Genomic DNA, 55,660 nt, shown 5'->3' on the forward strand with positions numbered 1-55,660 from the left:
ACTCGCGGCTTCTTTGATACCCGATGCGACCGCCAGCGGCGTGGCGAGACCGAGGGCGCACGGGCACGAGACGATGAGGACGGTGAGACCGACGAGGAGCGCGGCTGTCGCCGATTCGCCCCGAAAAAGCGTCCAACCGAATGCGACGACGGCGAGGGCGAGTACGGTCGGCACGAAGATGGTCGCCAGTTTGTCCGCGAGGCGCTGGACGCCCGACCGGGCGCTCTGGATGTCCCAGAGCAGTTCGACCAGTCGGTCGAGCGTGCTCGTGGCGTCCTCGCCGACTTCGACGACGAGCGGGCGGTCCGTGACGACGGTCCCGCCGAGCACGTCGTCACCGGGGCGCTTGGTCCGCGGCATCGACTCGCCCGTGACGAGCGCCTCGTCGACTGCGGCGGTTCCCTCGGCAACCGTGCCATCGACCGGGACGCGTTCGCCCGGGCGAACCTCGACTCGGTCGCCGGATTCGAGGGCGTCGAGGTCGACAGTTTCGACACGGCTGCCGTCGCCCCCGCTGTCGCTGTCGGCGATTCGGCGGCGGGCTTCCGAAACGCGTGAGGCCGCGAGGTCCGAGAGCATCCCGGCGGCCGTCCGCTTGATGCGGTCTTCGTAGTAGTTTCCGAGCGTCACGACGAGGATGATGGCGACGGTCACGTCGAAGTAGACGTGAGTCTGTCCGACGAGGACGGCGGCCGTCGAGTAGACGTACGCGCTCGTCGCCGCCAGCGAGACGAGCAGGTCCATGTTCGGTTGCCCGGCGCGGAGGCTGACGAGTGCCCCGCGGAGGATGGGAAAGCCCGTGTAGAACAGGACAATCGAGGTCATGACCCAGATGTTGCCGAGGATATAAATGCCGTCGAAGACGCCGAGTTCGACCACTGGGGGAAACCCCACGTAGGTCGGGTACAGAAAGAGGACGTACCACAGCATCACCATCATCCCGAAGACGCCGCCGCCGATGACGAACCGAGCGACCTGATTGTCGGCCCGCTCTGCGGCCTCGCGTTCGTCCGGGTCGCGGGTGCCGTAGCCGTAACGTGCCAACGTTCCCGAGAGGTCGTCGAGGTCGGCGGCGTCGGGGTCGTAGGTGACGCGAACCATGTCGTTGGCATAGCTCGCTTCCGCGGCGTAGACACCCTCACAGGTTCGCGCCGTCCCGGAGACGAACGCCTCACAGGTCGCACAGTGCATCCCGTCGACCGCCATGTAGGTTCTCTCGGCGTCGTCCGGCACGGTTTCTGCTTCGCCCGCGAGTTTCTGCTCGACCGTCTCGGGGTCGGCGCTCGCCGCGTCGCCGAGCGTCCGGGTAATTTCGAGACAGCCGCGACAGCAGAACTCGCCGTCGATGGACTCGCCCGTAACGGGCGGATTCGGCGTCGGCAACCCACAGAGGTCGCAGCCGTCGGTGTCGGCGTCGCCGGATTCGTCGCCTGCGCCGCGCGGTCGCGTCTTCGTCCCCATGGTCACCCCAGCGGTTGGTAAAAGGGAATGTGAATGTGCGGGACCTCGACCCCGAGGAGCATCAGCCCGTGGGAGAGCGAGATGTACCCGAGGACGAGAAACGCCGCGCCGAGTGCGCGGTGAATCGTGGCCCGCCGTCGCGCCGATACGTGGCCGAGGAGCGTCCCGTAGAGGAACAGCGTCGGAATCGTTCCGAGTCCGAGGAGGCCGAGTAGCGCTGCCGCCCGAACGGGTGCACCCGTAGCGAAGGCGTAGAGATACGCCGGATAGATAATCGGACAGGGAAGTAGGCCGTGTATCGCGCCGAGACCGAGGATGCGCGGGCCGCCGACGAGTCGGTCGACGCGGGCGGTCGCCCATCCACTGATGCGGCCAAAGAGACTCGTGACCGCAGCGGGCGTAAACCGGTCCATCGCGGCCGATTGGCCGACGAGGTAGCCGATTCCGGTGAGGATAATCACGGTTCCGACGAGGAGTCCGGTCGTTGCACGGACGCCGCTTCCGATGGCAGTAACTGAGTCGAACGCCCCGAAGAACACCTTCCCGACGAGTGCGAAGAGACCCCCGATAACTGCGTAACTCAGTGCCCGCCCGACGTTGAATAACGCGTGTTGCCGGACCTGCCGAAGCGTGAGCGACTGCGTCCCTTCTTGTTCGCTCAGTCGGTCCGCGTAGACACTGACGAGCGGGCCGCACATCCCGAGACAGTGCGCTCCGGCGAGGAGACCGACGACGAGAAACGCCGCGGCCTCCGGCGTGGCTGCTTCGAGTACGGGCGGCGTCGCTCCCCCGTCCATCTCAGGCAGTGTGTTCGTGGTCGGCGTCGCGGTCGGCGTCGTGGCCTGCGTCGTGGTCGTGGCCGCCCTCTGTCGGGCTCATGAGGAGGTAGATAACCGTCGAGATGAGAAGGACGTTGACGACCGTAACGACTCCTGCAAGCGGGTTCTTCGTCACACCGAAGATAATCACGGGCAAGAGCGCGAGCAGTGCAACCGTTCCGGCGAGCCGTGGCGTGAGTTCCATATCGGTTGATTCGTGACTACCTTGTTTCCGATTTCGTCGATTCCAACGCAATGGGAATGGTCTGTTGTCTTAATGTCCTATTCATCCTCATGAGCGGGTATGGCCGTTGATTCGACAGCTGAGGGAACCGCCGCAGCCCCGGCATCACGGGCCTCCAGTTCTGGAGATGTGCCGGCAGACGCGGCATCCAAATCCGGTTCTGGGCAGTCGGAACCCCCCGTTGATTCAATCGTCGGAACGGGCGACGATGGCATCGTGCGTGAAATCGAACACGACGACTTCGACCCGGTCGGAACGCTCGTACTCGTTCTCATCTACATGGCCATCCTCCTCGGAATGTGGGTGTTCATGTACTTCGTCGAGTTCCTCGGGCGGGGACTGACGGTGGTGGGCTAACATGGAGATTCACGCCTACGAAAAACTCTGGCTGGCGCTGGCACTCGTTCTCATCGTCGGGTTCATCGGGACGATTACGTACGGGGCCGCAGGCGCGGGTATCGATATGATAGACGATAAGGGGGGAACTGTCGACCCGGCGACGCTCAACGAACACCCGAAGTTCGGTGACCCCGGTATCGAGAAAACCGGCGAGAACCACTACGACGTCTATGTCGTCGCCAGACAGTTCGTCTTCGAACCCGGAACGTCCGAACCCCTCCGCGTTCCCGAGGGGAGCACCGTTACGTTCCACGTGACCGCGGCCGACGTCATCCACGGCTTCGAAGTCGTCGGCACGAACGCGAACACGATGGCGATTCCCGGACAGGTGTCCGAGTTCACGGTCGAATTCGACGAAGCCGGTGAGTACGGACTTCTGTGCAACGAATACTGTGGCTCCGGCCACCACGTCATGGAAGGGAAGATTGTAGTTATGGAACAGAGCGAATTCGACAGTTGGTACGAACAACAGGAACAACAAGAACAACAGACGGAGGGTGAGAACTGATGGCGACCGCACGTAGCGAACACGCGTTCGTCGACAAGTTCCCCGACGAGGCGGGCGTCATCAAGGCGACCTTCCTCGTCGCGTTCGTTGCCCTCGGCATCGGCGCGTTCTTCGGACTCATTCAGGCGCTCCACCGGACCAACGTCGTCCGCGTTATCGACTCCGCGGACTACTACACGATGCTGACGGGCCACGGCGTCCTCTTGGCAATCGTCTTTACCATCTTCTTCCTCTGTGGCGTCTTCCACTGGGCCACCGCGAGGAGTCTCGACCGCCCCGCAGAGAGCAAGTTGTTCTCGTGGGCGTGGGTCGGGCTCATGCTGACGGGGACGATTCTTGCTACCGTTGCTATTCTCGGCGGACTCGTTCCGAGCCTCGGAATGAGCGCGGACGTGCTGTTTACCTTCTACGCGCCGCTGCAGGCACACCCGATATTCTACATCGGACTGGCGATGTTCATCGTCGGAACGTGGCTTGCCGGAGCCGACTGGTTCCTCTCGTACCGGGCGTGGCGGAAAGACAACGCTGACGAACGCATCCCGCTGCAGGCGTTCATGGTCCTTACGACCATGATTATGTGGTACATCTCGACCCTCGGCGTCGCCGTTTCGGTCGTGTTCTTCCTCATCCCGTGGTCGCTCGGACTCATCGAGAGCGTCAACCCGCTTCTCACCCGCACGCTGTTTTGGTACTTCGGCCACCCAATCGTGTACTTCTGGCTGATGCCGGCGTACCTCATGTGGTACACCGTCCTGCCGAAACTCGCCGGTGGACGGCTGTTCAGCGACCCGCTCGCACGCGTCGTATTCGTGTTGTTCCTCCTGCTTTCGACCCCGGTCGGCATCCACCACCAGTACCTCGACCCGGGCATCGCGGAGGGCTTCAAGTTCATCGCGATGACGAACACGATGTTCCTGCTCCTGCCGTCGCTTCTCACGGCGTTCACCGTCGTCGCCAGCGTCGAACACGGTGCGCGCCAGCGCGGTGGCGAGGGCTACCTTCGCTGGCTCGGTGCGCTTCCGTGGCGCGACCCGGCTTTCACCGGCATGGCCCTGGCGGGCGCGATGTTCGCCGCGGGCGGCTTCTCCGGCATGATTAACGCCGGAATGAACATCAACTACCTCATCCACAACACGCTGTGGGTTCCCGGCCACTTCCACCTGACCGTCGGCACCGCTGTCGCGCTGACGATGATGGCCGGGTCGTACTGGCTGGTCCCGCAGGTCACCGGCACGAAACTCTACAGTCGACCCATCGGTCTCCTGCAGGTCATCATGTGGTTCGTCGGGATGGTGTTCATGTCGAACGCGATGCACCGCGCTGGGCTGGCTGGTATCCCGCGTCGCACTGCGGAACCGCAGTACCAGAACTTCGAGTTCCTGACGCCCATCGGGAGCATCTTCGAACTCCGCGTGCAGATTGCCCTCGGCGGCACGCTGTTGTTCCTGTCCGTGGTGCTGTTCCTGTTCAACATCCTCCTGACCTCGCTCGGCGAGGAGTCAGAGCGGCCGGTCGATGCGTACCTCCCAGAACCCCTCTCGGGTCCCGAGGGAAGCCCGCGCATCCTCGACAACCTCGCGATGTGGACCGGTATCGCCGCTCTGCTCGTCGTGCTCGCCTACACGCTTCCGCTGGCTGGCATCATCCAGAACGGCGGCGGCCTGTTCGGTGGTGGACTCCCCGTTCCAGCCACCGTCTCCGCAGGTCTCGACTTCGTGCTGATGACGGTTACGAGCGCGTTTAACACTCTGCTGGGGGTGGTCGCGTGAAGCTAACGAAGGCACGGGCGCTCGTCCTCATCGCCTTCAGCGTGCCAATCGCGATTGAACTGCGCACCGTGGCCGGCTTCTTCAACGTGGAACTGCCGCTCATCGCAGTTGCAGTCATCGAGTTCCTGTTCCTCGCCTTGCTGTTCGTCCTGTACGGACTCTACGGCGAGGGGTCGAACGCGGCGGCGTAACTCCCCTTTCGGTTCCACTGTTTTTTGTCTCGATTCGAGACCGCGCTTTGGCCCACCAGAAACGGCATAAAAACCCAGTATAACAGGGGTGAATCGAGCAGTTTCCCGCGTTCTGGGAAGCAGTCTGCCTCTATATGCGATATGGTTGCGTAGCTACACGTGACCATGACCAGCCTCGACCTGATGAAAGCCGGTATCGGTCTCGCAGTCGTTATTGGAATCGCCCTGACGGTGGTTGCCGGATACGCCCTGTTTACGACCCTCGGCGGTATTTCCGGGATGACCGTCGCCCCCGAACTCTTCGTCTCCATCCTCTTCGGCGGGCTTCTCGTCGCGTCTGCTGCCGCGGTTCGACAGATTGCGCCCAAGCCTCGGACCCGGGTCTGAACGATTACTGGACAATTCGAACCAATTCATTACCGGACGGCCCACATCTCATTCTTCGACGGCGCTCGCTAAGCGCCGACTGCACACCGAAGGGAGCCGATGAAGTCCCCGAGAGGAACCGTATCGACGTAATAACAATACTACTAGAACACCGACACTGCGATATGTACGAGACCATCCTCGTTCCCACCGACGGGAGTAGCCGTTCTCGCGCCGCCGCCAATCACGCAATCGACATCGCCAGCACGTACGGGGCGACGGTTCACGTACTCTCCGTCATCGACTCCAGCGACCTCGGCCTGTGGACCTCGGCCGACGTTCCCATCGAGCAGGTCAAAGAAGACCTTCGAGACGACGCCGAGACGGCAATCGAGGACGTTGTCGCCCTCGCAGATGGGTTGGATGTCCCGTCCGAGGCGGACATCCGAATCGGCGTTCCGTCCCGGGAAATTCTCGATACCGCCGACGAAGTCGGTGCCGACCTCATCGTGATGGCGACGCACGGACGAACCGGTCTCCGACACGCGATTCTCGGGAGCACGACGGAGCGAGTCGTCCGCGTTTCCGACGTTCCCGTGTTAACGGTTCGAGCGTAAGTTTGCCGGGGACTTCGAGAGCGATGTGCGAGCAAACTCAGGCCCTCACCCGGAGTCCGTCGCGGAGTGCACGTCGTCCGTAGGCGAGCAGTCCAACCGCGCCGAGTGCGCAGATGAGAAGCGGAATTACGTCGAGGCCGCCGACCCGCAGCGGGAAAGATGCCAGTTCATTTAACATGTTGTCCCGTCCCGACCCGTTCCCGAGCGCGAGGGGGTCCAATTTATTAACTTCTGTAGTAACTGTCCAGACGACAATGGTCACACTCGACGTACACGAGGACATGCAACGAATCGCCGACAGCGGCGTCGTCGCGGTGATGCGCGGCGCGGACGCAGACACTATCATCGACGTGGCCGACGCGCTAAATGAAGGTGGCGTCACCGCCTACGAGATTACGGCCGACAACCCCGACGCGATGGACCTCATCCGCGAGGTGTCGGCGTCCTTCTCGGACAGCGAGGCTATCGTCGGGGCGGGCACCGTCCTCGATGCGCCGACCGCCAACGCGGCCATCCAGGCCGGTGCCGAGTTCGTCGTCGGCCCGAACTTCGACGAGGGCGTCATCGAGACGTGCAACCGCTACGGCACGCTCGTCGCGCCGGGAATCATGACGCCGACCGAGGCCACCGACGCCTACGCCGCGGGCGCGGACTTCGTGAAGGTCTTCCCCGCGTCCTCTCTCGGACCGGGGCACCTCAAGAGTATGAAAGGCCCACTCCCGCAGATTCCGATGATGCCGACCGGCGGCGTCGGTCTCGACAACGCCGCGGACTACATCGAAGCGGGTGCGGTCGTCGTCGGCGCGGGCGGTGCGCTCATGGACGACGAAGCCATCGCAAACGGCGAGTTCGAAACCATCACCGAGACGGCCCGCGAGTTCTCGCGGATTATCGACGACGCTCGGGACAACTAACGACCGCGGGGCCGACTCCGCTCGTTACCGAATCGACCGCACGCGTTCTTCGAATTTCTCGGGAACCGTCTCCGCGAGCGTCTCAGGGTCCGAATCCCCGTTCGCCGCGACGAGATACGCCGCGCCGTCGTCGTCGCCGTAAGCGTGCTGGAAGTCGTAGACGAACCCCCAGCAGTTGGTGGATTCGGGGACCTCCGGACTCTCGGTGAGGAATTCGACCTGGCGGACGACGGCGTACTCGACCAGTCGGTTGACCGCCTCGCCGGTCGGCGTTTCTTCGTCGAATAGCCCCACCTCGCGCGCTTCTTCGACCAATGGAACGAGTCGTGAGACAGCGGCTTCGACGGACTCCGGCACGTCTTTCACGCCGTCGCCAACCACGGCCTCGTAGGCGGCCGTGACCGCTCCACAGCCCGTGTGACCGAGGACGACAATATCGGACGTTTCGAGCGCCGAGACGGCGTATCCGACGGCGTCGTTGACGACGAGCTTTCCGTCGATTTCGGTCCACGCTTGATTCCCCACGTTCACTGAAGTGAAGAGGTCGCCCGCTTCGTCGGCGTTCCAGACCGCTTCGGCCGGGACGCGCGCATCTGAACAGCTCACCGAGACGGCCGGTGGCGACTGCGAATCTCGGACGCCCTCGAAGTGGTCGTCTGCGAGGCTGTCGACGTGGTGCTCGTTTCCGGACAGGAGTGTCCCCAGTACCGTTCGAGTCATCGGTTTACGATGGGTTCGCGAGTCTATATAATTCCCTGCTCGTTACGATTTTGACCGCAGGGGTGCAGGATGGGGACATTCGGTATCCGCCTTCTTCGCTACTAGTCTGACGGTTACGCCGCCGAATTGCGGGTAGTTCTCGTCTAGCGGCCGTCGCGGTCAGCCGTGTTCTCGTCGGTCTCGACTATCTCTTCGTCATCCTCGGATGACTTCTCGTCGTCGTTGGATTCGCCCTTGTCATCGACTGACGGCTCATCCCCGGTAGCCCCGTCCGCAGCGTCTGTGGTGATGGATTCGCCCCAGATGAAGGGGTCCTCGTCTACCACGTCGTCATCTTCGCTGTCGTCGACTTCGTCATCTTCGCTGTCCTCCACGCTGCCATCGTCGGTACCTTTGCCGTCATCAACGCCGGTACCCTCGTCGCCGCTACCTTCGTCTTCACTCGCTTCACCCCCGCTGTCGCGGTCTGGTTCCGCCTCCTCGACGAACTCGGGCGAGCTTCCACTCACGTCGTTGCCCGCGTCGCCTGCGACAACCTCGCTTTCCTCGCGCTCCGGTTCGGCGACTTCGATACCGAGTGTTTCCTGCCGCGACTGTTGTCGTCCTTCACGACGCGCGGCGAGCGACGCTCGAAGTCGGTCGTTCAGCGCCTCGCGGAGTTCGCTGGCCGCCGTCGCTTCGATATCGACGGCCTTCGCGTCGCCGCCGACGAGCGAGAGGCTTCCGGCGGTGTCTGCCGTCACCGTCGAGACGCGCCAGCGACGCTGGAAGATGGTCCGCGTCTCGATGACCGTCTGCACCCGGTAGTACGGAACGAAGCGAATCTCGCGCTTCCAGAACCCGTTTCGGGTCACGAAGTGGTCGTCTTCGAGCGCGTAGCCGCGGTGCCGCCACTGGTAGAGTCCAGCCACGATAGCGGCGGGGAGAAGCACCAGCGGGAGGTACCACGGAACCTGCTGTGGGAGGAGCGTGTTCGCTCCGTAGAGCGCCAGTGTGACCGCACCGAGCGCGAGCGAGTACCGGGTGGCGTAGCGTCGACGGATGCGAGACGGCGGCCGTTCGAACGTCGGTTCCGAGACGTCTTCGAGTTCTTCGATGAGCGAGTGTACGCGGTCGCGCCGGGCAAGCGGAATCGCGGCCTCGGAGCCACGCCGAGTGGCACCAGAACTGTTTGCACTCTCTGCTCCGGGCGCATAGCCTGCCGTCTCGACCAAAAGCGTTGCGTAGCCGAACTGTCGCTTGAGGGGGTTGTCCTCGATGGTGAGCGTCTGGAGTTTGTCGATGGGTATCGAGCCGTTGTATCGCTGGAGAAGCCCACGCTCGTACTGGAGTTCGTCACCGACCCGGGTGAGTCGGAAGCCGTAGTAGTTCACCACCGCCGAGGCGAACCCGGTTACCCACGAGACGACCGTGACGAGGAGGACTAATCCGACGAGCCCGAGTGTCGCTGCGACGGCACCGCTCGTTGGGATGGGCACATCGACAAGCGAGGTGATGACGGGGAAGATACTCGACCCGAACACGAAGACGATACCCGGCAGTCGCATGTCGAACGAGAGCGCGCCGACGATGGCGAGTTCGCGAGGAGTCAACTCGAACAGTAGTTCTTCCTCCGGTTCGGGAATGTCAGCGGCCGCGTCGCCGCGTTTCAGTCGAGCGACTTCTTTCTGAATGCGGCGGGCCTCCTCGTAGGTGACGAACCTGAGGCTCCCTTCTGTCTCGCCACCACCCGCGGTTTCGAGGTCGACAGCGGCGATACCGAAGAGTCGCTGGGCGACGTTTCGGGAGATATCGACGTTCTGGATGCGTCGGTAGGGAATCTCGCGGTTGCGGCGAGAGAAGACCCCGGACCGGATGTCGAGCGTATCCGGAGTGAGTTCGTACTCGAATCGCTGGTAGTACGCGACTTCGTAGCCGCCGATGGCGAGCACGACGAAGCCGAGAAGTGCGATTGTCCCGAACGCGCCGAGAATGCCACCGAATGCGGCGCCGCCGGAGAAGGCGATGAAGGCGAGCGCGAACACGATGCTGATGCTCCGCTGGGCCGCCCGGTAGGGGACTGTGAGTGGCGAGAGGTGGGTCATACCGCGTCGTCGCCTTCGGCGCGGATTGCGAGGCGTTTCAGTCGGTCCTGAAGGTCTTCCGCGCCGTCCGGCGTCAACCCGGGAATCGCAACGTCGGCCCCACGTGACCCGGCGGTGTAGACGATGGTCGATGCCAACCCGACGAGTCGTTCGATTGGTCTCCGTGTCGAATCGACGTGTTGGACACGGACGAACGGGACGACGGTGTTGACCTTGGTGAGCACGCCGCGCTGGAGATACAGCGAGTCATCGCGGACTTCGTACCCCCACGCGCGGTAGCGAGCAAGCGCGTAGATGATGCCTACGACGAGCACCACCCCGCCGACTGCGACCGGCGCGAGCGTAGGTATCGAGATAGGGGCGAACAGCACGGCAGCACCTGTTGCACCGCCAGCGATGAGTGCGAATACGACCGCTCGGGCAACCCAGAGAAGACGGATACGAGGGTGGAGGCGGTTCACCGGCACCCCTCCGAGAGCGTGAACATACTATACTGCGGCGTTACCGTGAACGGATAAATAACTGTGGCCGGAATCAGGCCGGAACTAGGCCGGAATCAGGTTACGGTGCCGAAGCCAGTTGTCTCTCGACTCGGCGTGTGACGGTGTCCAGTTCCCCACCGACATCCGCGAGCGTCGCCAAGACGGGATACCGAGTCGGCAAATCCTCGTAAAAGAATTCGGTTACGTCGGGAACCCACGAAGAAAGCGCCCGCCGATGGTTCGTTATCGTTTTCTGTCGCTGCTCGACGAGCGTCGAAAGTCGGTCCTGGAAGTCAGATATTTCGCTGTACAGCGTCAGCAACTCGTCGAAGCCACACGTAGAATGCAGCGCATCGTCGAGGTCGGAGAGTCGCCCGACAATCGCGGCAATCTCGTCGCGCATCGACTCGATAGACTCCGATTCTTCGTCGACGACCCGGACGAACTCAGTGCGCTCGTCGACTGCAGCCGCGGCTGCCGAGACAACGGTGTGCCGGAGTGCGGGTGAGAAGACACTCGCAGACTGAAACGCGGTGGCCACGTCGGGGCCGAACTCGGCGGAGACGCTGTCTTCGAACGAGTCGCCGTACTCGACGTCGTAATGCGGCACGGACATCACGGTGCGTTCGTAGGCCCGCCGGACACGAGTGAGTGCACTGTCCGTCGTCTGTCGGTGTCCGATAGCGGGCGGGGTTCTCGGCGTCGGTGCGGTCGCCTTCAGTCCGCTTACGTCTTTTTGGAAGGCACGAAACGCCTCGCGTTCGTCCACGCATCTTCGACGTTCCTCGCGGAGATTCCGTCTGGCGGCGTCGAGTCGGTTGAGACTCACCGCCACCGAACCGCCCCCGGAACGTCCGCGCCGACCGACTGACTGGACAGCGTTCGTTCGTCGACGAGCGGGAACGTCGACAGGACGCTGCGGTCGGCGTGTGCGACGATTCCCTGTCCGTGTGCGCTCCCACTGGAGGCAAGCGTGTAGGCTTCGGCCATTCCCTTTGGGCCGGCAAGGGGGACGAGTCGAATCGTTGTTCCCTTGCGGTCGAGTTCGACCAGCAAGAACGACTGCGGGAACGAACACGTTGCAGGTGCGGTAATCTCGCGGACGCCATCGCGGACCGCAGTTGCGGGCCAGTGGATGTGGCCGGAGAAGACGAGCGGAACCGAGTGACGGGCGAGCACTTCGGTCAGTTCGTCCGCGTTTCGGAGTTGGTAGAAGTCACCGTCGGGGAACTGACCGGTGTGTTGGCGTGGGTGAAACAGGTTGTGGTGGAGGACGACGAGCGGTGTCGTCGCGTCAGCGAGGTGTTCGTCCAACCAGTGGAGATTCGAGTCCGGAATAACTCCTTCGTGAGAGTCAGAGAGGTCGATGTCGGGACCGCCGGTGGCCGAGTCGAGACCGATAACGTCGACACCGCCCACACGGTGGACGAACGGTAGTTCTCCGGTCGCGTATCGGGCGGCGAACTGGCCGGCCGTGGGGGCCTCGTAGTCGTCCCAGTACTTCGGCACGTCGTGGTTTCCAGGGACGGAAACCCACGAGTTCGGGAGGCCGCCGAGGATTTCGTCGACAACGTCGTACTCGCCGGGACGGCCGTCCCGAGTCAGGTCGCCGAGGAGGACCGTCGCGTCCACGTCGAGGTCAGAGATAGTCGACACGGCGGTTCGGAGTCGATTCTCGGTACGGTGGTACACTTTCCACGTTCCGGACCCCGTCGGCGTCACGTGCGGGTCGGCAACGACGGCAATCCGGGTCGGCGTCCGCGAGACGGGCCGTGCGAGACGAGCGAGTACTGGGCCCGGGGAGTTGGGACGAGCGGTCTTCATCGGTCGATTGTCCGCGTGAACGTCCCCAACTCGGTCGTTCTATGGACGCGAATCCGTCCGGTTTCGGGACACAATTCGATTCGAAGCGGCGTCTCGTCGACGCGTGACTCGTCCCCTTGCATACACGTGAACTCACCAGTAGCGGGATGATAAAAATGTCGTACAGAATATATTTTCTGCGTGGTAGCTGTGTGTCGTCTACTGAGCCATCAGTAGTTCAAATGAGGAGGATACTCGGGTTGAGAAGCAGTCCGGCGACGACGAGTAACAGAACGGAGACGACGGCGGCCCCGAGATAGAACGGGGCGGCGTCCTCCGCCGGGGTGCGGACTTTCTTCTCGGCGAGTCCAGCTTTCGCCTTCCCCCGGCCGACTTCGACGAGTCCGGTCAGGACGAACCAGAGCGCGAGCATCGAGAGGACGAGGTGACCGGGTGCCTCTCCGAATAGTCTTCCGAACGTGTATCGCGTGCCCGCGAGATGCCCACCGGTTGCGAACATCAGGAGGGAGGCGAGACGCGACCCCATTGTGAGTCGGGAGATAATAGACTCGAACACGGCGGCGCGAATGTCTCCGGCGCGAGCGGTCGGAAGGACGGCAAGGGCGAAAAAGAGGACGCTTCCCGTCCAGAGTCCGCCGACCAGCATATGGGTCGTTGCGATTACAGTATCGATGAGAGCCATGTCTGCCGGGTTAGTTCACCGACGCTTGAAGGTTTCACCTTCGTGTCGGACGTTCGTCTCCCCGGCCACACCGGGGTTGTGTCCGAAACCGACCATGGGTTCGACGACGCAAACATATTTGTTCGCGGCGTGAGGCCATCGTTCATATGTCAAAGAACGTTCCATTTGAGGCATTAAACGACCTCTCGCTTCCAACGGACGTTACGGTCTCACCGGACGGTGACCGGATTGCGTTCACCGTCGTGGAGTCAGCCCCCGACGAGGACGAACGCCCGACGTCGCTCTACGTGGTTCCCACGGACGGTTCTCGTGAACCGCATCGGCTTACGCGTCTGCCGGGCGCGTCCTCGCCGAAGTGGTCGCCCGACGGGAACCGACTCGCGTTCATCGCCACTCGTGAGAAAGACGTAGAACGCCGAGTCGGGCGGCAAGACGACGAGGACGCGGAAGACGAGGCAGATGCAGACGGGGACGAAACAGTGGATAAAGACCGCGACGACGGTGACGAGTCCGACGAGACGGACGCCGGGTCGAACAACGACGAACCGAAGTCGCAGGTGTGGTGTTTCGACCTCGAACTCGGCGGCGACCCGACGCAGCACACCGACTTCGACGAGGGCGTCTCGGAGTTCGACTGGTCGCCCGACGGCGACCGTCTCGTCGTCTCAGCACGCGACCCGACCGAAGAAGAACAGGAGTATCTCGAACAGCGCAAGGACGGCGGGCCAATCGAAACCGAACGCCTCCAGCACAAGATAAACGGTGTCGGGTGGACCGATACGGTGACGACCTATCTGTTCGTGGTCGACATCGAAACCGGCGAGACGAATCGGTTGGATGAGGCGGCGGCGGCGGGTGCGTTCGCCGACCAGGGCGGTCTCCAGCCCGCGTGGGGGCCGAACGACCGCATCGCGTACGTCACGTCGGACGCCGACAACCCCGACGACACGTTGGTACAGGACGTGTTCGTCACCGACCCCGATGGCTCGAACATCGAGAAGGTGACGACAGGAGACAGCGCGCTTGGGGCACCGAAATGGAGTCCGGACGGGACGCGAATCGCCTTCGTGGGCGACGACCCGGAGAACTTCTACCTTCCTCGGGAGATTTACGTCGCCGACCTCGGTTCCGACGAGATTCGGTCGGTCTCGGCCTCACTTGACCGAACGGTCACGTGGAATTCGCAACCGCAGTGGGCGTCGGACGACGAACTGTACACTCTCATCGCCGACGAGGGGAAGTCCAGAGTCGTCCGCCTCGACCCGTATGCGGACGACCCCGAGCGGGTGTTCGACGTGCAGGGCGACTATCGCGGGTTTCAGCTACTCAGCATCGCCGGCGGTCACGCGGGAGTCCGCGTTTCGGACCCGAACGACGGGTGGGACATCTACGGCCTCTCGCTCGACGATATCGACGCGACCGACGAGACGGAAGCCGAGTCGTTCGTCCGACTCTCCGCGCTGAACACCGAGGTCACGGACGAGTACGAGATGCCGCAGACGAAACGCGTGACCTTCGAGAGCGATGGCTGGGAAGTCGAAGGAATCGTCTACGCGCCCGCCGACTTCGACTTCGACAACCCCGACCCGCTTCCGACCGTCGTTGCCATCCACGGCGGTCCGATGGCCTACGACGAACCGGAGTTCCGATTCGAACACCCCGTCTTCACGTCGCGCGGTTATCTGGTCTTCCGGCCGAACTACCGAGGTGGGACCTCGTACGGACGGGAGTTTGCCGATGAACTCCACGGTCAGTGGGGAACGGTCGAAGTCGACGACATCGTCGCGGGCGTCGAATCGCTCGCCGACCGCGGGTGGACCGACCCCGACCGCGTCTTCGGCTACGGCTTTTCCTACGGCGGAATCGCACAAGGGTTCCTCGTGACACAGACCGACCTCTTGACCGCCGCCGTCCCCGAACACGGCATCTACGACCAGCGGTCGGCGTACGGGACCGACGACAACCGCCTCTGGAAGGAATACGAGCACGGCCGTCCGTGGGAGGACCCGGACAGCCTCGATGCCGCCTCGTCTATCACCGACGCCGACAATATCGACACGCCGCTTCTCGTCATGGCCGGCGGTCAAGACTGGCGGTGTCCGCCAACCCAGTCGGAACAACTCTACGTCGCCGCCAAGGCGCAGGGCGTCGATGCCAAACTCGTGGTCTACCCCGATGAACACCACGCCGTCACGAAACCCGAGCGGGCGACCCATCGCCTCGAGCAGATTCTCGACTGGTACGAGCGCCACGACCCGGCCGTGGAGACCGACGAGTGAACGGTGACAGCCTCACACCCGGCCTCAGCGGAGCATCTTCGGTGACTCCGCCGTAACTTCGAGGTCACCAGCGTAGTGGACGAGCGGGTCGCCATCGGGGTGGTCGAACCCGCAGGCTTCGAACATCGTGTTTTCCCGTATCTCGGCGTCCACGTCCTGTATCGGCCACGGGTCGTGGTCGATGTCGCCGATAACGACGGGCCAGTCGTCAGTGTAGAACCGATAGTTCTCGACGAGGAACTCCGTGAGCGACCCCGGCTCGGCGCTACTCTGCTCGCCGGTTGGACGGTACGTTGCATCGAACTGTGCCCCCGGTGACTCCTGCGTCGGGGGACGATAGCTCTGGAACGTGACCGCTCCATCCTGTTCTGTGACGGATATCGTCGCGTAGTGGTAGGGCAGCCGATAGCCTAATCTCGCCATCGACACGCCGAGACGGTCCGCGGCCTCAAGTGTGAAGAAGTAGACGCCTCTCTCGCCCCCGTCAGAAGGTTCGACGTAGGTTCGGAGATTCACCTCTGGAAACGCCAGACCGATGGGTGACCTTCGCGGACGAATGTCCACCATATCGAACGAGACGACACCCAACCACGCCGTTCCGTCGTAGGTCGCCACGGAGAGTTTGTCCGGGAGATGCGCCTGTACGACCTCCGGGTCTACGGGCCAGTGTGCGAATAGCGTGTGTCGCCAGCGCATCGAGAGGAGGTCCATAGTTGCGCTACGGGGCGCTGATGGGTGTGAATTTCGGCAGTTCCTGCTGTTCTCTGTGGCGTCGGTCAACAGCCCTCCGGATCGCCGAAACGACCATCTTGTTGGCAATCAATCAGTATCGCATGGGTCTCGACAACGCGAGCGGCACCTTCGATATCGGCGGCGAACTGACGGTTCATCGACTCGGGTTTGGCGCGATGCGCATTACTGGAGCGGACATCATCGGCGAACCCGACGACGTGGAGAACGCGAAAAAGGTCCTCCACGAGGCCGTCGTCCACGGCATCAACCTTATCGACACGGCCGACTCCTACGGCCCCGCAGTCTCCGAGCGACTCATCGGCGAAGCGCTCGCACCCTATCCCGACGACCTCGTGATAGCGACGAAAGGCGGGTTCCTTCGCAACACCAGCGGCGACTGGATACCGAGAGCCGACCCAGACTATCTTCGAAACGCGGTTCTCGGCAGCCTCGACCGACTCCGCGTCGACACCATCGACCTCTATCAACTTCACCAGCCGGACCCGAACCCGGACGTTCCCTTCGAAGAGTCCGTCCACGCCCTCGCGGAGTTGCAAGACGAAGGCCAGATTCGACACGTCGGTCTTTCGAACATCACCGTCGGACAACTCGACGAGGCGCGCGACATCGTCGATATCGCAACCGTTCAGAACCGCTACAACGTCGGCGACCGCGAGTCCGAAGCGGTCCTCGACGCCTGTGACGACTACGATATCGGCTTCATTCCGTATTTCCCGCTCGGCGCGGGCGACCTCGGCGACAAGGCGGACGACGTGGCGACGGTTGCGACAAAGCACGAAGCGACGCCGCAGCAAATCGCTATCGCGTGGTTGCTTCATCGGTCCGACGTGATGCTTCCTATCCCCGGCACGTCGAGCGTGGCGCACCTCCGCGAGAACATCGCGGCATCGCACATCGGACTCGACGACGAGGACATGGCTCGACTCGACGAATAACGATGGAATTTACTGTCATGCAGGGCGATATCGCCGCCCAATCGGCCGACGCACTCGTAAACGCCGCGGGGACGAGTCTTCGTATGGGGTCCGGCGTTGCCGGTGCACTCCGTCGAGGCGGCGGCCCGGAACTGAACGAGGCGGCGATGGACGAGGGACCAATCGACCTCGGCGAGGTGGCCGTCACCGATGCCTTCGACCTCGACGCCGGTATCGTGATTCACGCGGCGGCGATGCCGCATTACGGCGATGGACAAGCGACTACCGAGAGTATCCGAGATGCGACGCGAAACGCGCTCGAAGCCGCTGACGACCGCGGCTGTGAGTCGCTCGTCATCCCCGCCTTAGGCTGTGGCGTCGCCGGATTCGACCTCGAAGACGGTGCGCGAATCATCTGCGAGACGATTCGCGAGTTCGGCCCGGATTCGCTTCGTGACGTTCGGTTCATCGCTTACAGCGACGACGAGTTCGGGGTACTCTCGCGTGTTGTAGACGAGACTGGTTGAAGGAAGGAAGAATACGACTGGTGAATTGAGGCGTCGATTTACGTCGCTCGGACACCTCGGTTTCGTATGGTCTCCCCACGGCTCGACGACCCGGTCGACATCGGCGGAGTCACCCTCGGGAACCGGCTCTATCGCGCACCGGTACTCGAATGTGCGGGAACCGGCCCGGATGCACCCGAGCGCCTCGCCGCCGAACTCGAACCCGCTGCGCGGGCTGGGGTGGGACTCATCTGTCAGGGTGCGACAATCGTCCGCGAGACCGGTGGCTGCGCCGCGCCGGGGATGACTCGCGTCGCCGACCCCGACTTCGTCGCGTCGTTGGAGACCGTAACCGACGCCATCCACGACCACGGCGCAGCTATCGCCATTCAGTTGGAACACGGCGGCCTCCGGAGCATGGAGACGTGGCACGCCGAATACCGGCGCGAGCATCCGAACCTTCGGCAACTCGCGGTTTCGCGTCCGCCACGACTCCTCCGCCTCCTCGACCGTCTCGGCTTTCTCGACTACGATGCACACGTCTTGACGACCGAGGAAGTGTACGACCTCGCGGCCGACTTCGGTCGCTCCGCGGCGATGGCGGTCGATGCTGGCTACGACATCGTCCACCTCGCCGGGGCGAACATGGGAATCATCCACCAGTTCCTCTCGCCGTTCTACAACCGCCGGGAAGACGAGTTCGGTGACGGCGTTCGGTTCCTCGAAGTCGTCGCCGACGAGGTTCGAACACGGGCGGGGGACGTGCCGTTGATGACCAAGGTCCCGGCCGAGACGGCTGCACCGCCCGGAATCCGCCGCCATCTGACTGCAGATGCCGCCGTCGATATCTGCCGCCGACTGGACGATGCTGGCTACGATGCGCTCGTCCCGGTTTCCGGGTCGGTGTTCTGGGATGCGAGTATCGTCCGTGGGTCGTTTCCCGCCCGCTCGTGGCACGACGACCGGTTCCGGGAGGGCTACGCCGAGGCGTTCGGCGGTCCGATTCGGGCGCGCCTCGTCGAACTCGGCAATCGAATCGAGGCGGCGTGGTACGACTTCGACCCGGCGTGGAACGCGGCGCTGTGCCGTCGCGTCCGCGACGTCGTTTCGGTCCCGGTCCTCTGCGAGGGCGGGGTTCGCGAGCGCGGAGAGATGGACCGACTGCTCGGCGATGCCTGCGACGCCGCCGGAATGGCACGGCCGTTCTACGCGGAACCGGAACTTCCCGCGCGACTGCTCGGAACCGACACCTCGGAGGAGACGCGAGCAGTTTGCGAGAGTTGCAACAACTGTGCGGTCCCGCAGGTGACCGGCGCGACCGGCGTCTGCCGCACCCCGTCAGTGTTGGCCCGAGCGGGAACCCTCAGAAAGGAGGGAGTATACGTTAGTGACCCCGAAAACGCTGGCGAAAACAACGGTGACCCGGTGGGTTAATAAGGTTCTCGTCGGAGAGTCAGGATAATGGCGCGCGACCGGTCCGCGGTGGAGTCAGCCGAACTAACGGCGGTGCTCGACGCGCTCGACGACGCGGACGCACGAGCCATCATCAGAGGACTCGAAGAACCTATGACGGCCAGTGAAATCTCAGAGACGTGTGACATTCCGCTTTCGACGACGTACCGGAAGTTGGACCTACTGACCGACGCGGCGCTCCTCTCCGAGGGGACGCAAATTCGGGCGGACGGCCATCACGCGACGACCTACGAGGTCGCGTTCGACGAAGTCCGAATCGGTCTCAACGACGACCGAGACTTCGATGTCGCCGTCGGTCGCCCCGAACGGACGCCGGACGAACGAATCGCGGATATCTGGACGCAGGTCCGGAAGGAGACGTAATATGGTACACACTGCATCACCGACAATCGCGACGTTTATTATCATCGTCAAGACGGGGATTCTCGTCCTCGGCGGTCTCATCACCTACTTCAGTTTCAAGGCGTACCGAAACACCGGGTCGCCGGCGCTCCGAGCCTTAGCGCTCGGATTCGGCGTTATTACCACCGGTGCATTGCTTGCCGGTGCATCTGACGTGCTTCTGTCCGTCGACCTCGCGACAGGGGTTCTTATCGACTCGATACTGACGTTCATCGGCTTTGCAGTCATCACCTACTCGCTCTACGTCGAGTAGCCAGTGGCTGTGTCCGCATTGGGCACGAATACAGACCGAGTTGCGTCGCTCGCTCGTGCTAACGTCAGTTGGGAGCGACGACACACCGCTGTTTCACCTGATTCTCTCCGCCATCTGTTCGTCTTTTACCACTCATCCACCGTTTTCGTCAATGCGATTGTGACGCATCTCCGCGATTACTATTGTCTTATTTCTGCAAAACTGTTATTAGCTTCCAGCCGATACCGATAGGTATGTCCGACGATGAACTGAGCGAAATCAGGAAGCAAAAGCGCGAACAGCTCGAATCCAAAATGCGCGGTGATGGCGGCACTACTGCCGGTGAAACCGGCCAAGCACCCAGTGAGACAATCCATGTAAACGGCATGAACGAACTGAATGAGACTGTCTCGACGTACGACGTGGTTCTCGTCGACTTCTACGCGGACTGGTGTGGTCCATGCAAGATGCTCGAACCGACTGTCGAGCAACTCGCAGAGAACACCGACGCGGCGGTTGCGAAAGTCGACATTGACCAAAATCAAGAACTCGCCGCCCAGTATCAGGTTCGCGGCGTTCCGACGCTGATTCTCTTCGCTGGTGGCGACCCCGCCGAGCAAATCGTCGGCGTCCGCGGCTACGACGACCTGAAGGGGCTTATCGACTCGCAGCTCGCGTAGACGGTACTGTTAGCACCTGAAACCCCACCACCCGAGTAGTATTTTCGAAACCGCCTCTCGGTCCGAGGGGCACACCCTGAACCCTTCTTGCCCAGTACTCCCTGAGTCCTCTCGGACCAGCAGTACCCCCTGGTACCCTTCGTCTCAGTCGCATTCCCCGATGCACGACGTTCTCACACGCGGGGTCTGCTTATGATTCTCAAGACCTAATCTTTGCTATGAAATTAATCGCTGAATCTATCGACATCGGAACTCGTTCGCCGACAGTCCTTCTGAACGAGGCTGATGCGGCGGAACTGGGGGTGCATGCACTCGAACGCATCCAACTGCAACGCGACGGTCGGACGACGATTGGAATCGTGGAGTTAACTGACGAACTCATCTCTGAGGGCACGCTCGGCGTCACACGTCGCCTCGGACACATCGACGGGCCAGTCGAGGTGTCGGTCGCACCGCAACCGAACTCGGTGTACTACATCCGCAAGAAACTCGACGACATCGAACTCGAACACCGTGAACTCGAGCGTATCGTCCGGGATATCTACGAGGAGCGACTCGCCGATATCGAACTCGGTGCGTACGTCTCCGCCATCTACACGAACGGGCTTTCGATGGAAGAGACGATGCACCTCACATCGTGTATGGCGAATATCGGTGAGACCATCTCGTGGAACGACTCCATCATCGCCGACAAGCACTCTATCGGCGGTGTTGCGGGGAATCGCGTCACGCCGATACTCGTCTCCATCATCGCCGCTGCGGGTGTGAAGATTCCCAAAACCTCGTCCCGGGCAGTCACCTCGGCATCCGGAACCGCAGATACGATGGAAGTCTTCTGTGACGTGGAGTTCTCCATCGAAGAGATTCGGGAAATCGTCAAAGAGACTGGTGGCTGTCTCGTCTGGGGCGGCGCGGTGAATCTCTCTCCGGTTGACGACCAAATCATCCGGGCTGAGACCCCGCTTTCTCTCGACCCGAAGGGACAACTCATCGCCTCCGTGCTCTCGAAAAAGAAGAGCGCCGGGTCGACCCACGCGGTTATCGATATCCCCTACGGCGAGGGGGCAAAGGTCGAAAGCCTCGCCGAGGCGCGCGAGCTCGCCGAGGACTTCAACCGCGTGAGCGAGCACCTCGGAATGACTATCGAGTGCGCCATTACGAGTGGCTCCGCCCCGGTCGGCAGAGGAATCGGCCCGGTCCTCGAAGCGCGAGAAGTCCTCGCCACGCTCGACGGAGAGGGACCGAACGACTTACGGGTAAAAGCGATTCGGCTCGCAGACCTGTTGTTCGAATCCGTCGGTGTCGACGCTGACGCCACCGAGATACTCGATTCGGGGGCGGCACAGGAGACATTCCGCGAAATACTCGCCGCACAGAACGGTGACCCGGACGTGGCGGTATCAGACCTTTCGCTCGGTCGCCACACCCACATTGTCCGCGCCGACCGAGACGGCGTTGTCACGCACATCAACAATCGGTTGGTCAACGAAGTCGGCAGACGAGCGGGCGCGCCGAAAGACCACGGAGCGGGACTCGAACTCCATCGCTGTGTCGGCGAGGAGACCGAAAGCGGTGAGTCGCTCGTCACCGTCTACGCGGAGTCGTCCGACAAACTCGCCGATGCGGTCGACCTGTTGGAACGCATCGAGATGGTTCGTGTTCGACACCCCGACGAGGCGCTCGTCGATAGAGTGTGATTCGGCGGCGGCTCCATCTCGGTGTCTCCCGTCGCGGCGACCATTTTTGCATCCCACCGACGTAGATTACGATATGGACGAGCGCGTACACGCCGAGGTGCGACGTATCGCGGACGAAATCGGTACGATGGAGATTCGCGGTGCGGCGGCCATCGCGGAGGCGGCAGCCCGCGCCCTTCGGTCACAGGCCACGGACAGCGAGACCACAGACCCCGAGGCGTTCAAATCCGAACTCCGCGCCGCCGCCCGAATGCTCTACGAGACGCGGCCGACCGCTGTGAGCCTGCCGAACGCGCTCCGGTACGTCCTCCGCGGAATGTCGAGTACGACGGTCGAGGGACTGCGTCAGGACGTCGTCCAGTCTGCGGACGATTTCTGCGCCCGACTCGAACGAGCGCAAGCCGACCTCGGACAGGTCGGTGCGAACCGCCTCCGCGACGGCGACACCATCATGACCCACTGCCACTCGACGGACGTCTTCGCGTGCGTCGAGGCGGCGGTCGAACAGGGGAAACACATCGAGGCCATCGTCAAGGAGACGCGACCCCGACTACAGGGACATATCACCGCGGAGGCGCTCCACGAGATGGGCGTACCGGTCACACTCATCGTCGACTCGGCAGCCCGGCGCTACCTCAACGACGTGGACCACGTGTTGGTCGGCGCGGACGCCATCGCGGCCGACGGGAGCGTCATCAACAAAATCGGGACGAGCGGCCTCGCGGTCAACGCCCGCGACCGAGGGGCACCCATCATGGTCGCCGCACAGACGCTGAAACTGCACCCGGGGACGATGACGGGCCACACGGTCGATATCGAGATGCGTGACACTGAGGAGATAATCGACGACGAAACGCTCGCGGAACTCGGCAATCCGACGGTCAAAAATCCCGCCTTCGACGTGACGCCGCCGCGCTACGTCGACGCCATCGTCACCGAGCGTGGGCAGTTCCCACCGGAGAGTATCGTCATCCTGATGCGCGAACTATTCGGTGAAGGGACGACGGAGCCGTGGGCTGAGCCCTGAGTTCACATTCGCAGGTTCACAGGTTTGCAGGATTGCGGGATTGCGGGTTTCAGGATTGCGGTTGCGGATTCGAGATTTGCCTCGGTACGCGCTCGTCAACACGATGCCCCCGGCTTACTGCCCGTCGACGACTGCGGACATCACTTTCATCTCGGCTTTTCGGAGGTGCTCGGCGGCAGTTCCAGTCGAGCAGCCCAACTGCTCTGCCACCGCTGCGACGGACCCGTCTCTCGATTCCCGATAGTAGCCGCACGCGACCGCAGCCTCGACGGCTTCTCGCTGTCGCGGCGACAGCGAGGCGGGCGCGAAGTCCCCCGGACCGGTGTACTCTCGCACCCTTCTGATTTCGATGTCGATGCCTTCCGGGGTCTGGTCAACCGCTGATTGGAGCGCTTCGTCCGTCCCGACAATCGTGACTAAAATCGTTCCATCGCCCTCGAAGATGACCGGTGGGACGACGACCAGTCCGTCCTGCGTGAACGCCGTCGTCTGCTGTACTCCAGCCGCATCGAGCCGTTCTTTGACGACGATAAAAAACGAGTCACCCGGCATCTGCGCCACCTCCGACGACAGAATCGTCGGTATCGACGTGAGCGCTTCCTCGTACGCTTCGATATCGGACCCGACGACCTCGAAAACAATCGTGTTCGTCTCGGTCATCGTCGGATTCCAGTGATGTAATTTGGTCCGCTCGAACGCCTCGTGTTCGACGACGAACTCGTGCATCGGGTGCAGATGGTTCTCGTCCGGGGTGAGACGTAGTCCGACCGATTTCATGTCCCGATGTATCCAGATGGCAGTATAAATATCAGCCGCACCTATGAGGCAGAACTCCGAATCCCGTTTCGGTCGAAGACAGACGCAGTAGCCCACCAATGTCACTCGAATCACCCCAAGTGACGACCGAGGTAGACGCAGACCAACTCACCACCGATGTGCTCCGGCAGGTGTTGGGGGATGCTCTTCTCAATCTCGACCACCACGTTCACGCCCCCGAGGTGACAATCCGGCCCGACGACGTACAGGCGGTCCTTTCGACATTCCGCGACGACCTCGGGTTCGACCACCTCTCGTGTGTGACCGCACAGGAGTACGAAGACCGCTACGAGTCTATCTACCACCTCAAATCCTACGACGACCCGACACGGGAGGTGAGTGTCGTCGTTCCTACACCCCGGTCAGACCCCGTGAGCGAGTCCGCCGAACCGGTGTTTCGGACAGCCGACTGGCACGAACGAGAGGCGTACGACCTCATCGGCATCGAGTACGACGACCATCCCGACCTGCGCCGTATCCTCCTCCCCGAGACGTGGCAGGGCCACCCGCTGAGTCTCGATTACGACCAGACGCGCCCGCAGGTCGTCCGGTACGACGAGCACGCGAATCCGCTCCACGAAGACGGGCGCACCGACACCAACACGATGGTTCTCAACATCGGCCCGCACCACCCCGCGACTCACGGCGTCTTACACCTACAGGCCACTCTCGACGGCGAGAAGGTCGTGGACGTGGACCCCGATATCGGGTACATTCACCGCTGCGAGGAGCAGATGTGCCAGAAGGGAACCTACCGACACCAGATTATGCCGTATCCCGACCGCTGGGACTGGGGCGGCGGCGGACTGCTGAACGAGTGGGCCTATGCCCGAACTGCGGAAGCGCTGGCCGACATTTCCGTTCCGGAGTACGCCCAGATTATCCGTACGATGGCCGCGGAGTTGAGTCGCATCCTCTCGCACATGCTCGCAGTCGCCTCGTACGCTCTCGACGTCACCGGCGAATTCACCGCGACGTTCATGTACGCGATGCGCGACCGTGAACTCGTCCAAAATATCCTCGAAGACCTCACTGGACAGCGATTAATGTTCAATTATTTCCGACTCGGCGGCGTCGTCTGGGACCTTCCCGAACCCCGCGAGGAGTTCTTCGAGAAGACACGCGAATTCCTCGATGGACTCCCCAAAAAACTCGAAGAGTACCACGACCTGCTGACGGCGAACGAGATACTCCAGATTCGGGCGGTCGATACCGGCGTTCTACCGCCCGAGGTCGCAAAGCAGTACGGGGTAACTGGCCCGGTCGCCCGCGGGTCAGGTATCGACTACGACCTCCGCCGCGACGACCCCTACGGCTACTACGACGAACTCGATTGGAACGTCGTCGTCGAGGACGACTGCGACAATTTCTCGCGCCTGCTCGTGCGGATGCGCGAGGTCGAAGAATCGGCCAAGATTATCGACCAGTGTGTCGACCTGCTCGAAGACTGGCCCGAAGACGAGCGAAACCTCCAGTCGAACGTGCCGCGTACGCTCAAGCCAGACGAAGACACCGAAGTCTACCGCGCCGTCGAGGCGGCGAAGGGTGAACTCGGTATCTATATTCGGTCCGACGGCACCGACAAGCCAGCCCGATTCAAGATTCGTGGCCCGTCTTTCTCGAACTTGCAGGTGCTCCCGGAGATAGCCAACGGTGAGTATGTCGCCGACCTCATCGCGTCAATCGGGAGTTTAGATACGATTATGGGCGAGGTCGACCGGTGAAAAACCGGGGCCGAAGCAGTCAGACGACGATTATCTCGGGGTCTCAGTGCCCCACTTGTCCAGGGCAACGGCGAGTTCGGGCGTTTCTTCGGCGGCCTCGGTAATCGACTTACCTTCGACGTAGGCGTCGATTGCCGACCGAAGCGCAATCGCTCCGGAGCGGGTGCCGTCGGGGTGCCCGTGGATACCGCCGCCGAGTTGGATACAGGTGTTCGTGCCCGTTGCATCGAGGAGGTCGGGGAGCAGTCCCGGATGGAGACCGCCGGAGGCGACCGGGAGCACGTCGTTTCGACCGTAGAGGTCGCCTTTCAGCCAGTCGTTGATGCCGACGGTGTCCTCGTTTGCGAGTTTCCCGAGTCCCGCGGTCCCGGTGTGGAGTTGGTCGACCCCACAGAGCCGCGAGATTTGTGCGAGCACCCGCATCGAGACGCCGTGGGTCGGCATTCGGTCGAAGGCGGCGTGCATGGCGCGGTGGGCGTGGATAGCAAGGCCGTGTTTCTCGGTGCGCTCGCGGACGGTCTGGAGACTGGCCCACCCGGCGGTGATGATATCCACCATGACGTACTCGCCGCCCTGTGCAGCCACCTCGTCCACGCGGTCGAGCATCGTCTGGGTATCTGCGGTGACGTTGATGAGGTACGATTTCTTCTCTCCGGTCTCGTCTTCGGCGTCGTCACGGAGCGACAGCGACTCCGTGAGTCGGTCGGCGAAGGGGTTGAAGTCCTGGTCGGTTAGGTTCTCGTCGTCCTTCAGGAGGTCGACGCCACCGACCCATGCGTCGTAGCCGACCTGCGCGTGTTCAGCCGTCGAAAGCCCGACTTTCGGCTTCGGGACCGTCGCCGTGATGGGGCGGTCGCTGACGCCGAAAATCTCCTCGCGGACCGACGAACCGTAGAGCGGTCCGGGGTACGACGAGACGACCGGTTCGGGCCACTCACAGTCCATGAGACGGATACTGTCGACCGCTTTCATGCCCATGATGTTGCCGGCAATACAGGAGAGTACCTGCGGCATGTTCCCGGGTTCGAACAGTCCGGCAGGGTAGGCGACCTGAATGTTACCGCCGTCGATGTCGTCGGACCCCGTCTGGCTGCCAGCCGAGCTTCGCTCGGCGATGGAGAACGTAGTCGCTCCCATATCGGTGAAGTCCGCACCGGGTTGGAGGGCCGCCCACGTCCCGTTGGAGGACTCCGAAGCCACGCGACTCGCGGCCGCCTCCATGGACATACCCGTTGCGGGGTCGATGCGGAACGTGCAGACGAGGTCCTCGTCGGTCGGTTCGTATTCGAGGTCGAGGAAGTCTTCGTACGTGATACCCATAGCCTCGCCTACGCCCCCACAGTGCTTAAAACGGCATCCCGAAGCGGTTTTGAGGGATGCGTTCGAACGCTAAAGGTTCGGCTGTTGGACGCATCTGACTCACAGCACGACGAACGTCGGGAGATACAACCCGAGACAGAGGAGCGCCGCGCGACGGTCGATACCCTCCTGCCAGTAGAGCAACGCTAACACCGCGAGCGACACGACGAGCATGTAGAGTCCCGAGGGCGTCACCGACGCGAGGTCAGTGACGACCACATCCGCAACCAGCGCGCCGATACCGAGCGAAAAGACGGGGTCGGTGATGTTGCTCCCGAGAATCGACCCCACGGAGATTCCTTCGCGGCCCTCCTTGGCGGCGATTCCGGCGACGACGATTTCGGGGGCAGTCGTCCCGAGACCGGTGAGCAAACCGACCGAATACTCGGAGATGCCGACCAACCGGGCGAGTTCGACGCCGTTCGTTACCATCACTTGCCCGCCGACTACGACGAGAAGCAGGCCGAACGCGACACGCGGGAGACCTCGTTCCGGTGTCTTTTCCTCCTCGACGACCTCCTCAGCAATTTCCTCGCCACCCTCGTTCGTGTAGAGCGTGTAGACGAAGTTGACGTACGCGAGCATCATCAGGAAGCCCTCGGAACGCTGGACTACGCCGTCTTCGAGCGTGAGTAGCATGATAATCATCGCGAGCGTCATCGCCCCGCCGTAGACCATCACGTCTCGACGGTCCGCCACGATGGGCGCGATGAGCGCCACGATACCGATAGCGAGCGTAATCTGCGAGGTCTCCGAGCCGATGATGTTGCCGACGACGAGGTCGCCCGCGCCGTAGGAGGCCGCGTAAATGGAGGTCGTCATCTCCGGAATCGACGTGCCGACGGAGATGAGCGTCACGCCGATGAAGAACGGCGAGACGCCGTAGAAACTGGCGACCTCGGCCGCGGCGGTGACCGCCCGGTCGGCACCGAAGACGAGCGCGGCGAGTCCGACGACGAACAGAACTGCCTCTGCGAACATGTCGATGTTCCAATCACTTCGCGTGGTGACGTAAACGGTCGGGTGGCGATGGGTCCCGTCGCCTGCTCAGGGCGACAACAGCGCCCGAACCTCGCGGAACTCTGGGACGTCGGTGTCGAGTGCGGCACAGAGCGCATCCGCTGCGCCCAAGAGCCACTCGGCGCGCTCGACGCGGGATTCGACGTCTCCCGGGCCGATTCGGTAGCGTTCGACGAGGTCCTCGATGTTCGACCCATCGGACCACTCGTGGAGGATACGGGCGGTCTTGACCGCGGTCAACCACTCCTCGAACGGGTCTGCCTCGTGCATTGCGGTAGTGAACTCCGCGCTGTGAGTTCGAGCGTACTGGTACATGTCCGCCCGCTCGCGGTTGCCGAGGTAGGTGTCGTGCATGTCGGGCGTGTTGCAGACGACTTCCAGCGCGGTTCGGGCCGTGACGTTCTCGTCGGCCATCGTCTGGATGGTCCGCACGCCAGCGATGATTCGCGCTCCAGTCGTCGGCGAAACGTACTGCTTGGACGTTTGTGCGCCGAGGGTCGTCGCCGAAAGCGAGTCGCCGTCGACGGCGAGCAGTTCCATCGATTCGAGGTCGGAAACCACGTCGCCGACGAGTTCCGTGAGGTCCACGCCGGGGTTCTGATGAGCGTAGTACGTGGCCGAAAACACGTCGGCGACGCCGTCGAGGCTGTCGGCAAAGCCCGACGCGACGACCGAGAGAACGTGCGTTCGAAGCGCCTCCTCGTCGGCAAACTGGGAGTTGACCGCCTCCGCATCGGCGGTGACGTAGCGGTCGACGAGTTCGTCTTTCGTGTCGTCGTCGCCGACGAGCACCGCTTCGCCGAAGGGGTCGAGGTGCGGCCGTCCGGCGCGGCCGCACATCTGGTGGACGTCGAGCACCGGAATCCACGCCATCGACTCGCCGGTGTAGCGCTTCTGGTCGCGGATAACGACGCGGCGCGCCGGAACGTTCACGCCCGCCGCGAGGGTCGGCGTCGCACAGATAACCGAGAGCTTCCGGTCTCTGAAGGCGTTTTCCACGGTAACTCGGTGTGTGCTTCGCAGACCGGCGTGGTGGAATCCAACACCGGTTCGCGCACACTCGGAGAGTTGCCGTCCAGTTGTGGTGCCGCCCAGTTCGGCGAGTTCGTCACCGAGGTCGGGGGCGGGCGAAAGGTCTTCGTCCGCGAGTCGGTCGGCGAGCGCTTCTGCTTCGCGGCGTGAGCGGACGAACGCGAGACACTGGCCGCCGTTTTCGACCGCATCGGCGACGAGCGAGACGGTCGCTTCGGTCGCCTCGTCGTCGTTCGGGCCGGTCGGTGGAACCGTGACTTCGAGCGCCGAGTCGTCGTCGAACTCGACCGATTCGTCGGCGTAGACGCCGGTTCGAAGTGAGACAGGTCGCCACGTACTTTCGACCAGTTCGGCGTCCAACCACGCGGCGATTGCTTCGGGGTTGTCGACTGTCGCGGAGAGGGCGACGAGCTGGAGGTCGGGAACCCGGCGTTGGAGCGTCGCCAGCGTGACTTCGAGCGTCGGCCCGCGACCGAGCGCGCCGAGGAGGTGCACCTCGTCGACGACGACGCAGGCGAGGTGTTCGACCCACGACGCGCCGTTTCGAATCGCCGAATCGACCTTCTCGCTCGTGGCGACGATGATATCGTGGTCGCCGAGGGCCTCTTCGGCGGAGTCGAAGTCGCCGGTCGAGATGCCGACGCTCACGCCCGGCAGTTCGTCGAACGTCTCGTACTTTTCGCGTGCGAGCGCGCGAAGCGGGACGATGTAAAGCGCCGGTCCGTCGGCGGTGAGCATGGCGAGTTCGGCGATGAACGTCTTGCCACTCGCGGTCGGAATCGCGGCGACGACGCGACCGCCTTCGGCGACACCCGCCTCGACGGCGGCTACCTGCGGCGGATACAACTCCTCGATGCCGTTTGACTCGTAGTGTGTGACGAGGTCCGCCGGAAGCGGGAGGTCGTTCACGCGCATCTGTCACAGACTGGTCGCGGACTCACATAAGTTTCTTCGCCGAAGTGAATTGCCCAGACTGCAGTGATTCGGTCGCCTCTGTCCCGACTCTAAACGAGTTCCACCCAAGCAGAGCGTCACGTAAATGTCGTTGAGGTGAATAGATTGCGCTATGCGCCCTCCACGCTCTCGATTTTCTCGGTTGTCTCGACGCTCGCTTCTCCACACGCTGACGGTCGGCGGGACGGCCGGACTTGCGGGATGTCTCGACTCGCTTCCTCGGCGTGACCCGCCGGCGACGCCCTACCCAGAAGAGGTTCCGCGCTCAGACGGAGCGGGGTACACGCACACGCGACGCTCCGGAAACCGCGTTGCCGACTGGCGTGGTGACATCACAGAGGCAGCAGCGTTCGATGTCAACGTCCCCGGCACACCCGTGTGGGTCGCGGGGACGGCCATCGATTTTGGCCAGAGGGAAGTCCGTTCTCAGTGGGCCGTCGCCCTCGAAGACGGAAGCGTTCGCGGTTATTACGTCACCGACGACGGCGTCGAGTCGGCAGAAATTGGACCCGACCGACTCGACGGTCCGCCGGTCGTCTCGTCGGTGGCACCGCGCCTCCTCACGCACCCCGAATCGTCGCCGTACACCAGTCCGATTCCCTGCCGCAAGCAACTCGTCACTGTCGGCGACGACGGGGTAGTGGTCTTCCAGGAAATCACCGCCGAGTACGACTTAGTGCACCCAGACCACTGGTTGGACAAGCCACGCCGAGTGTTCGACGTGAACGCCCTCCCCGACGCCCGAATCGTCTCGTCCAGACGTACCGTGTGCCTATTTGGTGACGCCACAGACGAGTACGGCCACGGTGCGCTTGGTGACTCGCTGGAAGGCGGTAGTATCGTCGCTATCGACACGGACGACTGGATGGTGTCCCGATTCTCGCCACCCGAGGGGACTGTCTTCGAAGGAACGGCTCCGATAGTCACGTGGCTCGACCGCGACCCAGCACAGCTCGTCGCCACCGCCAGCGACGCCCAAGACGGCGCTCGTGTGGTTGCCATCGATACCGACACAGGAGCGATTCGTTCGGGACCGCCAGTCGGGACCGGGAACCGCTGGCGACACACGCTCGCTGTCGATTCCTTCGGCCCCAACGGAGAAGAAGAGATTGCGGCTGTTCGAACGCCGCACATTGGTGGCGTCGCGGAGTTCTACCGACCAACCGACAATGCCCTCGAACTCGTCGCCACCGATAACGGTGGGTATCAGAGCCACGTTCTCGGAAGTCGGAACCTCGATGGCGGCCTCTCAGGGACGTTTTCGGACGGCAACCAAGCGTTGTTGTTGGTTCCGACACGCGACCGGACGGAACTCGCGTTTCTCAGACGGGTCAGTAGTGGGGTCGAACGGTACGAGACACTCCCCATCGGCGGCAAATTGACGACGAACATCGCGGGGGCGAACGAAGATGCCACAATCGCTGCCGGAAGCGAGGGTCGCGTCCGCTTTTGGGTGGGACAGCGCTAAAAGAAAGAAGACGCCGCGTTAGATGTAGTCGTGCTCGGCGAGGCGCTCGACGGCTTCGCGGAGTCGCTCTTCACTTGCAGCGTAGGAGATGCGGGCGTAGCCCGGGGCGTTGAAGGCGCTACCGGGGACGGTCGCAACCTTCGCGTCCTGAATCGCACCTTCACACCATGCCTGGTCGTCGTCGTCGACGGGGAGCATCATGTAGAACGCGCCTTTCGGAACGGCAACGTCCACGTCGTGTTCGGCGAGGAGGTCCACGAGCATGTCGCGGCGGCCTTCGAACGCCTGACGCATCTCTTCGACCGTGTCGTCGGTACGCTCGGAGAGCGCCTCGACGCCGGCGTGCTGGACGAAGTTGACCGCACAGGAGACCGAGTGCGAGTGCAGCTTGCCAGCCTGCGAGATGAGGTCCGAGGGGGCGTGCAGGTAGCCGAGCCGCCAGCCGGTCATCGAGAAGGCCTTCGAGAAGCCGTTGATGGTGATGGTTCGGTCTTCCATCCCGTCGAGGGAGCCGAGCGAGGTGTGCTCGAAGCCGTCGTAGGTGATGCGCTCGTAAATCTCGTCGGAGATGACGGCGATATCGTGTTCGACCGCGAGGTCGCGGACGCCTTCGAGCGCCGCGTCGGAGAAGACACCGCCGGTCGGGTTCGACGGCGAGTTGACGACGAGCAGTTTGGTCTCGTCGGAGACCGCCTCGGCGAGTTCGTCGAGCGCGGGTTCGAGACGGAAGTCGTGCTGTGCGAGGTCGACGCGGTTCAGGGAACCACCGGCGAGTTTGACCATCGCCTCGTAGGACACCCACGCGGGGTCCAGTAGGACGACTTCGTCGCCGTCGTCGATGACGGTCTGGAACGTCTCGTAGAGCGCCTGCTTGCCGCCGGGCGTGACGATAACCTCGTCGGCCTCGGCGTCGACGCCGTTCCCGCGGAGCTTTGCCGCGATTGCTTCTTTGAGGTCCGGAATCCCGTTCGAGGAGGTGTAGCCCGTATGTCCGGCGTCCATTGCGTCCTTCGCAGCCTGAACGATGTTGTCCGGCGTCGGGAAGTCCGGTGCACCGACCGAGAGGTCGACTACGTCTTCACCCTCTGCTTCCAGTTCACTCGCGAGGTTCGAGATGGCGAGCGTCGCGCTTGGTTCGACCCTGCCAACCCGGTCGCTGAAATCGAAGTTCATGCCAACGCCTCCACCATATCAGTCGCAGCGTAAACCGCTTCCGCACCTTTGCTGATGCGTTCGCGCGCTTCAGCGCCGCTCATTCCGGGTCCGGAGACGCCGAAGGTGACGGGCTTATCGCGGTCTAGCGAGACCTCGGTCAGGGACTTCGCCGCCGCGTCGGCGATAACCTCGTCGTGGTTGGTGTCGCCGGTGACGATTGCGCCGACGACGGCGACGGCGTCGATGTCGTCACGGCGGGCGAGTCGGTCGGCCGCGAGCGGGGAGTCGTACGCGCCGGGGACGTGAATCGTCTCGACGACCTCTGCATCGCGTTCGGCGGCGGCGTCGTGTGCCGCCTCCTTCATCTGTTCTGTGACCGATGAGTTGAATCGGGCCACTACGAGTCCGAGAGAGACCATAGCCGACCCTTCCCGTGCCGGATAAAAGAACTACCGACACCCACCGAAATTACCCTTGTCGCCGACTTGCAAACATAACAGTTGTATTGTCGGCGCGGGGATGGGTGGACATGAGTACAGACAGTGGGACCGAAACGGTGACCCGGTCCCGTGCCCTCCTGGCACTCGTCGGCGCAGTTGTCGTCGCCCTCCTCGTCCGTCTCGTCTCGCTCGGCGGACGAATCTTCCACTGGGACGAGGGGCGCGTCGGCTACTGGATTCTCCGCTATCACGAGACTGGCGAATTTTCGTACCGTCCGATAATTCACGGCCCGTTCCTTCCCGTCGTCAACGATTACATCTTCGCGGTACTCCCGGCGTCGGACTTCAGCGCCCGCCTTCCAGTCGCCATCGTCGGCGGCCTACTCCCGCTTTCAGTGTGGCTCTTCCGCGAGCACCTTCGACGTGACGAGATGGTGGCGCTCGCGGTCTTCTTCGCCGCCAATCCGCTTCTCGTCTACTACTCCCGGTTCATGCGAAACGACGTGCTCGTGGCGACGTTCTCGGTTTTCGCCCTCGGGTTCGCCGTCCGCGCCTACGATACCGGCCGCCTCGCGTATCTCATCCCGGCAGGGGCCTCGTTCGCCACCGGCGCGGCGGCGAAAGAGAACTACGTCGTCTACCTGCTTTGTTTCCTCGGAGCGGCGTTCCTCGTCTTCGACCATCGACTGCTCGCACGCACGTCAGCGGGAGATTCCGCCCGAGACATCCTCTTTTCCGAACTCCCTGCGAGTATCCGTGACCGCCTTCGCGCCCGCGGAGCGGGCAGTCTCGGATACGGCGTAATCCGGTTCGGCGCTGGTGTGCTCGGCGGTTTGCTCGCGTTCTTCCTCGTGTTCGTGTTCTTCTACGCGCCCCGTCCGGACCTCTGGAACGTGTTCGGAAACCAGGCGGCGCTCCCCGGGGTCATCGAAACCGGGACCGTTGGTGTAATCACCGAGATGGTGGATAGTTGGATTGGTGGCGGACACCAGTCGCACGACTATCTCCCGTACCTGAAGGACTTCCTCGAAACGTTCGTCTACGGCGCGCCGGTGCTCATCGTCTTCGCGCTCGTCGGCATCATCGTCGACCGCTACGGTGTCGTCGCGGGCCGAATCCGCTGGCTCGTCGCGTTCGCAACGTACTGGGGTGTAGTGAGCATCTTCGGCTACCCGCTTGCGACCGACATCCAAGCCCCGTGGGTGGTCGTCCACGCGGTCGTTCCGTTGGCGATTCCGGCCGCAGTCGGGGCCGCGTTCGTCTTCCGCTCCGGGACGAAGGCGCTCGAATCGCGCGACACCGTCGGACTCGGCCTCGCCGCCCTCGTCCTTGTCGCTTCCGTCGGCGGCATCGCGGCCGCGAACGTCGATTACTGGAACGCCTCGACCGGCGAAGACCAGGTCGTCCTCCAGTGGGCACAACCCGAAAACGACCTGAAGGGAACGCTCGACGACGTCGACCGCGTCGCCGCGACCAACGAGGGAACCGACGTGCTGCTGTACGGGACGCACCCGCCGAACAACGACGAGACGCACTTCTACGTTGCAAACGAGTCGCACCCGCTACGCGGGCCGTCGTGGCATAGCCGTCTCCCGCTGCCGTGGTACTTCGAGGAGGCCGACGTGGACCGAACGAGCAGCCCGCCGGATGCGGGTGTTTCAAACGCGACTGAGAACGCACCGCCGGTCGTCGTCGCCTACGAGTGGGACCGCGACGAACTCGAATCGGAACTCGACGGCTACGTCGTCCGACAGCACGCATTCAAACTCTGGAACGAGGATGTCGTCGTCTTCATCGACCAGGATGCACTCGACGCGGCGAACTCGACAGAGCGCTGAGTCGTCAACGAGCCTACGTTTGAGGGCGCTGAAGTCGTCGATGATAGCTCTATTTTATCCACGAACGTGAGTATTTGGGCATCCAAGGTGGCAACGTTTATGCACCGACATACTAAACCGGCGATTGTGACCGTCACTGTACCCGGACCCACGCTCGGCGTCGTCGGCGGGGGCCAACTCGGGCGTATGCTCGGTGAGGCCGCCGCGCCGCTCGGCGTCGACATCGTCGTCCTCGACCCGACACCCGACTGCCCGGCCGCAGCGGTTGCCGACCAAATCGTCGGCGACTTCGACGACCCCGAGGCGATGGCGGAACTCGCCGCACGGGCCGATGCACTGACGTTCGAAATCGAACTCGCGGACCCCGACCTCCTCGACGAACTCGCTTCCGAGGAAGAAATCGCGGTCCACCCGTCTCCCGACGCGCTGCGAACTATCGAAGACAAACTCGTCCAGAAAAAGACGTTCGGCGACGCCGGAATCCCGATTCCGCCGTTCCACCGCGTCGACGACGCGGACGACCTTCGCGCCGCCCTCGACGAGTTCGGGTCGGTCATGCTGAAAGCCCGAACCGGCGGTTACGACGGCCGCGGAAACGTTCCGGTCACCGACCTCGAAGACGCGGAAGATGCTATCGAGGCGGTCGGCGGCCCGGCCATGGCGGAGGCCTTCGTCGATTTCGAGCGCGAACTGTCCGTCATCGGCGTTCGCGGCGAAGACGAGATTCGAACCTTCCCTGTCGGCGAGAACGTCCACGAGGAGGAGATTCTCCGGGAGACTATCGTTCCGGCGCGGACGACCGATGAAGTCAGCGAAGAAGCCGACCGGGTTGCTCGTGAGGTGCTCTCGCATCTGCCCGGTCGCGGCGTCTTCGGTATCGAACTCTTCGAGACGGCGGACGGCGACGTGCTCGTGAACGAAGTCGCCCCGCGCCCGCACAACTCGGGTCACTGGACCATCGAGGGCGCGCTTTGCTCGCAGTTCGAACAGCACGTTCGTGCCGTCCTCGGATGGCCACTCGGGGCGACGACCCGCCGCTCGCCCACCGTGATGGCGAACATCCTCGGAACCGTCGACGAGTCGCGTCCGGCCCACCTCGGCGGTCTCGCAGACCCGCTCTGTGAACCCGGCGTCTCGCTGCACTGGTACGGCAAAGACGAGGCCCGACCCCTGCGGAAGATGGGCCATCTCACCGCCGTCGGCAACGATGAGACGGATGTAGAGACGCTTCTCGGACGCGCACGTGAACTCCGAGACGGTCTTCGCTTCGACTGAGCAACCAGCGACCACTCTTCGACTGAGTAACCGGCAACCTAACCACCCTAACCGATACAACCGACTCGAACTGACTCCCTTTCGAGTACCACATCCCACACAAACAGACACCAATGACGACCGAACAGGACCTTATCGACGAACTGCACGCACAGGCCGACGATGACCGCGACCCCGAAACGACGCCCGACGTGGGCATCATCATGGGGTCCGACTCCGACCTCGATGTGATGTCCGGCGCGCACGAGGCACTGGACGCCCTCGGGTTCGGCGAGCAGACGGACTACGAGAACGCTCCCGAAGAGCGCTTTACCTACGAGACGTACGTCGTCTCGGCGCACCGGACGCCGGACCTGCTGTACGCCTACGGCGAGACGGCTGCCGACCGCGGTATCGAAGTCATCATCGCGGGCGCAGGCGGGAAGTCCGCGGACCTTCCGAACATGACGGCATCCATCGCGTACCCGACGCCCGTCGTCGGCGTCCCCGTCCAAGAGAAGTCCGTCGACTCCGTCATCGGGATGCCGACCGGTGCGCCCATCGTCGCCGTCGACGCCGGGAAATCGTTCAACGCGGCCCTTTCGGCTGTACAGATGCTCTCGCGCGGACACTCCGAACTCGAAGCCCGTCTCGTCGAGTATCACGACGACCTCGTCGCCGACGTGGCTGAGACCTCGGCCGCGCTGCACGACCTCGGTGTGACTGGTTTCCGAGAGTCGTCGCGGTAGGCAACTGCGTCTCCATCTGCGGTCGTTTTTTCCGGTGATGAAGAGCCGCTTTCGGCGGTGAAACCCTCCCGGCGCACGGTTCCGGGCGTCTCTCGCGTATTTTCTAAATAGAAGCCTTCTCGCGCCCGAAACACACAAATCAATGTTTATAGGGGAGCGCTTCTAACCGCCGCACGTCAGGGAGACTACGGCATGAGTGATTGGATTGCAATCGGTGCGATGGGGCTTGTCGGTGTCGGCATACCGTTAGCGATGATGATGGTGTCGGCGCTACTGCGCCCAAGCGTACCGGAACAAGGAAAGAGTGCCACCTACGAGAGTGGTGAGGTGCCGACCGGCACGGCACGCGTCCAGTTTAACATTCAGTACTACATGGTCGCGTTGCTGTTCGTCGTGTTCGACATCGAGACTGTCCTCATTTTCCCGTGGACGGTCATTTACCGCTCCGCCCTCGAACAGGGCGCGTCGCTGGCGACGATTCTGACGCCGATGCTGCTGTTTATCGGTGTCCTCGTCATCGGCCTCGTCTGGGCGTGGCGCAACGGCGCCGTCAAGTGGGTCAAAAGCCCGCAGGCGAACCGTCGTAAGACAGAGAGGCAAGCATGAGTAGCGAACAGAAACCATTCGTCACTGACGATACACAGGTACAGACCGAGACCCGCGACGCCCGCATAGCGGGTGCGGACGACCGGTTCAACTCGAAGCTTCGGGAGGCGTTCGGCTCGTCACCGTTCATCCTCACGAAGTTCGACAAGTTCATGAACTGGGTTCGTGGGTCTTCGATGTTCATGCTGCAGTTCGGTATCGCTTGCTGCAGTATCGAGATGATGCACACGTACGCGATTAAGCACGACCTGGACCGCTTTGCGGCCGGTGTGCCGCGTGCCTCGCCGCGACAGGCGGACGTCATCATCGTCCCCGGGACGATTGTCTCGAAGTTCGCCCCGCGTATGAAGCGCGTGTACGACCAGATGCCCGAACCGAAGTTCGTCGTTGGCATGGGGTCGTGCACCATTTCGGGAGGTCCGTTCCAGGAGGGCTACAACGTCATCAAGGGCGCAGAAGAGGTCATTCCGGTGGACATCCACGTCCCCGGTTGCCCGCCGCGTCCGGAGGCGCTTATCTACGGCATTGCGAAGCTCCAAGAGCGCATCGCAAACGGCGAGTCCAGTCCCGTCACGGTCAAGCCGTACGAACTGGAGCAGTTCGGCGACCTCGAACGCGACGAAATCGTCGACAAACTCGCCGCACAGATCGACGAAGACGACCTCGTCATGCGGTACAACTGGGCTGATTCACCATGAGCCTCGAAGAACCACAACCCGAGGACGCCGCAGAACTCGAAGCTGGCGTCAGCCGCGGAGACGAACTCGCCGAACTGCTCGGCGACCTCGTCATCGGCCGCGAAGAACACATGAACGCGCCCGGCCTCGTCATCCGCCCCGACGAGGTTCAGGAAGCGCTGTTCAAGCTTCGCGACGAAGCCGGATTCGACCACCTCTCGTGTGTGACCGCACAGGAGTACGAAGACCGCTACGAGTCCATCTACCATCTGACGAAGTTCGACGACCGGACCGACGAGGTCAGCGTCGTCGTACCGACGTCGAAGGACAACCCGGTCAGCCAGACGGCAGAGCCCGTCTACCGGACGGCAGACTGGCACGAGCGTGAGGCGTACGACCTCGTCGGCATCCAATACGAGGGTCACCCGGATCACCGCCGCATTCTCCTTCCCGAGACGTGGCAGGGTCACCCGCTGGGTCTCGACTACGACCAAGAACGGCCGCAGATTGCGACGCTCCGTGAGCACGCGAATCCGCTCGAAAAGGACCATCGTGCCGAAGAAGGGAACACGATGTACATCAACATCGGTCCCCACCACCCTGCGACTCACGGCGTGCTTCACGTCAAGACCGTTGTCGACGGTGAACAGGTCGTCGACCTCGACCCCGACATCGGTTACCTACACCGCTGTGAGGAGCAGATGTGCCAGCAAGGGACCTACCGGCACCAGATTATGCCGTACCCCGACCGCTGGGACTACATCTCGGCCGGACTCCTGAACGAGTGGGCCTACGCCCGCGCTGCCGAGGACCTCGCGGACATCGAGGTCCCCGAGTACGCACAGATTATCCGGACGCTCGGTGCCGAACTGTGCCGTATCGCATCGCACATGATTGCGCTCGGCACGTTCGCACTGGACGTGTACGGCGACTTCACCGCCATCTTCATGTACGCCATGCGGGACCGCGAGATCGTCCAGAACATTCTGGAAGACCTCACCGGTCAGCGCATGATGTTCAACTACTTCCGACTCGGTGGCGTCGTCTGGGACCTCCCAGAGCCTCGTGAGGAGTTCTTCGAGAAGATTCGTGACTTCCTTGACGGCCTTCCGGAGGCGCTCGAGGAGTACCACGACATGATTACCTCGAACGAGATTCTCCAGGCCCGTACGGTCGGGACGGGAATCCTGCCGCCGGAAGTCGCAAAGAGCTACGGTGCGACCGGACCGGTCGCTCGTGGCTCCGGCATCGACTACGACCTCCGTCGTGACGACTCCTACGGCTACTACGACGAACTCGACTGGGATGTCATCGTCGAAGACGGCTGTGACAACTTCTCGCGCTTGCTCGTGCGGATGCGCGAGGTCGAGGAGTCGGCCAAGATCATCCAGCAGTGTGTCGACCTGCTCGAAGACTGGCCCGAAGACGAGCGGAACATTCAGGCGAACGTTCCGCGCACGCTCAAGCCGGACGAGGACACCGAAATCTATCGCGCCGTCGAAGGCGCAAAGGGCGAACTCGGCATCTACATGCGTGCCGACGGCACCGACAAGCCAGCCCGGTTCAAGATTCGCAGTCCGTGTTTCTCGAACCTCCAGACGCTCCCCGAAATGTCCGAAGGTGAGTTCATCCCGGACATGATTGCCTCGCTCGGCAGCCTCGACATCGTTCTCGGTGAGGTGGACCGCTAATGTACATGCAAGCGACCCTTTCGGAGACTATCAGCGGTCTCCTCGGTCTCGAAGGTGTCCTTGGCGACGTCGTCGGTGGGCTCGTTGGCGCGTTCATTATCGCCAACATCATGCTCATCATGACGGCAATCGCCGGTCCGTGGGCGAAACGGAAGATTACCGCCGCGTTCGGTGACCGTATCGCAGTCAACCGCATCGGGCCGTTCGGGCTGCTCGTCATTATCCCGGACGCCGTGCGTCTCCTGTCGAAGGAACTCATCGTTCCCGAAGGTGTTGACCGCCCCGCATGGGACCTCGCCCCGATGATTATTCCGTTTTCGGCGCTGCTCGGGTTCGCTGTTATCCCGATGGGTAACGGCATCCAACTCGCAGACCCCGAAACCGGTCTCGCGTTCGCCTTCGCTGTCGCGTCCATCGCGTCGCTCGGTCTCGTCATGACGGGCTACGCGTCGAACAACAAATTCTCGCTCATCGGCGCACTCCGCGCCGTTGCAGCAAACATCGCCTACGAAATTCCGCTCGTCATCACGGCCGCGTCCGTCGTGATTTTCACCGGCTCGCTCCAGATGAGCGAAATAGTCGCCGTTCAGGCAGAGCCGCTCATCTCCGTCGCCGGCATCACGATTCCGACGTGGTTCGCGTTCGTGAACCCGTTCGCGTTCGCGCTGTTCATCGTGGCGAACCTCGCAGAAATCGGGCGTAACCCGTTCGACATCCCCGAGGCACCGACCGAGATTGTCGCCGGGTACCAGACGGAGTACTCTTCGGTGTACTTCGTGCTCATCTACCTCGGTGAGTTCATCCACATTTTCCTCGGCGGCGCTATCGCGGCGACGCTGTTCCTCGGTGGTCCGGCAGGGCCGTTCCTGCCCGGATTCGTCTGGTTCGTCATCAAAATCTGGGCGTTCTTCCTGTTCACCCAGTGGGCGCGTTCCGCAGTTCCGCGCCTTCGCGTCGACCAGTTCCTCGAAGTCGGTTGGAAGGGCATGCTCGTACTGTCCTTCGCCAACCTGGTTCTCACGGCCATTATCGTGGGGGTGATTGCATGATTGGAATCCTGAAAGGCATGGCAGTGACGCTGAAACACGCACTCGACGGGCAGACGTTTACGGTCGAGTACCCCGAGACCGCGCCCGAAGTGAGTCCGCGTTTCCGTGGCGTCCACAAGTTCAGCCAAGAGCGGTGTATCTGGTGCCGTCAGTGTGAGAACGTCTGTCCGAACGATACGATTCAGATCGTTCAGGACGACAAGCGCAACGGCGAGCAGTACAACCTGCACATCGGCCAGTGTATCTACTGCCGACTGTGTGAGGAGGTCTGCCCCGTCGACGCTATTCTACTCACGCAGAACTTCGAGTTCACGGCGGACACGAAGAACGACTTCGTCTACAACAAAGAACAGCTCAAGAACGTCCCGTGGTACAAGGATATCGACCCGCTCAACTCCCGCAACCCCGACCGCAACGCGTGGATTGGCGAGGGCGAAGGAGAGGTCGACTATCAATAACATGACCGCGAGTGAATCGTTCGAGTACCGTCAGCCTGCGTCCGGTACCGGGCGCTGAGGACGTTCTCGAAATGTTCAAAGGGATATCTCAAGGAGACACACACAATGGTTTATGAAACCATCGCGTTCGCGCTGTTCGCCCTCATCACCGTGGGTTGCAGCCTGGGCGTCGTCCTCGTGCGGGACATCTGGCATTCCGCACTCCTGCTCGGGGGCGCGCTCTTGAGCGTCGCGGTGCACTACGTGATGTTGCAGGCGGAGTTCGTCGCCGCCATGCAAGTCCTCGTCTACGTCGGCGGGGTGCTGATTCTCATCACGTTCGCCGTGATGCTGACGCGTATCAATCCGGAGGTGAGTAGTACATGACAACGAAACCGCAACTGAAACTCGGTTCGCACCTCGTGCCCGGACTCGCTGCCGCCGCGCTGTTCGTCGTGATGGCAGTCGTGTTCCTCGGTGCGTCGTTCCCGAACCCACAGGGGTTCGCGGAAGGAGCCAACATAACCGCGAGCATCGGCTATTCGATGTTCAACCTCGGGTTCGGGAGCGTCGACGGTGAGAGCATGCTGGTCGCATTCGAAATCATCGACCTCGTTCTCGTCGCAGCGCTCGTCGGTGCCGTCCTCCTCGCACGTCGCGAGGACGAATCCGGCCGGATGCGGACCATCCTGACCGATGGTGGTCGCGAACTCAAGCGAACGCTGTTCGACGACACGGAGGGTGACAACTGATGGTACCCGCACAGTACTACCTCGTGCTGTCGGCCGCCGTGTTCTGCATCGGTATCTTCGGTCTCTTGACCCGTCGGAACGCACTGTTGTTCCTGATGTCGGTCGAACTGATGCTGAACGCCGCGAACATCAACCTCGTCGCATTCTCCTACTACTGGGGGAACGTGACGGGACAGACGTTCGGTCTCTTCGTGCTGGCGCTCGCCGCCGCCGAAGTCGCGGTCGGTATCGGTATCATCCTCACACTGTACCGCAACTTCGACGACGTGGACGTGATGCAAGCGACCACGATGAGGTGGTAAATTTATGGCAGGTATTCTCGAATTCGCTCCGGCCATCGTCCTCCTTCCGTTCCTCTCGTTCCTGATCGCACTCGGGGCGGGACGGTACATGCCGAAGGGAGGTGCCCTGGCGGGTATCGGCGCAACGGGAGGGTCGTTCGCCCTCGCCGTGGCGACGTTCTTCTCCGTCAGTGGTGGACAGACCTACAACCAACACATCTACACGTGGGCGACCGGTGTCGGTGACGCCGTCACGCTCGACTTCGGCCTCCTCATCGACCCGCTGTCGGCGATGATGCTGGTCATCGTGACGCTCATCGCGTTCCTCGTCCACATCTTCAGTCTCGGCTACATGAACGACGAGGGCGAGACGGGCCTCCCGCGGTACTACGCCGCACTCGGCCTGTTCAGCGCCTCGATGCTCGGGTTCGTTGTCTCGAACAACCTGCTCATGGCGTTCATGTTCTTCGAGCTGGTGGGTCTCTGTTCCTACCTGCTCATCGGCTTCTGGTTCCGCCAGGACGGCCCGCCGAGCGCAGCGAAGAAGGCGTTCCTCGTCACCCGCTTCGGTGACTACTTCTTCCTCATCGGCGTCGTCGCGGTCTTCGCGACGTTCGGCTCCGCAGCCTTCGCCGGTCCCGAAGCCTTCCCGGTGCTCGCCGAAGAAGCGCTCCACGGCGAACACGCGGTCAACACGTTCCTCGGCATGGGTGAACAGGCGTGGTTCACCGTCGTCGGCCTCCTCGTTCTCGGAGGCGTCGTCGGGAAGTCCGCGCAGTTCCCCCTGCACACGTGGCTTCCGGACGCGATGGAAGGTCCGACCCCGGTCTCCGCACTCATCCACGCAGCAACGATGGTTGCGGCCGGTGTCTACCTCGTCGCCCGGATGTACGGTTTCTACGCGCTGACCCCGACGACGCTCGCCATCATCGCCCTCATCGGTGGCTTTACGGCCCTCTTCGCGGCGACGATGGGTCTCGTCAAGCGCGAAATCAAGCAGGTGCTCGCGTACTCGACCATCAGCCAGTACGGCTACATGATGCTCGGGCTCGGTGCCGGTGGTTACGTCGCGGCGACGTTCCACCTCATGACGCACGCCTTTTTCAAGGCGCTCCTGTTCCTTGGTGCTGGTTCGGTCATCATCGCCATGCACCACAACGAGGACATGTGGGACATGGGCGGCCTGAAGGACAAGATGCCCGTGACCTACTACACGTTCCTCTCCGGGTCGCTCGCGCTCGCGGGTATCGTCCCGTTCGCGGGCTTCTGGTCGAAGGACGAAGTCCTCTATGAGGCACTCAACCACGGTCTCGGAACCGAGGGTGGTCTCGGGACCATCCTCCTCGCCGCGTACGCGATGGGTCTTCTCGCCGTGTTCTTCACCGGCTTCTACACCTTCCGGATGGTGTTTCTCACCTTCCACGGGAAGCCGCGCACTGAGACGGCACGCGACCCCCACGGCGTCCGCTGGAACGTCAAGCTCCCGCTCATCGTCCTCGGGACGCTCGCGGCCGTCGCTGGTCTCGTGAACATGGCGCCGGTCGAGGAACTGACGGGTATGCACCTCGCGTTCCTCCACGACTGGCTCGACCATGGCTTCGGCTCGCTGACCGCACACCACTACCTCGAAGTACTCGAAAGCGGTGTCGGCGCGGGTATCCACCCGGCTGGTATCGGCTCGCTCGGTCCGGGCGCACTCTCGCTCGGCCTCGCACTCGCTGGTGCCGGGGTCGCCTATCGTCTGTACAACGTCCCCGAGCCTGTCGAACACACCGACAAGCTCGGCGGTATCAAGACTACGCTGTACAACAACTACTACCAGGACGAGTACCAGGTCTGGATCGCCACCGGCGTCGTCCAGCCCATCTCGCGCGTCCTCGACAAGTTCGACCAAGGTATCGTCGACGGCGTCGTCAACGGTATCTCTAGCGTGAGCCTGTTCGCTGGCGGCCGCGTGAAGCGCCTCCAGACCGGTGTAGTGAGCAACTACGCCGCACTCCTCACGCTCGGGCTGACGGCGTTGCTCCTTGGTCTCGGTCTGATTGGAGGTTGGTTCGCATGATAATCGAAGCGCTCATCGCAGTCACGTTCCTCGCCGCGCTGGTCACATTCGTCCTGCCGGACCGGTACGCCGGCAAGGCGGCCTTCGCGCTGAGTCTGGTTCCCGTCGTCGGGAGCCTCTTTATGTGGCAACAGTACGACGCGAGCGGGAACGCCCTTCTGGGCGGGACGGCCGCGTTCGAAACAGACGTCGTCTGGCTGCAACTCGGCCAGTACGACCTCCACTGGATGGTCGGCGTCGACGGCATCAGCATGCCGCTTATCGTCCTGACGACCATCCTCTCCACGCTCGCAATCGTCAGTGCATGGACCCCCATCGCGGAGCGTCAGTCCCAGTTCTTCGGCCTGATGCTCTTCATGGAAGCGAACCTTCTCGGCGTCTTCACGGCGCTGGACTTCTTCGTCTGGTTCATCTTCTGGGAGGCTGTCCTCGTCCCGATGTACTTCCTCATCGGTGTCTGGGGTGGCCCGCGCCGCAAGTACGCGGCAATCAAGTTCTTCGTGTACACGAACATCGCGTCGCTCGTGATGTTCATCGGGTTCATCTCGCTGGTGTTCGGTCTCGGCGACTCCATCTCGTCGCTCCGTCTCCCCGAGATTGCACAGGCGTTGCAGGCGGGCCAACTCGGCGGCTTCGCCGGACTCTCGGCTGGCGCGCTCGCGTCGGTCGCGTTCATCGCGATGTTCTTCGGATTCGCGGTGAAGGTCCCGGTCGCACCGCTGCACACGTGGCTGCCTGACGCACACGTTGAGGCGCCCACGCCGGTGTCGGTTATGCTGGCGGGCGTCCTCCTGAAGATGGGTACCTACGCGCTGCTCCGGTTCAACTTCACGATGCTGCCGGAGACGGCTCGAAGCTTCGCGCTGCCCATCGCCCTGCTCGCCGTCGCGAGCGTCATCTACGGCGCACTCCTCGCGTTGGCACAGCAGGACCTCAAGCGCATCGTCGCGTACTCCTCCGTCTCGTCGATGGGGTACGTCATCCTCGGTCTCATCGCCTACACCACCTACGGTGTCGGCGGTGCGACCTTCCAGATGGTCGCCCACGGCCTCATCTCCGGTCTGATGTTCATGGCCGTCGGTGTCATCTACAACACGACGCACACGCGCATGGTGACGGATATGTCCGGGATGGCTGACCGGATGCCCGTCACGGCGGGTATCTTCGTCGCCGGCGCGTTCGGTTACATGGGACTTCCGCTCATGGCCGGCTTCGCGGCCGAGTTCTTCATCTTCAAGGGCGCGTTCGAGTCCACGGTGATGGAGGCGATGCCGCTGTTTACCGGTGCGGCGATGTTCGGTATCGTCATCGTCGCTGGCTACCTGCTGTTTGCGATGCAGCGGACGCTGTTCGGACCCTTCAAGTTCGACGGCGACTACGAAATCACCAAGGCGCCGTTCCACGACGTTGCGCCCCTCGCGGTGCTTCTGCTCCTGACCATCGTGCTCGGTGTCTCCCCTGACATCTTCTTCACCATGATTCAGGACGCAGTTAATCCGATTCTCGAACTGGGAGGTGCGTTCTAATGACGCTCCTCCAAACCGTCCCCGAATGGACGGCGACGGCACCCGCCATCGTGCTTGCGGTGACGGGTCTCGTCTTGCTGCTCATCGACACCATCGACCCGGACACGTCGAGTAACGGTGTGCTCGCCGGGACGGCGACGCTCGGGTCGCTCACTGCTGGCGGTATCGCCGGTTGGTTCCTCACACAGGGAACTGGAATGGAGTCTACCGGCGGCGCAATCACCCTGTACGGTGACGCGCTCGTCGTCGACGGGATGAGCCTGTTCTTCACGCTCATCTTCACGAGCGTCGCCGCGATGGTTTCTGTCGCTTCGTACGACTACCTCGCTGGCCGGCGCTACCAGGGTGAGTTCTACTCGCTCGTACTGTTCGCCACCACGGGTATGACGCTCATGGCGATGTCGAACTCGCTTGCGACCGTCTTCGTCAGTCTCGAACTGGCGTCGCTGCCGTCGTACGCGCTCGTCGCGTTCCTCAAGAAGAACCGCGGCAGCATCGAAGCCGGTCTGAAGTACTTCCTCATCGGCGCGCTGTCGTCGGCGGTGTTCGCGTTCGGTATCAGCCTCGTGTTCGCCGTCACCGGTTCGCTGCTGCTCCCGGACATCGCAGCCAACCTGTCCGTCGGCTCCGACCTCGTCGGTGTCCTCGGACTGGGCGTGCTGATGATTGCCGGTGGATTCGCCTTCAAGACCGCCTCCGTTCCGTTCCACTTCTGGGCACCGGAGGCCTACGAGGGCGCACCAGCCCCCGTGAGCGCGTTCCTCTCGTCGGCCTCGAAGGCAGCCGGGTTCGCCGTCGCGTTCCGCGTCTTCACCGTCGCGTTCCCCCTCGGAACCGTCACCACACTCAGTGGTGGGAGCGTCGACTGGTCGCTTCTCTTCGCGGTGCTCGCGGTCGTCACGATGACGCTCGGTAACTTCGCCGCGGCGACCCAAGAGAACGTCAAGCGGATGCTCGCGTACTCCTCTATCGGCCACGCCGGCTACGCACTCATCGGTCTCGCGGCAATCACCGTCGACGGTGGTGTTGCGAACGGTGACGTGCTCGGTGCCAGTATGGCTCACCTGCTCGTCTACGGCTTCATGAACACGGGCGCGTTCCTGTTCATCGCCATGGTCGAAAAGTGGGGCATCGGCCGAACGTTCGCGGACTACAACGGCATCGCATCGAAGGCACCCATCGCCGCAACGGCGATGACCGTCTTCATGTTCTCGCTTGCAGGGCTGCCGCCGTTCGGCGGCTTCGTCTCGAAGTACGCCCTGTTCTACTCGGCCATCGAATCCGGCTTCTGGTGGCTCGCTGCCGTCGGCGCGGTCAACAGCGCGCTGTCGCTGTTCTACTACAGCCGTGTCGTCAAGGCGATGTGGATCGAAGAGCCGTCGAAGTCGCTCGAAATCGGCAGTCAGCCGGTCGGCCTGTACGTGGCGATTATCTTCGCCGCGGTCGGGACGGTCCTGCTCCTGCCCGGTTTCCAGCCTGTCATCGAGACGGCACAGACCGTCGCTGCGGCGCTCTTCTGAGCGCACCGACGGCCTGTCGTTAAAAAATCAGATTTCGTTTTTCTTATTTCGAATCCAGTAGCTCCGAGAGCGCTGACGCGAGTTCTTTCGAGCGGCGAAGGGTCAGTCCATCAGTCGTGACGAAGACTCCCTTATTGGCCACTGTGACGCGCGTCAAATACCCGTGTTCGAACGCTCGGATAGTGTACTGGTAGTCACCGAGTTCGGACCCTCGATAGGCGGTTCGCGCCTGAAATCCGTCGGTCTCGTGTTCGACGAAGCCAGCCAAATCAGCGTCCGCTTCGAGGTCAGACCGGAGGTAAACCTGTTCGCAACGGTCGTGCGTGAAGTAGGTCACACTTCGGAGGTCGTCGCCGGCGGTGGTTCGACAGGCTCGGACGAACGACTCGGCGCGTGACTCCGGAAGCAGCTGAGATTCGAGTTCCATCCTATATTGTGGCATGGGTCGACATGACATAATATCATCGCCGGGTAGGATGACGGTAGGGTTTTGCGGTCGGAGACCGAGGTGAGAGTATGGTACGTCGACTGGTCCTCGGGTGTGGCTCCGTTGGGGGGGACCTCGTCGGAACGCTCGCCGCGAGGCCCGGATCGGTTACCGTTATCACTGACCGAGAAGGTCGGGCCGAAGACCTCCGTGCAGATGGAATCACTGCGACGGCGGGTAACCCGGCGGACCCGACACACTATCCAGATGACGCCGACATCGTCGTTGTCGGCGGACAGTCATCGGAGTTAAACCTCAATGCAGCGGTCGCTGCCCACGAGCGGTTCCCCGAAGCGATACTCATCGTGTCTCTCGCTGACGACCCCGAACCGTCGGTCCGGGAAGATATCGAACACATCGCCGACGAGATCATCGACTCGCGTCGAATCGTCACAGACCGGATTCTCGACGCCGTCGGGACGTCACACACCGAGCGACTCACTCGACTGATGGAGGTCCTTCGAAATATTGATGGCCCGCTCGCCGTGGTGATGCACGACAATCCGGACCCGGATGCAATTGCTGCCGCCTTGGCGCTACAGGCGATTGCCAAACGAGTGAACGTGGAATCAGATGTCTGTTACTTCGGAGACATCTCCCATCAGGAAAATCGGGCGCTCGTGAACCTCCTCGACCTCGATCTGCGTGTCCTTGACGAAGTCCCCGAAGACGACGAGTATGCTGGGTATGCGCTTGTCGACCACTCACGCCCCGGCGTCAACGACCGACTTCCAACCGACACAAACATCGACATCGTCATTGACCATCATCCTCCCCGAGCACCCGTCGAGGCGGCGTACGTGGACCTCAGGCGGGGTGTCGGTTCGACGAGTACACTTCTCACCGAGTACCTCGAACAGCTCGGTATCGTCCCCGGAACGACAGTCGCGACCGCTCTCCTGTTCGGGATTCGTGTGGACACGAACGACTTCACACGGGAGGTTTCGAACGCCGACTTCGAGGCCGCGGCGTATCTCGTTCCGCACGTCGATTCCGACCTGTTAGAGCGCGTCGAGACGCCGAGTATGACTTCGGAGACCATGGAGACGCTCGCCCGAGCTATCTCGAACCGCGACGTTCGTGGGGATATTCTCACCACGAACGTTGGCGATATCCGTGAACGAGACGCGCTTGCGCAGGCTGCCGACTACCTCCTCGGAATGGAAGGCGTCGAGGTCACGGTCGTCTACGGGTTGATGGACGGGACGGTGTACGTCTCCGGACGCGCCCGCGGCGCGCGTGTAGACCTCGGAGAGACGTTCCGGGAGGCTCTCGGCACTATCGGGAGCGCTGGCGGCCACGCCGATATGGCAGGTGCACAGATACCGCTCGGTATCTTAGCCGATGTCGGCGACGACTCACGCGAGTCGCTTGCGACCATCGTCACGGATATCGTCGCCGGTCAGTTGTTCGAGACGTTAGAGTACACAACACCAACGCCGGAACTCGACATAGATGTCACCTTCGAGTATTCACTTGACGAGTAAGCTCCCACACGTTTTTGCCCACGCTCGCCCTACCTCGGGGAAGATGAGTACCAAAGCGACCGTCAAGGAGTACATGACGCGCGAGGTCCAGACCGTCTCTCCGAGCGATACGGTCGCGGACGTGGCTCGCCGTATCGCCGAGAGCGACGGACACAACGGATTCCCCGTCTGTGATGGGCGCAAGGCAGAAGGATTCGTCACTGCCCGCGACATCCTCCTTTCGAACGATGACGAGAGCATCGAGACGGTAATGGCGACGAACCTCGTCGTCGCACACCCCCAGATGGACGTGACCGACGCCGCACGAGTCATCCTCCGGTCTGGCATCCAGAAACTACCGGTCGTCGACGATGCAGGTAACCTCGTCGGCATCATCTCGAATACGGACGTGATTCGAAGTCAAATCGAGCGAGCGACGCCGGAGAAAGTGGGCAAACTCATGCGAACGCTCGAACAGATTCACGGTATCACGGTCCACCAAGAACGCCGCACCGTCTCACTTTCGTCGCTCATTCCGACGCAAGCGCGGGTGTACGCCGACGAACTCGAAGGCCGGAAGTACGAACTCGAACGCGGGCTTGCCGAACCACTCGTCGTCATCGACAACAAAGGGACGTTACTGCTCGCCGACGGTCACCACCGCGTCCTCGCAGCCGACCGCATTGGCGTCGAAGACATGGAAGCGTACGTCATCGTCGTGGACGACCCCATCGAACTCGGGATGCAACGAACCGCCGAAAAGGAAGGACTCTCTTCTATCGCCGACATCGACATCGTCGATTACGCCCGACACCCGCTCGTCGAGACTACTCGACGACTTCAGTGAAATCTAGCGGTCGGAGAAGTGGCAATCTCGATATCCGGTGTGACTGGTCATGTCGGCCAGTGTGGCCGATAAACTACCCCGACTCCACGTCGTACAACTACCCCAACTCCACTCGTACAACTACCCCGACCCCACGTCGTACAACTACCCCGACCCCACGTCGTACAACTACCCCGACCCCACGTCGTACAACTACTCCTGCCCCACGTCGTACTCCTTTTTCCACGCTTCGACGGTGTCGCGGGCTACGTCTTCGTCGTCGAACTGTTCGCCTTCGTAGCCGCGTCCTTCCGGGGACTGGTGGAGCCTGTCGAATCTGACGTGCCACGTGTTCGGGCCGCGACGGAGCCGAATCGTCGCGTTGCCGTCGCTTCGTTCCCACTCGACGATGCGGTCGTCGCGGCGGACTTCCGTCCAGCTCATATCGGCCGAAGGCGTTCCGAGCCGAAGTGTCTACCCATCTGCAAGGGTTGGGACCTCAGCCAGCGTCGAGGGTGCTGGCCTCGTCTCTGCCCCGCAGGAAGGACAGACTGCGTACCCAAGACGGTCGTACGGAATCTTCGGTGACGGCCGTTCGAGCCCACATTCCTCACACGTGAAGTATGACACCCATTCGAAGGCCATACTCACAACATGTTTGTCAAGATATTAATTATTCACTGCTTAGTTACAGAGCGGTAGCTTACCGGTGTGATTATTCGCACGCCCTCCGACGGACAGACGATGACAGTCGAGAACCCACGCCGGGCGCTTGGGGTGGTCTTTTTCATCGTCTTTATCGACCTCCTCGGATTCGGCATCCTCATCCCCGTAATCCCGCTCTACGCGCTTTCGTTCGGAGCAACGGAATTCGTCGGGAGTCTGCTTATCGCGTCCTACTCGGCGATGCAGTTCCTCGCCGCACCGTTTTTGGGCCGTCTCTCCGACAACCGGGGTCGCCGACCCGTGCTCTTGCTTTCTCTCTCCGGGAGCGTTATCGCGTGGCTACTGTTCGGTCTCGCCGGGTCACTCACTGTGCTCTTCGTCGCGCGTATGCTCGCCGGGACGATGGGTGGAAACATCGCAACCGCGCAGGCGTATATTGCCGACATAACGTCCGCCGAGGACCGTGCGAAAGGACTCGGACTTCTCGGGGCCGCGTTCGGTCTCGGTTTCGTTTTCGGCCCTGCACTCGGTGGCTTCTTCGCCAGTGAACCGGTCATTGCTGCCGCACGTAACGTGCTTCCGGCCGTCGTTCCGGTCTCGGAGTTCTCGTTGCCGAGTTTCGCGGCCGCGCTTATCACCGGACTTAATCTCCTCGTCGCATTCTTCGTCCTTCCCGAATCACGACCACCTGAAGTACGGAACGCGACACCTGAACTCGACGAGGGGCGCAAGTCGCGCGAGTCGCGTATCGAGCAACTCCTGTCTGCGCTCCGCACGCACGGACTGGGGACACTCGTCGCCTCGTTTTTCCTCGTCTCGTTTGCCTTCTCCGCGCTCGAAAGTCAGTTTATCTTCCTCACGAACGAGCAGTACAGCTACGGAGCGACCGAGAACGCTGTCATCCTCACCTACGTGGGAATCGTCCTCGCGGTCGTTCAGGGAGGTCTCGTCGGCCCGCTGACCGACCGCTTTGGCGAGTATCGCCTCGCTGTTGGTGGGGCCGCGATTCAGGTTGTCACCCTCGCCGCCGTTCCGTTTTCGCCGGTGTTCGGGTCGTACCTTCCCGACGTGGGGAGAGTTCTCCCGGTTGGCCCGACGCTCCTGCCGGGCGTACTCATGCTTCTCGCCGTCATGACGCCGCTGTCGTTCGGAAACGCCCTTACAAACGTCTCATTAAACACGCTCGTCTCGCGGTCCGCGGGTGACGAAGAACAGGGCGGCGCGTTCGGTCTCACACAGAGCGCTGGAAGCCTCGCACGGACGTTCGGCCCCGCGCTCGCGGGCGGTCTCTACACCGGAATCGGGTTCTGGGCACCGTTCGTCGTCGGTGGAGTGCTGATGATTCCGATTCTCGTTCTGCTCGGGCGGTTGGACCACAGGACTATCGCGGCGACGACGGCGTGAAAAAAAACCGCTGACTCGGCGTTGGGGCCGCTTCAGGCTGGTGTCGGACCTTCCGGGGCCGGCGAGTCGTCGTCGGTACGGAAGCTTGAGACGAGGTCGAGCGACTCGTCGACGCTGCCGAGGAGGAACAACGAGTAGTACCGGAAGAACGTCACGACGGGCATCTGTGCGACTGCTCCGACTGCGACGGCCGTGAGGAAGAACAGAAGTCCGAGGATACCGAAGGCGACCAACCCAGCCGTAGAGAAGACGGGGACGTTTACAGCCACGAAGACGAGAGCCAGTCCCCCGCCGACGATGGCGAACGGGATGGCAGCGACGAGTAAGAGAAGGAGCGTGGCGATGCCAACGCCGATGTTGACGAGAGCACCGAGGACTAGCCGGATGATAACGTAGAGACCGAACTCGGAGAACTCTGCCCGGAACACCGGGAGGACGCGCCGCACCGACGAGATGACGTGTCGGTCCTCGGCTATCATCGTCGGGACGACGAAGTCGGTGGTTAACCGCAGGGCGATGCTGAGGAGGAAAAGCACCAGCAACCCAAAGAAGATCAGTGGTATCGCAAGGAGGAGTAGTGCATTCGACACCGCAATTCCACCCATGAGAACTCCAAGGACTAGCACGACTACCAGTAGCACCACGACGAATACCAACATGGCCTTGAACAGGAACAGTCTCACCCCGAGGCCGAGGCGTTCACGGAACGGCTTTCGGACGCGGACATCCTTCGAGACGAGACCGTCGACGAGGACGAACTCCATCACTGAGCCGATAAAGAATCGGATGAGAACGAACAGAACGAAGAGTGCCACCAACGAGACGATTGCGATACCGACGGTTCTCGGCGTGACGAAGCCCGGAAGCGAGTCGACGGGGGCCCCTCCTGCTCCACCCGTATCGGTGGGGACGGAGGACGCGGAGTTTCCGGCACTGCTACCTCCACCTCCGAACCCTCCGACAAAGAAGGCAATAAGTGCGAGTCGCGCCCACCGGCCAGCGTCGAACGGGAGAAGGAGCGACGTTGTCGCGTCGCGAGCGTCGTCCAAGGCGTCGATTGCTTTCCAACTCATATGTGTGACTGTGGAGTCACATCTGATAAAGGTGTCCGAGAGACGGATTGTTTACTGTTCGTACGCATCTCACGCCATAAAAACGCGAGTTTGAGCGTTTGTACAGTGTCGTGCGCGGACGGAACGAAAGTTAGCGTAGCCGGTACGGTGCTCAGTGTAACCGGGACAGTATCACTCGTTGATAGCGGCGAGTGGGTCGAGGAAACCAGCGCCGTAGTACGATTTGTCGTAGTCCTCGGGGACGCTCGCGGTGCGTTTTAATTTGGACTTAACTTGGTTGGCGCTCAGGTTCGGCTGAACGGACCGAACCAGTGCGACGGCGGCGGCGACCTGCGGTGCAGCCATCGAGGTTCCGGCCTTCCAGCCGTAGTCGTTCGTCGAGCCGACGTAGTTCCCGTCGTCGTCATACGAGGGCGTCGAGACGGTGCTGTACACGAGGTCGTAGAACCACGTGTCGGGATGCGTCTCTTGTGCTTCCAAGAGCGCGTCACCACCGGGTGCGCCGAGGTCGACGGCGTTAGTTCCGTAGTTCGTGTAGAACGACGGGCTTTCGGGTCCTTCCTCGGCCTCGCCAGCGTCGAAAGCGGTCCCTTTCGGCCCCGTCGCGCTGATGCTGAGTGCTTGTGCTCCCTCGTTCGGCAGGCTGATGACGCCGCCGTCGTGCTGGAGGTCTGCGGCGTCGTTACCGGCGGAGATGACGAGCACAGTTCCCTGACTGTTCGCGTGCGTCAGGGTCTTGTTCAGCATCTTGCCGTAGAACTTCCCTTCTTCCTGCCGTGGTATCGGGTAGGCACCGATACTCAGATTCGCGGCGTCACAGCCGATTGCAGCGCTGTACACGATTGCCGCGAGGATGTCCGCGAACGACGCGCCCTCCGTCGTGGAGAAGACGCGGCAGTCGACAATCTCCGTTGCCGGTGCGGAACCGACGATACCCTCGGAATTCGCGTCGTTGCCGGCGATGATGCCCGCGACGTGCGTTCCATGGTCGCCGCCCGCGGGGACACCCGAACCGAAGTCGTCGGCCGTGAAGTTCCGAGAGAGGTCCTCGTTGACGACGGCTTCGAGGTCTGGATGGTCAGCCGCGACACCGCTGTCGATGACGGCCACACGGGTCCCGTCGCCGCGTGTCACGTCGTGTACGTCCGGGATTCGCTGGCAGTGTTTGTCCCACTGAACACCGTAACTCGGTTCGTCTACTGCACCCTGTGGGGCTGCATCGTTCACCGACGGCGTGTCCAGATGGACTTCGAGGTCGGGTGCATACGCCGAAGTGACAGACGAGAGGTCTGATTCGTCGCCTTCCACGACGGCGACGCCAGCGGGCGAGAGGTCGTGAACGAGGTCCAAACCGGCGCGTTCGAATTCCGCTGCACGCTTCCCTTTGGTGTCGACGACGAACCGGTCCGTTCGCGTGGCCGCGACGGCGGTTGAGCCAACCGCGAGACCGCCGATGAGTGAACCACTTATCTTCAGGAATGAACGTCTGCTTTGGTGACGCATACCATCGCTGGTGAACTATTGTTATATAGTTGTTGCGAAACATATCTGGTGTTGAAATAACTGTCGGCCGGAATACAACGACATACGAAGTCGACACGCTCAGGAGTGTTGGGTTCGAACTACGGATTCATATGGTAGGTGTCGAGACAGGAGTCCGTCTCGCTGGCGGTCTTGTGCTGTTGCTTGCGAACTCGTTCTTCGTCGTCTCCGAGTTCGCGATGACGCGCGTCCCGCAGTTCGACGGGTCAGAATTCGAGGGCTCTCGTGGACTCGAACTCGCGTGGAAGATGACAGAGCGTTTGGAGGTGTATCTCTCAGGATGTCAGGTTGGAATCACTATTGCCAGCGTCGGCCTCGGTGTCGTGGCAGAACCGGCTGTCGCGGCTATCTTTGATGCGGTTCTCGGTGGCGGCAGCGGGGCGGCCCACACGTCACTTGCAGTCATCCTCTCGCTCGTGGTTATCAACCTCTCGCACGTCGTGCTCGGTGAGCAGGTGCCCACGTACCTCGGCGTCGAGCGGTCGCGAATGGTCGCGAAGTATACGGCACCCGTCCTGTACGGGTGGACGAAGCTCATGTACCCAGTCATCGTCGTCGCCGACTGGTTGGCAAAGCGGTTGTTACTTCTCGGCGGCGTCGAAATGACTCGTGCGTGGCAGGAGGCCGAGGCTGGCGACGAAGCCGCTGCGTCAGCGGGCGACGAGACTCGACTCAGTCGCGGCGAGATTCGCAGCCAGATGGGCGAAATTCTCGCACAGGGGTCGCTTCCTGAGGACCGCCGCG

At 62.4% G+C, this 55,660-nt stretch carries 58 protein-coding genes (2 of these 58 only partly in view); 36 read left to right on the forward strand and 22 right to left on the reverse strand.

The genetic code is table 11. The features are described from left to right. The 3 genes in view from HFX_RS04565 to HFX_RS04575 are tightly spaced (at most 2 nt apart) and all read right to left on the reverse strand, a layout consistent with a single transcriptional unit that may run on beyond the window. Positions 1-1,461, reverse strand: the 5' portion of a protein-coding gene (locus HFX_RS04565) for a heavy metal translocating P-type ATPase (protein ID WP_004572733.1). The gene continues 966 nt to the left of window position 1, outside the view; only the first 1,461 of its 2,427 coding nucleotides appear in the window; the start codon lies at positions 1,459-1,461; its stop codon lies beyond the left edge, outside the window. Positions 1,462-1,463: 2 nt separating this feature from the next. Next, positions 1,464-2,258: a sulfite exporter TauE/SafE family protein gene (locus tag HFX_RS04570; protein WP_004572732.1), complete on the reverse strand. Its 795-nt coding sequence runs from the start codon at positions 2,256-2,258 to the stop codon at positions 1,464-1,466. 1 nt (position 2,259) lies between these two features. After that, the gene (locus tag HFX_RS04575) at positions 2,260-2,484 is read right to left on the reverse strand and encodes a hypothetical protein (protein WP_004572731.1); all 225 of its coding nucleotides are present in this window, start codon (positions 2,482-2,484) and stop codon (positions 2,260-2,262) included. A 168-nt stretch (positions 2,485-2,652) separates the two neighbouring features. Here HFX_RS04575 and HFX_RS04580 point away from each other — a divergent pair, with 168 nt between their 5' ends. The 6 genes from HFX_RS04580 (at position 2,653) to HFX_RS04605 (ending at position 6,373) form a co-directional block, all read left to right on the forward strand. Then, a complete protein-coding gene (locus HFX_RS04580; RefSeq protein ID WP_004572730.1) occupies positions 2,653-2,880 on the forward strand; it encodes a hypothetical protein in 228 nt (75 codons plus the stop codon). A 1-nt stretch (position 2,881) separates the two neighbouring features. Then, positions 2,882-3,430, forward strand: a complete 549-nt coding sequence (locus HFX_RS04585; protein WP_004572729.1) for a cytochrome c oxidase subunit II — start codon at positions 2,882-2,884, stop codon at positions 3,428-3,430. Further along, positions 3,430-5,199 (forward strand): b(o/a)3-type cytochrome-c oxidase subunit 1, encoded by a 1,770-nt coding sequence (locus HFX_RS04590; RefSeq protein WP_004572728.1) that lies wholly within the window; start codon positions 3,430-3,432, stop codon positions 5,197-5,199. The genes HFX_RS04585 and HFX_RS04590 overlap by 1 nt, the downstream gene beginning before the upstream one ends. Continuing rightward, the gene (locus tag HFX_RS04595) at positions 5,196-5,390 is read left to right on the forward strand and encodes a hypothetical protein (protein ID WP_004572727.1); all 195 of its coding nucleotides are present in this window, start codon (positions 5,196-5,198) and stop codon (positions 5,388-5,390) included. Before HFX_RS04590 ends, HFX_RS04595 begins: the two co-directional genes overlap by 4 nt. Before the next feature lie 165 nt (positions 5,391-5,555). Continuing rightward, on the forward strand, positions 5,556-5,777 hold the full coding sequence (locus HFX_RS04600; protein ID WP_004572726.1) for a hypothetical protein: 222 nt from the start codon (positions 5,556-5,558) through the stop codon (positions 5,775-5,777). Positions 5,778-5,941: 164 nt separating this feature from the next. Beyond that, positions 5,942-6,373, forward strand: coding sequence for a universal stress protein (locus HFX_RS04605; RefSeq protein ID WP_004572725.1), 432 nt, complete (start codon positions 5,942-5,944; stop codon positions 6,371-6,373). Between the two features lie 37 nt (positions 6,374-6,410). Here HFX_RS04605 and HFX_RS19615 read toward each other — a convergent pair whose 3' ends face one another. Beyond that, positions 6,411-6,551 carry a hypothetical protein gene (locus HFX_RS19615; protein WP_155844684.1) on the reverse strand — a complete coding sequence of 47 codons (141 nt, stop codon included), beginning with the start codon at positions 6,549-6,551 and terminating at the stop codon, positions 6,411-6,413. 76 nt (positions 6,552-6,627) lie between these two features. Between HFX_RS19615 and HFX_RS04615 the strand changes: the two genes are divergently transcribed. Beyond that, positions 6,628-7,287 carry a bifunctional 4-hydroxy-2-oxoglutarate aldolase/2-dehydro-3-deoxy-phosphogluconate aldolase gene (locus tag HFX_RS04615; protein ID WP_004572723.1) on the forward strand — a complete coding sequence of 220 codons (660 nt, stop codon included), beginning with the start codon at positions 6,628-6,630 and terminating at the stop codon, positions 7,285-7,287. A gap of 24 nt (positions 7,288-7,311) precedes the next feature. Here HFX_RS04615 and HFX_RS04620 read toward each other — a convergent pair whose 3' ends face one another. From HFX_RS04620 to HFX_RS04645, 7 genes are all read right to left on the reverse strand, one after another. Next, positions 7,312-8,007 (reverse strand): carbonic anhydrase, encoded by a 696-nt coding sequence (locus tag HFX_RS04620; protein WP_004572722.1) that lies wholly within the window; start codon positions 8,005-8,007, stop codon positions 7,312-7,314. A gap of 143 nt (positions 8,008-8,150) precedes the next feature. After that, a complete protein-coding gene (locus HFX_RS04625; RefSeq protein WP_004572721.1) occupies positions 8,151-10,091 on the reverse strand; it encodes a PH domain-containing protein in 1,941 nt (646 codons plus the stop codon). After that, complete coding sequence (locus HFX_RS04630) at positions 10,088-10,552, reverse strand: PH domain-containing protein (protein WP_014732212.1); 465 nt, start codon at positions 10,550-10,552, stop codon at positions 10,088-10,090. Before HFX_RS04630 ends, HFX_RS04625 begins: the two co-directional genes overlap by 4 nt. A gap of 100 nt (positions 10,553-10,652) precedes the next feature. Next, positions 10,653-11,408, reverse strand: a complete 756-nt coding sequence (locus HFX_RS04635; RefSeq protein ID WP_049917420.1) for a DUF7260 family protein — start codon at positions 11,406-11,408, stop codon at positions 10,653-10,655. Continuing rightward, complete coding sequence (locus tag HFX_RS04640) at positions 11,399-12,397, reverse strand: metallophosphoesterase family protein (protein ID WP_004572718.1); 999 nt, start codon at positions 12,395-12,397, stop codon at positions 11,399-11,401. Before HFX_RS04640 ends, HFX_RS04635 begins: the two co-directional genes overlap by 10 nt. Then, complete coding sequence (locus HFX_RS20460; RefSeq protein WP_004572717.1) at positions 12,394-12,519, reverse strand: hypothetical protein; 126 nt, start codon at positions 12,517-12,519, stop codon at positions 12,394-12,396. The genes HFX_RS04640 and HFX_RS20460 overlap by 4 nt, the downstream gene beginning before the upstream one ends. Before the next feature lie 95 nt (positions 12,520-12,614). Further along, positions 12,615-13,079, reverse strand: coding sequence for a hypothetical protein (locus HFX_RS04645; protein ID WP_004572716.1), 465 nt, complete (start codon positions 13,077-13,079; stop codon positions 12,615-12,617). 146 nt (positions 13,080-13,225) lie between these two features. Between HFX_RS04645 and HFX_RS04650 the strand changes: the two genes are divergently transcribed. Continuing rightward, positions 13,226-15,358, forward strand: coding sequence for a S9 family peptidase (locus HFX_RS04650; RefSeq protein ID WP_004572715.1), 2,133 nt, complete (start codon positions 13,226-13,228; stop codon positions 15,356-15,358). A 24-nt stretch (positions 15,359-15,382) separates the two neighbouring features. Here HFX_RS04650 and HFX_RS04655 read toward each other — a convergent pair whose 3' ends face one another. Continuing rightward, positions 15,383-16,069, reverse strand: a complete 687-nt coding sequence (locus HFX_RS04655) for a YqjF family protein (RefSeq protein ID WP_004572714.1) — start codon at positions 16,067-16,069, stop codon at positions 15,383-15,385. Between the two features lie 122 nt (positions 16,070-16,191). Here HFX_RS04655 and HFX_RS04660 point away from each other — a divergent pair, with 122 nt between their 5' ends. The 8 genes from HFX_RS04660 to HFX_RS04695 all read left to right on the forward strand — a co-directional run bounded on the left by HFX_RS04660 (position 16,192) and on the right by HFX_RS04695 (position 23,042). After that, positions 16,192-17,046 (forward strand): aldo/keto reductase, encoded by an 855-nt coding sequence (locus tag HFX_RS04660; protein WP_004572713.1) that lies wholly within the window; start codon positions 16,192-16,194, stop codon positions 17,044-17,046. Between the two features lie 2 nt (positions 17,047-17,048). Then, a complete protein-coding gene (locus tag HFX_RS04665; protein WP_004572712.1) occupies positions 17,049-17,552 on the forward strand; it encodes a macro domain-containing protein in 504 nt (167 codons plus the stop codon). Positions 17,553-17,618: 66 nt separating this feature from the next. Continuing rightward, positions 17,619-18,965, forward strand: coding sequence for an oxidoreductase (locus HFX_RS04670; protein WP_004572711.1), 1,347 nt, complete (start codon positions 17,619-17,621; stop codon positions 18,963-18,965). Positions 18,966-18,992: 27 nt separating this feature from the next. Further along, the gene (locus HFX_RS04675) at positions 18,993-19,367 is read left to right on the forward strand and encodes a helix-turn-helix domain-containing protein (protein ID WP_004572710.1); all 375 of its coding nucleotides are present in this window, start codon (positions 18,993-18,995) and stop codon (positions 19,365-19,367) included. A 1-nt stretch (position 19,368) separates the two neighbouring features. Then, positions 19,369-19,659 (forward strand): DUF7521 family protein, encoded by a 291-nt coding sequence (locus HFX_RS04680; protein WP_004572709.1) that lies wholly within the window; start codon positions 19,369-19,371, stop codon positions 19,657-19,659. A gap of 233 nt (positions 19,660-19,892) precedes the next feature. After that, positions 19,893-20,318, forward strand: coding sequence for a thioredoxin (gene trxA / locus HFX_RS04685; protein ID WP_004572708.1), 426 nt, complete (start codon positions 19,893-19,895; stop codon positions 20,316-20,318). 218 nt (positions 20,319-20,536) lie between these two features. Continuing rightward, complete coding sequence (locus tag HFX_RS04690; protein WP_004572707.1) at positions 20,537-22,015, forward strand: AMP phosphorylase; 1,479 nt, start codon at positions 20,537-20,539, stop codon at positions 22,013-22,015. Positions 22,016-22,088: 73 nt separating this feature from the next. Beyond that, the gene (locus tag HFX_RS04695; RefSeq protein WP_004572706.1) at positions 22,089-23,042 is read left to right on the forward strand and encodes a ribose 1,5-bisphosphate isomerase; all 954 of its coding nucleotides are present in this window, start codon (positions 22,089-22,091) and stop codon (positions 23,040-23,042) included. A gap of 114 nt (positions 23,043-23,156) precedes the next feature. On the opposite strand, the gene HFX_RS04700 is transcribed toward HFX_RS04695, so the two are convergent. Continuing rightward, complete coding sequence (locus tag HFX_RS04700; RefSeq protein WP_004572705.1) at positions 23,157-23,819, reverse strand: helix-turn-helix domain-containing protein; 663 nt, start codon at positions 23,817-23,819, stop codon at positions 23,157-23,159. A 98-nt stretch (positions 23,820-23,917) separates the two neighbouring features. Here HFX_RS04700 and HFX_RS04705 point away from each other — a divergent pair, with 98 nt between their 5' ends. Beyond that, a complete protein-coding gene (locus tag HFX_RS04705; RefSeq protein WP_004572704.1) occupies positions 23,918-25,582 on the forward strand; it encodes an NADH-quinone oxidoreductase subunit D in 1,665 nt (554 codons plus the stop codon). Positions 25,583-25,612: 30 nt separating this feature from the next. On the opposite strand, the gene rbcL is transcribed toward HFX_RS04705, so the two are convergent. The 3 genes from rbcL to HFX_RS04720 all read right to left on the reverse strand — a co-directional run bounded on the left by rbcL (position 25,613) and on the right by HFX_RS04720 (position 29,908). Continuing rightward, entirely contained in the window at positions 25,613-26,902 is a 1,290-nt protein-coding gene (gene rbcL, locus HFX_RS04710) for a type III ribulose-bisphosphate carboxylase (protein WP_004572703.1), read from the reverse strand. Between the two features lie 99 nt (positions 26,903-27,001). Next, complete coding sequence (locus HFX_RS04715; RefSeq protein WP_004572702.1) at positions 27,002-27,922, reverse strand: sodium:calcium antiporter; 921 nt, start codon at positions 27,920-27,922, stop codon at positions 27,002-27,004. A gap of 66 nt (positions 27,923-27,988) precedes the next feature. Further along, on the reverse strand, positions 27,989-29,908 hold the full coding sequence (locus tag HFX_RS04720; protein WP_004572701.1) for a DEAD/DEAH box helicase: 1,920 nt from the start codon (positions 29,906-29,908) through the stop codon (positions 27,989-27,991). Positions 29,909-30,059: 151 nt separating this feature from the next. Here HFX_RS04720 and HFX_RS04725 point away from each other — a divergent pair, with 151 nt between their 5' ends. Next, positions 30,060-31,415 (forward strand): hypothetical protein, encoded by a 1,356-nt coding sequence (locus HFX_RS04725; RefSeq protein ID WP_014732215.1) that lies wholly within the window; start codon positions 30,060-30,062, stop codon positions 31,413-31,415. Positions 31,416-31,433: 18 nt separating this feature from the next. Here the strand turns inward: HFX_RS04725 and HFX_RS04730 are convergent, their stop codons facing one another. Next, complete coding sequence (locus tag HFX_RS04730) at positions 31,434-32,588, reverse strand: pyridoxal phosphate-dependent aminotransferase (RefSeq protein ID WP_004572699.1); 1,155 nt, start codon at positions 32,586-32,588, stop codon at positions 31,434-31,436. Next, positions 32,585-32,989, reverse strand: coding sequence for a 6,7-dimethyl-8-ribityllumazine synthase (ribH, locus tag HFX_RS04735; protein ID WP_004572698.1), 405 nt, complete (start codon positions 32,987-32,989; stop codon positions 32,585-32,587). Before ribH ends, HFX_RS04730 begins: the two co-directional genes overlap by 4 nt. A 110-nt stretch (positions 32,990-33,099) precedes the next feature. Here ribH and HFX_RS04740 point away from each other — a divergent pair, with 110 nt between their 5' ends. The 14 genes from HFX_RS04740 to HFX_RS04805 all read left to right on the forward strand — a co-directional run bounded on the left by HFX_RS04740 (position 33,100) and on the right by HFX_RS04805 (position 47,452). Continuing rightward, the gene (locus HFX_RS04740) at positions 33,100-34,848 is read left to right on the forward strand and encodes a flippase activity-associated protein Agl23 (RefSeq protein ID WP_004572697.1); all 1,749 of its coding nucleotides are present in this window, start codon (positions 33,100-33,102) and stop codon (positions 34,846-34,848) included. A gap of 126 nt (positions 34,849-34,974) precedes the next feature. Then, the gene (locus tag HFX_RS04745; RefSeq protein WP_004572696.1) at positions 34,975-36,123 is read left to right on the forward strand and encodes a 5-(carboxyamino)imidazole ribonucleotide synthase; all 1,149 of its coding nucleotides are present in this window, start codon (positions 34,975-34,977) and stop codon (positions 36,121-36,123) included. A 113-nt stretch (positions 36,124-36,236) separates the two neighbouring features. Next, the gene (purE, locus tag HFX_RS04750) at positions 36,237-36,851 is read left to right on the forward strand and encodes a 5-(carboxyamino)imidazole ribonucleotide mutase (protein WP_004572695.1); all 615 of its coding nucleotides are present in this window, start codon (positions 36,237-36,239) and stop codon (positions 36,849-36,851) included. Positions 36,852-37,043: 192 nt separating this feature from the next. Then, positions 37,044-37,457 (forward strand): NADH-quinone oxidoreductase subunit A, encoded by a 414-nt coding sequence (locus HFX_RS04755; protein ID WP_004572694.1) that lies wholly within the window; start codon positions 37,044-37,046, stop codon positions 37,455-37,457. After that, complete coding sequence (locus HFX_RS04760; protein WP_004572693.1) at positions 37,454-38,155, forward strand: NADH-quinone oxidoreductase subunit B; 702 nt, start codon at positions 37,454-37,456, stop codon at positions 38,153-38,155. The genes HFX_RS04755 and HFX_RS04760 overlap by 4 nt, the downstream gene beginning before the upstream one ends. Beyond that, a complete protein-coding gene (locus tag HFX_RS04765) occupies positions 38,152-39,825 on the forward strand; it encodes an NADH-quinone oxidoreductase subunit D (protein ID WP_004572692.1) in 1,674 nt (557 codons plus the stop codon). The genes HFX_RS04760 and HFX_RS04765 overlap by 4 nt, the downstream gene beginning before the upstream one ends. Further along, positions 39,825-40,874 (forward strand): complex I subunit 1/NuoH family protein, encoded by a 1,050-nt coding sequence (locus tag HFX_RS04770; RefSeq protein WP_004572691.1) that lies wholly within the window; start codon positions 39,825-39,827, stop codon positions 40,872-40,874. Before HFX_RS04765 ends, HFX_RS04770 begins: the two co-directional genes overlap by 1 nt. Next, positions 40,871-41,332 (forward strand): NuoI/complex I 23 kDa subunit family protein, encoded by a 462-nt coding sequence (locus HFX_RS04775; RefSeq protein ID WP_004572690.1) that lies wholly within the window; start codon positions 40,871-40,873, stop codon positions 41,330-41,332. The genes HFX_RS04770 and HFX_RS04775 overlap by 4 nt, the downstream gene beginning before the upstream one ends. Before the next feature lie 105 nt (positions 41,333-41,437). Next, the gene (locus HFX_RS04780; RefSeq protein WP_004572689.1) at positions 41,438-41,698 is read left to right on the forward strand and encodes an NADH-quinone oxidoreductase subunit J; all 261 of its coding nucleotides are present in this window, start codon (positions 41,438-41,440) and stop codon (positions 41,696-41,698) included. Next, positions 41,695-42,063: an NADH-quinone oxidoreductase subunit J family protein gene (locus HFX_RS04785; protein ID WP_004572688.1), complete on the forward strand. Its 369-nt coding sequence runs from the start codon at positions 41,695-41,697 to the stop codon at positions 42,061-42,063. Before HFX_RS04780 ends, HFX_RS04785 begins: the two co-directional genes overlap by 4 nt. Next, positions 42,063-42,365: an NADH-quinone oxidoreductase subunit NuoK gene (gene nuoK, locus HFX_RS04790; RefSeq protein ID WP_004572687.1), complete on the forward strand. Its 303-nt coding sequence runs from the start codon at positions 42,063-42,065 to the stop codon at positions 42,363-42,365. Before HFX_RS04785 ends, nuoK begins: the two co-directional genes overlap by 1 nt. Before the next feature lie 4 nt (positions 42,366-42,369). Then, a complete protein-coding gene (gene nuoL / locus HFX_RS04795; protein ID WP_004572686.1) occupies positions 42,370-44,406 on the forward strand; it encodes an NADH-quinone oxidoreductase subunit L in 2,037 nt (678 codons plus the stop codon). After that, entirely contained in the window at positions 44,403-45,932 is a 1,530-nt protein-coding gene (locus tag HFX_RS04800; RefSeq protein ID WP_004572685.1) for a complex I subunit 4 family protein, read from the forward strand. The genes nuoL and HFX_RS04800 overlap by 4 nt, the downstream gene beginning before the upstream one ends. Then, entirely contained in the window at positions 45,932-47,452 is a 1,521-nt protein-coding gene (locus HFX_RS04805) for an NADH-quinone oxidoreductase subunit N (RefSeq protein WP_004572684.1), read from the forward strand. Before HFX_RS04800 ends, HFX_RS04805 begins: the two co-directional genes overlap by 1 nt. A 43-nt stretch (positions 47,453-47,495) precedes the next feature. Here the strand turns inward: HFX_RS04805 and HFX_RS04810 are convergent, their stop codons facing one another. Beyond that, positions 47,496-47,879, reverse strand: coding sequence for a DUF7522 family protein (locus HFX_RS04810; protein WP_004572683.1), 384 nt, complete (start codon positions 47,877-47,879; stop codon positions 47,496-47,498). 89 nt (positions 47,880-47,968) lie between these two features. Here HFX_RS04810 and HFX_RS04815 point away from each other — a divergent pair, with 89 nt between their 5' ends. Continuing rightward, positions 47,969-49,426: a DHH family phosphoesterase gene (locus HFX_RS04815; protein ID WP_004572682.1), complete on the forward strand. Its 1,458-nt coding sequence runs from the start codon at positions 47,969-47,971 to the stop codon at positions 49,424-49,426. Between the two features lie 43 nt (positions 49,427-49,469). Continuing rightward, positions 49,470-50,252 (forward strand): CBS domain-containing protein, encoded by a 783-nt coding sequence (locus HFX_RS04820; protein WP_004572681.1) that lies wholly within the window; start codon positions 49,470-49,472, stop codon positions 50,250-50,252. Between the two features lie 192 nt (positions 50,253-50,444). Here HFX_RS04820 and HFX_RS04825 read toward each other — a convergent pair whose 3' ends face one another. Beyond that, entirely contained in the window at positions 50,445-50,675 is a 231-nt protein-coding gene (locus HFX_RS04825; protein WP_004572680.1) for a DUF7543 family protein, read from the reverse strand. Between the two features lie 300 nt (positions 50,676-50,975). Between HFX_RS04825 and HFX_RS04830 the strand changes: the two genes are divergently transcribed. Beyond that, entirely contained in the window at positions 50,976-52,301 is a 1,326-nt protein-coding gene (locus tag HFX_RS04830) for an MFS transporter (protein ID WP_004572679.1), read from the forward strand. 32 nt (positions 52,302-52,333) lie between these two features. Here the strand turns inward: HFX_RS04830 and HFX_RS04835 are convergent, their stop codons facing one another. Both HFX_RS04835 and HFX_RS04840 read right to left on the reverse strand, forming a co-directional pair. Beyond that, complete coding sequence (locus HFX_RS04835; RefSeq protein WP_004572678.1) at positions 52,334-53,374, reverse strand: DUF7544 domain-containing protein; 1,041 nt, start codon at positions 53,372-53,374, stop codon at positions 52,334-52,336. Positions 53,375-53,545: 171 nt separating this feature from the next. Next, a complete protein-coding gene (locus HFX_RS04840; protein ID WP_004572677.1) occupies positions 53,546-54,877 on the reverse strand; it encodes a S8 family peptidase in 1,332 nt (443 codons plus the stop codon). Between the two features lie 131 nt (positions 54,878-55,008). Between HFX_RS04840 and HFX_RS04845 the strand changes: the two genes are divergently transcribed. Beyond that, positions 55,009-55,660: the 5' portion of a CNNM domain-containing protein gene (locus HFX_RS04845; RefSeq protein ID WP_004572676.1), read on the forward strand. 446 nt of this gene lie beyond the right edge of the window; 652 of the gene's 1,098 nt are visible here — the first part of the coding sequence; the start codon lies at positions 55,009-55,011; its stop codon lies off the right edge, out of view.

Origin of the sequence: Haloferax mediterranei ATCC 33500, assembly GCF_000306765.2 — an archaeon.
GTDB classification, from domain to species: Archaea; Halobacteriota; Halobacteria; order Halobacteriales; family Haloferacaceae; genus Haloferax; species Haloferax mediterranei.

Excerpts from the sequence above, each read along its gene's own strand:
- HFX_RS04570 (WP_004572732.1), bottom strand. The coding sequence starts at position 2,258 with ATGGACGGGGGAGCGACGCCGCCCGTACTCGAAGCAGCCACGCCGGAG.
- HFX_RS04575 (WP_004572731.1), bottom strand. The coding sequence starts at position 2,484 with ATGGAACTCACGCCACGGCTCGCCGGAACGGTTGCACTGCTCGCGCTC.
- HFX_RS04585 (WP_004572729.1), top strand. The coding sequence starts at position 2,882 with ATGGAGATTCACGCCTACGAAAAACTCTGGCTGGCGCTGGCACTCGTT.
- HFX_RS04590 (WP_004572728.1), top strand. The coding sequence starts at position 3,430 with ATGGCGACCGCACGTAGCGAACACGCGTTCGTCGACAAGTTCCCCGAC.
- HFX_RS04600 (WP_004572726.1), top strand. The coding sequence starts at position 5,556 with ATGACCAGCCTCGACCTGATGAAAGCCGGTATCGGTCTCGCAGTCGTT.
- HFX_RS04605 (WP_004572725.1), top strand. The coding sequence starts at position 5,942 with ATGTACGAGACCATCCTCGTTCCCACCGACGGGAGTAGCCGTTCTCGC.
- HFX_RS19615 (WP_155844684.1), bottom strand. The coding sequence starts at position 6,551 with ATGTTAAATGAACTGGCATCTTTCCCGCTGCGGGTCGGCGGCCTCGAC.
- HFX_RS04615 (WP_004572723.1), top strand. The coding sequence starts at position 6,628 with ATGGTCACACTCGACGTACACGAGGACATGCAACGAATCGCCGACAGC.
- HFX_RS04620 (WP_004572722.1), bottom strand. The coding sequence starts at position 8,007 with ATGACTCGAACGGTACTGGGGACACTCCTGTCCGGAAACGAGCACCAC.
- HFX_RS04625 (WP_004572721.1), bottom strand. The coding sequence starts at position 10,091 with ATGACCCACCTCTCGCCACTCACAGTCCCCTACCGGGCGGCCCAGCGG.
- HFX_RS04640 (WP_004572718.1), bottom strand. The coding sequence starts at position 12,397 with ATGAAGACCGCTCGTCCCAACTCCCCGGGCCCAGTACTCGCTCGTCTC.
- HFX_RS20460 (WP_004572717.1), bottom strand. The coding sequence starts at position 12,519 with ATGCAAGGGGACGAGTCACGCGTCGACGAGACGCCGCTTCGAATCGAA.
- HFX_RS04645 (WP_004572716.1), bottom strand. The coding sequence starts at position 13,079 with ATGGCTCTCATCGATACTGTAATCGCAACGACCCATATGCTGGTCGGC.
- HFX_RS04650 (WP_004572715.1), top strand. The coding sequence starts at position 13,226 with ATGTCAAAGAACGTTCCATTTGAGGCATTAAACGACCTCTCGCTTCCA.
- HFX_RS04655 (WP_004572714.1), bottom strand. The coding sequence starts at position 16,069 with ATGGACCTCCTCTCGATGCGCTGGCGACACACGCTATTCGCACACTGG.
- HFX_RS04660 (WP_004572713.1), top strand. The coding sequence starts at position 16,192 with ATGGGTCTCGACAACGCGAGCGGCACCTTCGATATCGGCGGCGAACTG.
- HFX_RS04665 (WP_004572712.1), top strand. The coding sequence starts at position 17,049 with ATGGAATTTACTGTCATGCAGGGCGATATCGCCGCCCAATCGGCCGAC.
- HFX_RS04670 (WP_004572711.1), top strand. The coding sequence starts at position 17,619 with ATGGTCTCCCCACGGCTCGACGACCCGGTCGACATCGGCGGAGTCACC.
- HFX_RS04675 (WP_004572710.1), top strand. The coding sequence starts at position 18,993 with ATGGCGCGCGACCGGTCCGCGGTGGAGTCAGCCGAACTAACGGCGGTG.
- HFX_RS04680 (WP_004572709.1), top strand. The coding sequence starts at position 19,369 with ATGGTACACACTGCATCACCGACAATCGCGACGTTTATTATCATCGTC.
- trxA (WP_004572708.1), top strand. The coding sequence starts at position 19,893 with ATGTCCGACGATGAACTGAGCGAAATCAGGAAGCAAAAGCGCGAACAG.
- HFX_RS04690 (WP_004572707.1), top strand. The coding sequence starts at position 20,537 with ATGAAATTAATCGCTGAATCTATCGACATCGGAACTCGTTCGCCGACA.
- HFX_RS04695 (WP_004572706.1), top strand. The coding sequence starts at position 22,089 with ATGGACGAGCGCGTACACGCCGAGGTGCGACGTATCGCGGACGAAATC.
- HFX_RS04700 (WP_004572705.1), bottom strand. The coding sequence starts at position 23,819 with ATGAAATCGGTCGGACTACGTCTCACCCCGGACGAGAACCATCTGCAC.
- HFX_RS04705 (WP_004572704.1), top strand. The coding sequence starts at position 23,918 with ATGTCACTCGAATCACCCCAAGTGACGACCGAGGTAGACGCAGACCAA.
- rbcL (WP_004572703.1), bottom strand. The coding sequence starts at position 26,902 with ATGGGTATCACGTACGAAGACTTCCTCGACCTCGAATACGAACCGACC.
- HFX_RS04715 (WP_004572702.1), bottom strand. The coding sequence starts at position 27,922 with ATGTTCGCAGAGGCAGTTCTGTTCGTCGTCGGACTCGCCGCGCTCGTC.
- HFX_RS04720 (WP_004572701.1), bottom strand. The coding sequence starts at position 29,908 with ATGCGCGTGAACGACCTCCCGCTTCCGGCGGACCTCGTCACACACTAC.
- HFX_RS04725 (WP_014732215.1), top strand. The coding sequence starts at position 30,060 with ATGCGCCCTCCACGCTCTCGATTTTCTCGGTTGTCTCGACGCTCGCTT.
- HFX_RS04730 (WP_004572699.1), bottom strand. The coding sequence starts at position 32,588 with ATGAACTTCGATTTCAGCGACCGGGTTGGCAGGGTCGAACCAAGCGCG.
- ribH (WP_004572698.1), bottom strand. The coding sequence starts at position 32,989 with ATGGTCTCTCTCGGACTCGTAGTGGCCCGATTCAACTCATCGGTCACA.
- HFX_RS04740 (WP_004572697.1), top strand. The coding sequence starts at position 33,100 with ATGAGTACAGACAGTGGGACCGAAACGGTGACCCGGTCCCGTGCCCTC.
- purE (WP_004572695.1), top strand. The coding sequence starts at position 36,237 with ATGACGACCGAACAGGACCTTATCGACGAACTGCACGCACAGGCCGAC.
- HFX_RS04755 (WP_004572694.1), top strand. The coding sequence starts at position 37,044 with ATGAGTGATTGGATTGCAATCGGTGCGATGGGGCTTGTCGGTGTCGGC.
- HFX_RS04760 (WP_004572693.1), top strand. The coding sequence starts at position 37,454 with ATGAGTAGCGAACAGAAACCATTCGTCACTGACGATACACAGGTACAG.
- HFX_RS04765 (WP_004572692.1), top strand. The coding sequence starts at position 38,152 with ATGAGCCTCGAAGAACCACAACCCGAGGACGCCGCAGAACTCGAAGCT.
- HFX_RS04770 (WP_004572691.1), top strand. The coding sequence starts at position 39,825 with ATGTACATGCAAGCGACCCTTTCGGAGACTATCAGCGGTCTCCTCGGT.
- HFX_RS04775 (WP_004572690.1), top strand. The coding sequence starts at position 40,871 with ATGATTGGAATCCTGAAAGGCATGGCAGTGACGCTGAAACACGCACTC.
- HFX_RS04780 (WP_004572689.1), top strand. The coding sequence starts at position 41,438 with ATGGTTTATGAAACCATCGCGTTCGCGCTGTTCGCCCTCATCACCGTG.
- HFX_RS04785 (WP_004572688.1), top strand. The coding sequence starts at position 41,695 with ATGACAACGAAACCGCAACTGAAACTCGGTTCGCACCTCGTGCCCGGA.
- nuoK (WP_004572687.1), top strand. The coding sequence starts at position 42,063 with ATGGTACCCGCACAGTACTACCTCGTGCTGTCGGCCGCCGTGTTCTGC.
- nuoL (WP_004572686.1), top strand. The coding sequence starts at position 42,370 with ATGGCAGGTATTCTCGAATTCGCTCCGGCCATCGTCCTCCTTCCGTTC.
- HFX_RS04800 (WP_004572685.1), top strand. The coding sequence starts at position 44,403 with ATGATAATCGAAGCGCTCATCGCAGTCACGTTCCTCGCCGCGCTGGTC.
- HFX_RS04805 (WP_004572684.1), top strand. The coding sequence starts at position 45,932 with ATGACGCTCCTCCAAACCGTCCCCGAATGGACGGCGACGGCACCCGCC.
- HFX_RS04810 (WP_004572683.1), bottom strand. The coding sequence starts at position 47,879 with ATGGAACTCGAATCTCAGCTGCTTCCGGAGTCACGCGCCGAGTCGTTC.
- HFX_RS04815 (WP_004572682.1), top strand. The coding sequence starts at position 47,969 with ATGGTACGTCGACTGGTCCTCGGGTGTGGCTCCGTTGGGGGGGACCTC.
- HFX_RS04820 (WP_004572681.1), top strand. The coding sequence starts at position 49,470 with ATGAGTACCAAAGCGACCGTCAAGGAGTACATGACGCGCGAGGTCCAG.
- HFX_RS04825 (WP_004572680.1), bottom strand. The coding sequence starts at position 50,675 with ATGAGCTGGACGGAAGTCCGCCGCGACGACCGCATCGTCGAGTGGGAA.
- HFX_RS04830 (WP_004572679.1), top strand. The coding sequence starts at position 50,976 with ATGACAGTCGAGAACCCACGCCGGGCGCTTGGGGTGGTCTTTTTCATC.
- HFX_RS04835 (WP_004572678.1), bottom strand. The coding sequence starts at position 53,374 with ATGAGTTGGAAAGCAATCGACGCCTTGGACGACGCTCGCGACGCGACA.
- HFX_RS04840 (WP_004572677.1), bottom strand. The coding sequence starts at position 54,877 with ATGCGTCACCAAAGCAGACGTTCATTCCTGAAGATAAGTGGTTCACTC.